This is a genomic window from Brachybacterium paraconglomeratum (assembly GCF_039541415.1).
Lineage (GTDB): Bacteria > Actinomycetota > Actinomycetes > Actinomycetales > Dermabacteraceae > Brachybacterium > Brachybacterium paraconglomeratum_A.
On record NZ_BAABGE010000009.1, the window covers coordinates 57,458 to 113,164 of the forward strand.

The following is a 55,707-nucleotide window of genomic DNA, read 5'->3' on the forward strand; positions in this document are numbered from 1 at the left end:
CTCGTAGCTCGGTGGCGATCACGGCATGGCACAGGAAGGAGCCGCGAGAGGTGCGCCGGCGCTCCCGGCTCGGCGCCACCTGGGCGAAGGCGGGCAGCGGGGCAGCGGCGTCAGGAGGCGAAGAGGCGCTGGTCATGAGCTGAGTGCAGTTCTGCGGCGATATCGGTGAGCGGGGCCGCGAGAGACGGCAGGTCCTGCGGAGCGGAGGTGGCGTGCGCGGCGGCGACCTCCGCGATCTCGTCGAGCTCTGGGGCGAGCTCCGCGAGGCAGCGGTGGGTGGCGAAGGGGTCGATGCTCATGAGCTTGACCGCAGCGACGGCGGGGGTCGCGGCGGCGTCGTAGAGCACCACGCCCGCAGCATCACGGGCCTTGAGCCCGAGGGCTGCGGCGACCACGCCATAGGCGATCGGCTGCTGCAGCACGGGGCCTGCGGCGTCGAGCACCGGGGCCTGCGTGGGGGCGATCGAGCGCATCGCACGCAGCAGCATCCGCCCCAGTTCCTGCCCATTCCGGCGCAGGGCGGGGGAGGGGGTACGGGCGAGCAGCTCCTGATCGAGCACGGAGAGCTGCGCCCGCAGCCCGCCGAGATCCCCCATCGCGAGTGCGAGCGCGGTGCGATGCTGCGCAGCCGCCGCGAAAGAGGCGCTGACCAGGCCGGTGGTGTGGATCCGGCCCCGCAGGTAGGCAGAGATATCGGCGGCGTCGCGGACCCAGCCGCGGGCGATCGCCTGCTCTATACCGGCCGAGTGCGCGTAGCCGCCGGCGGGCAGGCGCCCGTCGCCGAGCAGCAGCAGCGCGGCCGTGCGTGTCGGAACGGCGCGAGACGGGGCGGTGACGGGAAGAGGTGCGGGCATCGTCAGAACAGGAAGTACCGCTGAGCCATCGGGACGAACTCGGCTGGTTCGTGCTCGATGAGCTCTCCGTCGATCCGCACCGCGTAGGTGTCGGGGTCCACGTCGATCCGGGGCCGGGCCGTGTTCAGCGGCAGGTCGTCCTTGGTGACGGAGCGGGTGGAGGTGATCGGGACGATCTGGTGCTCCACGCCCATCCGCTCCACCACGTCGTTCTCCATGGCGAGCTCGGAGACGAAAGCGAGGCTGGTGGCGCCGGCGGCCTTGGTATGCGCATTGAAGCCGAGCCGCCCGTAGACAGGCTGCGGGGTGGGGATCGAGGCATTGGGGTCACCGATCGCGGCGACGGCTGCCATCCCGCCCTTGAACACGGACGAGGGGCGCACCCCGAACAGCGCGGGCTGCCACATCACGAAGTCCGCGAGCTTGCCCACCTCGATCGAGCCGACGTGCTGATCGATGCCGTGGGCGACCGCCGGTGCGATCGTGTACTTCGCGACGTACCGGCGAGCACGGTGGTTGTCGGCCGTGGTGTCGCCCTCGAGCGCGCCGCGCACGCGCTTCATCTGGTGCGCGGTCTGCCAGGTGCGCATGATCGTCTCGCCGATGCGGCCCATCGCGAGCGAGTCCGAGCTCATGATCGACAGGGCGCCCATGTCCTGCAGGACGTCCTCGGCGGCGATGGTGCCAGCCCGCACCCGGGACTGCGCGAAGGCGAGGTCGTTGGGGATCTGCGGGTTCAGGTGGTGGGCGACCATCACCATGTCCAGGTGCTCGTCCACCGTGTTCACGGTGTACGGGCGGGTGGGGTTGGTCGAGGCAGGCAGCACGTTCAGCTCGCTGGCGACCTTGATGATGTCCGGGGCGTGGCCGCCGCCGGCGCCCTCGGTGTGGAAGGCATGGAAGGTGCGGCCCTTCACGGCGGCGAGCATGTCCTCGACGAAGCCGGCTTCGTTGAGGGTGTCGGAGTGGATCGCGACCTGCACGCCGGTCGCGTCGGCGATCTGCAGTGTCCGATCGATGACAGCGGGGGTCGCGCCCCAGTCCTCATGGATCTTGAAACCGCCCATGCCGGCGCGCACCTGCTCCAGCAGCGCTTCGTCGTTCATGGCGTTGCCGCGGCCCAGGAACATGAAGTTCACCGGCCATGGATCCAGGCCCTGGAACATCTTCTGAAGCCACCAGGCGCCCGGGGTGGCCAGCGCGGCCTTCGAGCCCTCGGCCGGTCCGGTGCCGCCGCCGATCACGGTGGTGACGCCCGCGTTCAGGCCCACCTTCAACTGGTCCGGGGTGACGAAGTGGACGTGGGTGTCGACCGCGCCGGCGGTCATGATCATGCCGTTGCCGGCCATGACCTCGGTGGACGGGCCGATCACGAGGGATTCGTCGACCCCGTCCATCACGTCGGGGTTGCCGGCCTTGCCGATCCCGCAGAAGCGACCATCGCGGACGCCGACGTCGGCCTTGACGATCCCCCAGTGGTCCAGGATCACTACGCCGGTGATGATCAGGTCAGGGGTGCCCTCGGCGCGAGTGCGGGAGGACTGCAGCATCGACTCCCGGATCGACTTGCCGCCGCCGAACACTGCTTCGTCACCGCCGACGTAATGGTCCTTCTCGACCTGGATCACCAGGTCGGTGTCGGCCAGGCGGATGCGATCCCCGACGGTGGGCCCGTAGCTGGCGACGTACTCGTAACGGCTGACCTCAGTCATCGAGCGGACCTCCGCTTTCTCCGCGGAAGCCGAGCGCGATGCGCGCCCCGCGGAAGTCGATCAGTTGGACGTCCTCCTCGGCCCCGGGCTCGAAGCGCACGGACCCTCCGGAGACGATGTTCAAGCGCTTGCCCCAGGCGCCCTTGCGGTCGAAGTCGAGGGCGGGATTCGTCTCGGCGAAGTGGAAGTGGGAGCCGACCTGGATGGGACGGTCCGCGGTGTTGACCACGCGCAGCGTGATCGGTGTGCTGCCGGCATTGATCAGTACCGGTCCGTCGGCCAGCAGGATCTCGCCGGGGATGACGGGCACGCGGGCGTCCACCGCGTCGTCGGTGGTGCGGCGCGGGCTCTGGCGGCTGCCGGATCCGGCACGACGCGGTTCGCTCGGGGCACCGACGCCGGAATGGCCGTCGGTCGCCTCGGCGGGGTCAGGGTACTCGCGGCCGGGGTCGTCCGAGGGGTGGGCTGGCGGCTCGGGGGCGCTGTCCGGACCGAGGGTCGGGTTGTCGAAGGGATTCTTCTCCATCGCCGGGACGTCCGCCGGATGCTGCGGGGGCTTCTCGTTGCTCATCGCGACTCCTTCACTGCACCGGATGGGTGACGGTGACGAGCTTGGTCCCGTCGGGGAAGGTCGCCTCGACCTGCACCTGGGCGAGCATCTCCGGCACGCCCTCCATGACATCGTCGCGACCGAGCACATAGCGCCCGCCCTCCATGAGATCGGAGACGGACTGGCCGTCGCGCGCACCCTCGAGGAGGTAGGAGGTGATCAGCGCGGTCGCCTCGGGGAGATTGAGCTTGAGCCCGCGCTCCTTGCGCTCGAGGGCGAGCTTCCCGGCGAGATGGACCAGGAGTCGTTCCTGTTCGTAGACGCTCAGGAACATCGGACCTCCAGCTGCTCGGGACTCCAGGCAGCCATCATGACCCTCCGAGCGGAGCCGGTCAATTGCGCGGACCTGGGGAGATGGGAATGAGCGCCGATACGCACAGCGCGCCCCCACCGGGTGGTGGGGGCGCGCTGGAGGTGCGGGGTGGTGCGAGGGCGGTGAGGTCAGTCGACGACGCCGAAGAGGCGGTCGCCCGCGTCGCCGAGGCCCGGCACGATGTAGCCGTTCTCGTCGAGCTTCTCGTCGATGGCGGCGGTGACGATGGTGAGGTCGATCGAAGGGTCGATCGCCGCTTCCATCGCCTTCAGCCCCTCGGGGGCGCACAGCAGGGTCACGCAGGTGATGTCGCGGGCGCCGCGCTCGTGGAGGTACTCGCAGGCGGCGATGAGGGTGTGGCCGGTGGCGAGCATCGGGTCCAGCACGAAGCACTGGCGGCCGGAGAGGTCATCGGGCAGGCGGTTCGCGTAGGTGCTGACCTCGAGGGTCTCGTCATTGCGCACCATGCCGAGGAAGCCCACCTCGGCGGTGGGCAGCAGGCGGGTCAGGCCGTCGAGCATGCCGAGGCCGGCGCGCAGGATCGGCACCACCATCGGCTTGGGGTTGGTGAGCCGGGTGCCGGTCATCGTGGTCACCGGGGTTTCGATCTCCGCCGGTGCGACGGCGACGTTGCGGGTCGCCTCGTAGGCCAGCAGGGTCACCAGCTCATCGGCGAGCTGCCGGAACACGGAGGAGTGGGTGGCGCGATTGCGCAGCACCGACAGCTTGTGGGCGACAAGGGGGTGGTCGATCTCGAGAACGCGCATGGGGCGAATCTACCGGAGGGCCGCAGCGCCCACACCCGTTCCGCCGCCCCGGATCGGGTGAGTCAGGCCTCCTCGAGGCTGTCGGGGAAGAAATCTTCCACGTGGTCCGGGCAGCACTGACGATCGCAGTGAGGTTGCATGCCACCTTCCCGCACGGCGGAAGCAGCGAGCCCTGGACATCCCGCAGTGACAGGGGTGCCCAGGGCGCGGTCGTACCGAGATACTGGTGCGATGACTCCTGCCTACCTCTACTACACGGCCACCACCCTCGATGGGTTCCTCGCCGATGAGCACGACGGCCTCGACTGGCTGCTCTCGCAGCCTCTCGCGCAGGGGGGCCTGCTGGACTATGACGCCTTCTACGCCCGCGTGGGCGCGCTGGTGATGGGACGCAGCACCTATCAGTGGATCCTGGACCATCCCGCCGAGCAGTTCGCGGACACCGCCGGGTGGCCCTACGACAGGCCGACCTTCGTCTTCTCCCATCATGATCTCGAACCCGCCGCGGAGACTGTCAGCATCGTCACGGGCAGCCCGCAGGAGCATCACGAGCAGATCGCGGCCGCCGCGCGGAGCAGTGCAGCGAAGACCGGCGCGGCGGGGGGCGGTGCGGTGTGGATCGTCGGCGGGGGAGGCCTGGCCGCCGAGTTCGCGCGTGCCGGGCTGCTCGACGAGGTGCTGGTCTCGATCGCCCCGGTGACCCTCGGGTCCGGAAAGCCGCTGCTGGACGGCGGCTTCGACCTGGAGCTGCTCGAGCACGGCACGAACGGCCCCTTCCTCGAGGCCCGCTATCGTCTCGTCGGCCCGCGAGCATGACCTCATGACCGATGACGAGCTGATGGGCCTGGCGATCGACGAGGCACGGGCGGCCGCCGCTCGCGAGCCGGCCGACGTACCGATCGGTGCGGTCGTCGTCGGCCCCGACGGCGCGGTGCTCGCCACCGCCGGCAACCGCCGCGAGGCCGACGAGGACCCGACGGCCCACGCCGAGATCCTCGCCCTGCGCGCCGCCGCCCGCGCGACCGGCCGCTGGAACCTCACCGGCGTCACCCTCGCCGTCACGCTCGAGCCGTGCACGATGTGCGCGGGGGCGATCGTGCTGGCCCGGGTGCAGCGGGTCGTCGTCGGGGCGATGGACCCGAAGGCCGGGGCGGCTGGGTCCCTCTACGACCTGGTGCGCGAGCCGCGCCTGAACCACCGCGTCGAGCTCACCACCGGGGTGCGCGGCCAGGAGTGCGGGGATCTGCTGCGAGATTTCTTCCGCTCGAGACGGAAGCAGTCCGCACGAGACCGGGTTGACCCGATCGGCTGACCTGGGTGACCAGACCCCGCATGGCTGGTCAGGTGCGGCGTGGTACGACTCCATGAGCACAGCGGCGACGGCGTGGGAGATCGCGACCACGGGGCCTCGGCAGGGTCCAGACGGACGCGAGCGCCGTCCAACCTGTGAACTCCAAGTCTCGCCATTTGAACGCCGCCACTACACTGGCGCCGATGTCGAGCAGGTCGAGGAGCAGTCATGAACGCACGCGTGTCGTCGTCGGCCGTCGTCGCCGAAGGGGTCTCGAAGGTCTTCTTCTCCGGGCAGGACCCGGTATGGGCGCTCGAGGACTTCTCACTGACCCTTGAGCCGGGATCCTTCACCTGCATCGTCGGCCCCTCCGGCTGCGGCAAGTCCACCTTCCTGCGGATCCTCGGAGGGCTCGAGGAGCGCACCGTCGGGACGGTGACGATGCCCGACGCCGGCCAGCAGATCCCGGCGGCCTTCGTGTTCCAGGAGCACGGTGTCTTCCCGTGGATGACGGTGCTGGACAACATCGCGTTCGGCCTGCGGATGAGCGGCAGGAAGAAGATGGAGCGCGAGCGGATCGCGCGCGACTGGATCTCTCGAGTGCGGTTGGACGACTTCGCCGACGCCTACCCCCACCAGCTCTCCGGCGGCATGCGCCAGCGGGTCGCGATCGCCCGCGCCTTCGCCACCGGCTCCCCGCTGCTGCTGATGGACGAGCCGCTCGGCGCGCTCGACGCCCAGACCCGCATGCTCATGCAGGAGGAGCTCATCGCCCTGTGGGAGCAGGAGCGCAAAACGGTCCTCATGGTCACCCACGACATCGACGAGGCGATCATCCTCTCGGACCGGGTGATCGTGATGTCCGGCCGGCCCGGCACCCTGCGCGAGGACATCACCGTCCCCTTCGAACGCCCACGCTCCTTCGACATCGAGCGCACCCCCGAGTTCAGCGAGCTGCGCTCCCGCATATGGAACCTGCTGCGCGAGGATGCGCGCACCGCCGAGGAGACCGTATGAGCACCACCGAGACCCCCGCGAGCCGCGATCGCGAGCAGCGCACCCTCGTCGCCGCCACCGCCCAGCGCTCCCGAGACCGCTCCCTGGCCACCCGTGACCTGGTGCTCTCGATCAGCACCCCGATCCTGCTGCTGGTGCTGTGGGAGCTCAGCGCCCGCTACCAGATCATCGACCCGCGCTTCTTCCCGCCGCCCACGCGGATCGTCTCCGCCGGCTACGAGATGATCCTCGACGGCGAGCTGTGGATGCACACCGCCCCCACCCTGATGCGCCTGTTCGTGGGTGGTGGCCTCGGCGCGATCAGCGGCATCGTGGTGGGCCTGCTGATGGGCTCCTCACGCGCCCTGAATGCCGCGCTCGGCCCGCTGTTCTCGGCGCTGTACCCGCTGCCGAAGATCGCGATCTTCCCGATCCTGCTGATGATCTTCGGCCCCACCGAGACGCCGAAGATCATCGCGGTCTTCATCACCACCTTCTTCATCATGCAGATCAACACCGTCGCCGGGGTCTGGGCGATCGACCGCAAGCTGCTCGAAGCGGGCACCGCCTACGGCGCCAAGGGCTTCGACCGCTTCCGCTTCGTCGTCCTGCCGGGCGCGATGCCCTTCGTGTTCTCCGGCCTGAAGACGGCCACCGGCACCGCCGTGGTCGTGGTCACCGCCGTCGAGTTCACGGGTGCGACCACCACCGGCCTCGGCTACCTGATCTGGAACTCCTGGCAGCTGTTCATCCCCGAGAAGCTGTACGTGGGACTGGTGGTCATCGGCGTCATCGGCGCGATCGTCACCACGCTGCTGAGCCGTTCGGAGAAGCTGCTGCTGCCCTGGCGCCGAGAGCGCTGAGCCGCTCGCCAGCAGAACCTCCGCCGAAGACCTTCCCCAAGAACCTCCGCCAAGAACTAGAGCTTCGCACCAGAAGCTCCTCCCCACCCGAAGACCCCTGCATAGGAGCACGTCATGCGTCGTCGTACCCTTCTCTCCCTCGCCTCCGCGACCGCGATGGGAGGAGCCCTGGCCGCCTGCGGCTCCGCCGTCACCGGCGAGGATCCCGCCACCGGCGGCGGCGAGTCCGGCTCCGGCACCGTGCGCGTGGGCCACCTGCCCTCAGCCCTGTTCGCCCCGCTGTACGTCGCGGACTCGATGGGCTACTTCGAGGAAGAGGGCATCACCCTGGAGCTGACCCCGCTGAAGTCGGGCCAGGACGGCATTCCGATGCTCTCGAACAACCAGCTGGACGTGATGGTGGCAGGCGTCAGCGCCGGCATGTTCAATGCGCTCGAGCAGGGCCTCGCGTTCAAGGTCGTCGGCTCGATGGGCATCTCTCCGGGCGACCCCGAGAACTCGCCCACCGCCCTCGAGGTCCGGCAGGACCTCATCGACGATGGCTCGGTCACCTCCGTCGCGGACCTCAAGGGCCGCACCATTGGTGTGGCCGGCGGCCCCGGCGCGACCGGCGGCTACCTGCTCGCGGCGATGCTCGAGGAGGGCGGGCTGACCCTGGCCGACGTGGAGATCTCCAACCTCTCCACCCCCGACCAGGAGCCCGCCATCACCAACGGATCGATCGACGCGGCGACCCCCTCGGCGCCCTTCTCCACCTCGATGGAGGAGGCGGGCGTCGCGTCCCCGATCGCGGTCCCCGCGCAGGGCACCACCGGCACCGGCGTGATCTTCTCGGAGACCTTCGTGGCCGCGGAGCTCGCCCAGGGCTTCTTCACCGCGCTGACCCGCGGTGCGCAGGAGCTCTCGGAGGATGGCGTCCAAACCGATGAGGTCTACCAGATCCTCGCCGACACCCTCGGCCAGGAGATCGACGTGCTCAAGGCCTCGCCGATGTACACCTACCTGCCGGACCTCGCGCCGCAGCCCGATCAGCTCGAGGCGATGCAGGCCGCCTGGATCCAGGCGGAGCAGATCACCTACACCGAGCCGCTGGACGTGGCCGGGTTCGTGGATGCGAGCTTCGCGGAGGGCGCGAGCGCCTGATCCCGACGCTGTCGACCGTTGCGCAGTGGGCGTTCTGGGCGCTCAGAACGCCCACTGCGCAACGGTCGGCTGTCTCGCCGGAAAGGACGAACCTCAGATCCAGCCCTGGCGGCGGGCGATCGCGACCGCCTCGTGCCGGTTCGCGGCCTGCAGCTTCGCCTGCGCGCTGGAGAGGTAGTTGCGCACGGTGCCCTCGGCCAGATGCGCGCGGCGGGCGATCTGCTCGATCGCCGCGCCATCTGCGGCGAACTCGAGCACGTCCGCCTCGCGCGGGGTGAGAGGCGAGTCGCCGGAGGAGATCGTCTCCGCCGCGAGCTCGGGGTCGATCACTCGGCGCCCGGCGGCGACCGAGCGCACCGCCCGGGCCAGCTGATCGGCCGAGGTGGTCTTCGGCAGGAATCCCAGCACGCCCTGGGCCAGGGCACGCTTCAGATAGCCGGGCCGGGCGTGCGAGGTGAGGATCAGGCAGCGCGTGGCGGGGGAGACCTCGCCGATCCGGCTGGCCAGCTCGAGGCCGTCACCGTCGGGCAGCTGCAGGTCCAGCACGGCGACATCCGGCTGCTCCGCCTGCGCCAGGCGCACACCGTCCGCGACCGTCGCCGCCTCTCCGCGCACGTCGAGGTCGTCCTCGAGGGAGAGCATCGTGGCGAGCGCTGAACGGATCAGGTTCTCGTCATCGACGAGGATCACGCGCAGCGCGGCGGCAGCGGGACCGGAGTGCGCAGACGTGGCAGCAGATGCAGCAGGGACGGGGTCGGGGATCATCGGGTGCCTCCTGCGGCATCGAAGCGGACGTCGAGGGTGAAGGTGCCGCGCTCGCGGTGGATGCTCAGCGCGGAGTCGGTGCCGAGGCGCTCACGCATCCCGGTCAGCCCGCTGCCCTCGTGGACGTCGTCGTCGCCCGGGGCGCCGTCGTTGACCAGCGTGACACCGCCGGAGGTGAGGGTGATCGTCACGACGGAAGGGCTCGCGTGGCGCAGGATGTTGGTGCCGCCCTCACGCAGCACCCAGGCGGCGGTGCCTGCGTGCGGTGCTGGGATGTCGTCCGCCTCGCCGTGGATCGTGACCTCAGCATGAGCTGAGCGCAGCAGCGAGGCGGTGCCGCGCAGCTCGGTGGCCAGATCCGCCTCACGGTAGCCGCGCACCAGGCCGCGGATCTCGGCCAGCGAGGTGCGGGCGATCTGGGCGACCTCGCGACTGTGCTCCACCGCGCGGGGATCCTCCCGCTCGGTGAGCTGCGCGACCAGCTCGGCCTTCACCGCGATCACGGACAGGTCCCGACCGGAGACGTCGTGCAGATCGCGGGCGAAGCGCAGGCGCTCCTCGGCGACGGCCAGCTGGGCCTGCGCCTGGCGGGCGTCATCGAGCTCGCGCACCATCGCCGCCAGCCACAGCGAGAGCCGAGTGGTGAGCACAGCCGCCACCATGAGGATTCCGGTGGGGAGGCTCGCCGGGAGGGAGCCCATCAGAAGCGCCGCCACCGCTGTGAACCCCAGGGTGAGGACGAGGCCGAACTCCCAACGCCACCGGATCGTCGCCGTGGTGACCAGCGCGGACAGCGAGAGGATCAACAGGCGGGGATCTCCGCCGCCGAGCAGCGTGGTCCCGGCGATCAGCGCCGACGGGGCTGCGGCGGCCACCAACGACAGGTCGGAGGGGAGGGTCCCCACCTGACGGATGCCCCAGCGGTCCCGGGCGGTGGAGGCGTCGGCGGCGGCCCATGCCTCCATGGCGCGCCAGGCGGACCAGGCGGCGAGCGCGATCTGCCCGCACAGCGCCGCGGCGCTCAGCGGGGCGGCGGCGAAGGCGGCTGGGATCCGCAGGTCCAGGAACAGGGCGATACCCAGCGGGAGCAGCACCACCACCCCGACGACGGTCCAGGCCGTGTAGGCGTAGAACACGCTCCACTGGCGGCCGACGGTCGACTCCATGTCATTCCTCTCGCGGCCACCTTTCAGAAGGGCGGCCAGGTCGGGAGCCTATCGGCTCGAATCCGCTCAGACGATCGTGGCGAGGAACAGGCTGCCGAAGAGGCCGAACGCGATGCCCCAGGCGATGATCGAGATGCCCATCCACAGGTAGACCCGGCCGCGGCTCGCTCCGAGCGCCACCAGGGTCGGTGCCGTGATCTGGGAGGCGACCAGCAGCGGTCCCAGCAGGCTGACCCCCGGCACCCCGTACTTGTCCAGCGCGGCGGCGATCTTCGCGCGGAACCGCGAGGGCTTCACCCCGCGCTCCGCCTCGATGCCCGGCCCCACCTCGACACCGGGCCCCGCCTCGATCCCGCCCCTGCGGCGACTCCTGCCGTCGGTGACAGCGTCGCGGGCCCTGCCGGACAGGGCGATCACGGCGAAGGTGGAGATCAGGTTCCCGGCCACAGCGGCGGGGATCGCGATCGCCGGAGGGATGCCGAGGGCGGCACCGAGGAAGCTGCCGAAGTAGCTCTCGATGAACGGGATCGCGCCGGCGGGCACGAGGGCGAGCACCTGCTGCCACGGCTCGAGGCCGGAGACGAGGGTGTGGAGCTGGGAGAGGAGGTCCTGGAACAAGAGATGTCCTTGTCTGGTGCCGCAGCGGCGGCGTGGTGTGGTGTGGCGTGGAGGGGGAGAGGCGCAGTGGGGGGGGGGGGGAGCGGGCTCAGCCGCGCGGCTCCCAGCGGAAGTGCTCGCGCACGATCAGGGCGCCGACAAGGGTCCAGGCGAGCAGGATCCCGGTCTGTCCGGCCAGGAGCATCCACGCATCGGCGCCGGCCATGGCGGCTCCGTCGGCGTCGATGCCCAGCCAGCCCAGGCGCACCAGCTCGGTGATGGGGGCGGACGGGAGGAAGGTGATCAGCCGGGCCGCCCAGTCGGGCAGGAGCTCGACGGGCAGGATGCCGCCGGCACCGATCATCAGGACCAGCATCGCGGGCAGCGAGGTGATCTGCGCGGATTCGACGGTGCGGGTGATGTTCGCGGTGACCAGGGCCAGCGGGACCAGCATGAGTGCGCCGAGACCCAGGCCGAGGACGAGCACCAGAGGGTTCTGGGGGAGCGGGAGATCCAGCAGCGGGATCGCGAGCGCCGTGGTGAGGACGATCATCACTGCGGCGAGCAGCAGTGCCGGGGTGGCCGTCGCGGCGAGCACCGTCGCGTCGGAGGCCTCGCCGGTGCGCAGGCGCTTCAGCACCAGGTCCTGGCGGCGGGCGACGTAGGACGAGAGCAGGTTGTAGTAGACGACGAACAGCAGCACGATCACGAACATCGTGCCGAGCACGCTGGCCAGGGCGGCCCCGGAGGCACCGTTCTGCGCGAGCGGCAGGAAGAAGAACGGCAGCGCGAGCGGCAGCAGGATGGCGGTGCCGAGCTGCATGCGATTGCGTCGCAGGAGGGAGAGCTCCGCGGCGGCGAGCCCCAGCAGGCGAGGAATGCGGCGGGGGCGCACGGGGGAGGCGGAGTGCGGGGAGCTGGTGAGGGGAGCGGACGCGAGGGCGGGTGAGGCAGTCATGATCATCCTTCGAGGGTGTGGGTGGAGCTGGCGATCTCGAGGAACACCGATTCGAGGCTGGCGGCGCGGGCATCGAGCCCGGTGAGTTCGACGCCCGCGCCGCGTGCCCAGGTGAGCAGGGTGTGGAGGTCTTCGTTCAGGGAGGTGGTGGACACCTCGAGGTGACCCTCGGGGCTGCGCAAGGCTTCACCGTGCACGGCGGGAAGCGCGGGGGCGCTCGCCGGGAGCGTGGCGCGGATCCGGGCGGCGTGCCCGGCGACGACGTCGGCGACCGTGCCCTCGCGCGCGATGCGTCCGCGGTGCATGATCGCGAGCCGGTCGGCGAGGGTCTCTGCTTCATCGAGGTAGTGCGTGGTCAGCACGATCGTGGTGCCGCGCGCCTTGAGGGAGGCGATGAGCTCCCAGGCCCGGGCCCGCGATTCCGGGTCCAGCCCGGTGGTGGGCTCGTCGAGGAACAGCAGCTCCGGGTCGCCGGCGATCGCGGCGGCGAGGTCCAGACGGCGCACCTCGCCGCCGGACAGGGAGGAGATGCGGGTGCCGGCCCGGTCCGTCAGGTCGACGTCGGCCAGCACGTCCAGCACGGGGCGCGGGGTGCTCAGCGTCCTGCTCCACATGGTCAGCGCCTCGAGGGCGGTGAGGTCTGCGGGGAAGCCACCGGTCTGCAGCATGAGCCCCTGGCGGGGGCGTACGGCGCGCCGTTCACGGTAGGGGTCGTGACCGAATACGCTCACCGTGCCGGAGGTGGGTCGGGCCAGGCCCTCGAGCACCTCGAGCGTGGAGGTCTTCCCGGCGCCGTTCGTGCCCAGCAGGCCGAACAGCTCGCCGCGGCGAAGGGTGAGGTCCACACCATCGACGGCCAGGTAGGAGTCCCTGCCCCGCCCATATCGACGGCTGAGGCCGCGTGCCTCCAGCACGACGTCGGCGGCGGGATCGGCGGTCGGAGCGATGGCGGCGGGAGCGATGGACGCCTGGTCGGTGAGGCCGGGGCCCGACGGGGGGCCGACGGGGATGGGGTTCTGATCGAGGGTCGTCATCTCAGCGCCCTCCCGTCAGATCAGCGGCGTAGCCACGGGTGCGGAAGCCGACCACCAGTCGGACCCCCATGAAGAGGCCGACGACGGCGAACATGACGGCGGTGACGAGGGCCTCGGGCTGGAGCACCAGGACGATGAGCCCGACCAGAGCCAGGTTCGCGAACAGGGCGAGCAGCTCGCGGCCGAGGGTCGCGGAGGGGGTGAAGGCCATGAGGTCCATCAGGACGGATCGCTCGGAGGAGCGACCTGCGGAGCGGTCGGCGGGAGGTGTGGAGGGAGGGTCGGTGCGGTGTGTCGATGTCATGCCCCCACTCTCCCCAGAACCGGCTCCGGCCAGTAGGGCGCCACCTCACCGCCTGGAGTGGGAACGTCATGGCCCACCCATGAGAAATGTCAGACGAGGCTTCAGGAGGTCTCTACAGAGCCCCGGGCGTGACCTCCTCCACACACGGACCTGCAGGTCTGTGACGTTTGTTTCGCCATATGACGGGATGCTTCAGTGCATCCGGTCGCGGGTGCTGTACTGCCCTGGTGATAACTCTCGACAGCCTCACGAAGGTCTTCCCCGCACCCGGCGGCGGAGACCCCGTCGTCGCGCTCGACGGGATCGACCTCCACCTCGAGCCGGGCCGGGTGCACGGCATCGTCGGCCGCTCCGGCGCTGGCAAGTCCACCCTCATCCGCTGCCTCACCGGACTGGAGAAGCCCAGTACCGGGCGCGTCGAGGTGGACGGCACAGACATCGCCGCGCTCGAGGGCAAGGCGCTGCGCGCCGCTCGCCGCAACATCGGCATGGTCTTCCAGCACGCGAACCTGCTGGACTCCCGCACCGCCGCCCAGAACATCGCCCACCCGCTCGAGATCGCCGGTGTGCCGCGCGCCCAGCGGGAGAAGCGAGTCGCCGAGCTGGTCGAGCTGGTGGGCCTCACCGGTCGCGAGCACAACCATCCCGCGCAGCTCTCCGGCGGGCAGATCCAGCGCGTAGGCATCGCCCGCGGCCTCGCCGCAGAGCCGAAGGTGCTGCTGTGCGACGAGCCCACCAGCGCGCTCGACGGCTCCACCACCCGCCAGATCCTGCGCCTGATCAGCGACCTGCGCGAGCGCCTCGGCATCACCGTCGTGATCATCACCCACGAGATGGGGGTGGTGCGCGAGGTCTGCGACACCGTCACCCTGCTCCAGGACGGCCGTATCACCCAGACCGGTGACCTGCTCGACGTCGCCGCAGATCCCCACGGACCGCTGAGCGCCGAGCTGATCCCGCTGCCCCCGGCCCCCACGGGCATCGACGCGCTGGTGGTGAACTGCGACTACGGGAATTCCGAGCGCTTCCACACCACCGACGACCTGATCAAGCTCGCCGAGACCTATGACGCCGAGGCGACGCTCGTCGCCGGCACCATCGAGACCATCGGCGGCCGCCAGGTGGGCCGCGTGCAGCTCGCGCTGCGCAACCGCTCGGGCGCTGCGATCAGCGCCGAAGGCCTCGCCGCCTTCCTCGCCGAGCTCGAGGCGGCCGGCGTGGTCGCGACGGAGGTGACCGCATGATCGAGATCCTGCAGGAGTGGCTGTCCAACCCGCTGCTCACGCGCTGGGAGGGCGGCCCCTGGCAGGCCACCCTGGTCACCCTCTACATGACCGTGGTGACGATGCTGCTCACCGTGCTGCTGGGCCTGCCGCTCGGCATCGCCCTGTTCGAGACTGAAGGATCCAGCTCGCCGCTGGTGCGCACGGTCAACCAGGTCGTCGGCTTCGTGGTCAACGTGCTCCGCTCCTTCCCGTTCTTCATCCTGATCATCGCGCTGATCCCGGTCACCGCGGCGATCACCGGACGCTCAACCGGCCCGAACGCGGCGATGATCGCCCTGACCATCGCTGCGGTGCCCTTCGCCGCGAGGCTGTTCGAGCTGAACCTGCGGGAGATCCCCGCCGGGAAGATCGAGGCGGTGCGGATGATGGGCGCCAGCCGCTGGCAGGTGATCCGTCAGGTGCTGGTCCCCGAGGCGCTGCCCGGCATCATCGGCTCGATCACCACCACCACGATCGCCGTCATCGGTTACACCGCGATGGCCGGCTCCGTGAACTCGGGCGGGCTCGGTCAGCTGGCGTACAACCGCGGCTACACCGGCTATCAGACCGAGATGATCGTCATCACCGTCATCCTGCTGATCACCATCGTGATCCTGGTGCAGCTGCTCGGCTCCCGCCTCGCCCGCGCGGTCGATCACCGCGCCCGCACCGTCTGAGCGTCTCTGCACCGTCTGCACTGCACCCTCTGAACTCCAGCCCATCACCTGAACCCCACCCCACCGTCCCTTGGAGGACCCCGCCATGAGCATCATCTCCCGCCGTACCCTGTTCGCCTCCGGCGCCGGCCTGGCCGCCCTCACCCTCGCCGCCTGCGGCGGGGAGGAGGAGGCGCCGCTGACGAGGAAGGATGATGGCGTAACCACGATCCGGATCGCCGCCACCCCGTTGCCCCACATGGAGATCCTGAACTTCGTCAAGGACAACCTCGCCGCCGACGCCGGGCTCGACCTGGACCTCCAGGAGCAGACCGAGTACCCGATCCCGAACCGGCTGCTCAGCGAGGGTGAGGTGGATGCGAACTTCTTCCAGCACCTGCCCTACCTCGAGACCGAGATCGCGGAGAACGGCTACGAGCTGACCCCCTTCAAGGGCGTGCACATCGAGCCGCTGGGCATTTTCTCCGAGTCGCTCACCAGCCTCGACGAGATCGAGGAGGGCGCCGCCGTCGGCGTCCCGAACGACCCCACCAACCGTGGCCGTGCGCTCGCGCTGCTCGCCGCCGAGGGTCTGCTGGCACTCATGGACGGGATCGAGCCCACCGAGGCGACGATCGACAACATCGCCGAGAACCCCAAGCAGCTCAAGTTCACCGAGGTCGACGCGGCGCTCCTGCCCCGCACCCTCGGCGACTACGCGATCGCCGTGATCAACGGTAACTACGCCCTCGAGGCGGATCTCAGCCCGGCCGAGGACGCCCTCGTCCTCGAGTCCGGTGAGGACAACCCCTACGCGAACATGCTCGTGGTCCGCACCGCGGACGTCGAGAACGAGGCGCTCAAGAAGCTCGACGAGCTGCTCCACTCCGAGGACGTGCGCGCGTTCATCGAGGAGACCTACTCCGGCGCCGTGATCCCCGCGTTCTGAGCCGGCCCTCCGAGCGCGGATTCCCGAGCAGGCCGTTCGAGGCCGCAGTCCGAGCTCGCAGTCCGAGCCAACGAGGGGACGGCCGCTAACCTGAGGAGATGACCTCCCAGGATCTGCCCCGTCCCCTCACCGGCCGTCGCGCCCTGATCACCGGCGCCAGCCGCGGGATCGGTGCGGACATCGCCCGCGCCTTCGCGGCCGCGGGCGCTGACCTCGTGCTCAGCGCCCGCGACGCGTCCTCGCTCGAGGAACCGGCCCGTCGCCTCGCCGCGGAGCACGGGGTGCGCACCGCAGTGCTCGCCGCGGACCTCGCGGATCCGGACGTCCCCGACCGGCTCTGGGCCGAGGCGTCGGCCCTCATGGAGGGCCTGGATGTGCTGGTCAACAATGCTGGCCTCTCCCATCCGGAGACGGTCCAGACCCTGGATACCGCGCACTTCGACGAGACCCTGCGGGTGAACCTGCGAGCCCCCGCACTGCTCGCCGCCCGCGCCGGGGCGGCGATGGCGGCCTCCGGCGGCGGCGCGATCCTCACCATCGCCTCCGCCGCCGCACTGCGCCCCCTGGCGGAGCACTACGCCTACTCGACCGCCAAAGCCGGCCTGGTCATGGCCACCCGCACCCTCGCCCTCGAGCTCGGCGAGCACGGGGTGCGCGCGAACTCGATCTGCCCCACCGTGGTGCTCACCGACATGGGCCAGACGGTCTGGGGCGAGCAGCCCGCCAAAGCCGCTCCGATGCTTGCACGCATCCCGCTCTCCCGCTTCGCGCAGCCCCGCGAGGTCTCCGACGTCGCCGTCTGGCTCGCCTCGGACGCCGCCTCGATGATCAACGGCGCCGAGATCCCGGTGGACGGCGGATACCTGGTCAGCTGATCCGCGCGGCCGCCCCGAGCTGATCCAGCAGCCAGGCGAGCTCGTCAGCCCGCTGCTCCCACTTGCGGTAGCGACCCGAGCGGCCACCATGCCCGGCGACCATCTCGCAGCGGAACAGGATCGGCCGCTCGGCCTGGTCGGAGGTGACCGTTTCGCGCAGGCGCGCCACCCACTTCGCCGGCTCGTTGAAGAACACGCGAGTGTCGTTCAGCGAGGTGGAGGCGAAGATCGCCGGGTACTGGACCGCGGTGATGTTCTCGTAGGGGGTGTACTCCTTCATGTACTCGTACACCGCCGGATCGTGCAGCGGGTCGCCCCACTCCTCCCACTCGCCCACGGTCAGCGGCAGCGAGGGATCCAGGATCGTGGTCAGCGCATCCACGAAGGGCACGCCCGCGATGACCGCGCGGAACTGCTCCGGGGCGAGGTTCGCGATGCCGCCCATGAGCAGCCCGCCCGCGCTGCGCCCCTCGGCGGAGAGCCGGCCGGCGGCGACCAGGCCCGAGTCGGTGAGGTGCTTCGCGGCGGCCACGAAGTCGCTGAAGGAGTTCTTCTTCTCGAGCAGCTTGCCGTGCTCGTACCAGTCGCGGCCCATCTCGCCGCCGCCGCGCACATGCGCGATCGCGATGATGACTCCGCGGTCCAGCAGCGAGAGCCGGGTGGGGACGAACGACGGGTCGATCGAGACCTCGTAGGAGCCGTAGCCGTAGAGATAGCCCGGGGCGGTGCCGTCGGCGGGGACGTCCCGCCGCGCGACCACGCTGAGCGGGATCGCAGTGCCGTCCTCGGCCGTCGCCCACTCGCGGCGCTCGACGTAGAGCGAGGGGTCGTAGCGGGGCACCGGGGTGACGCGGAGGACGCTGCTCTCCCCGCTGGCCAGGTCCCGTTCGGCGATCGTGGTCGGGGTGAGCATGCTGGTGAGCTGATAGCGCACCGTGCGCTGGTCCCAGTTCGGGTTCGAGTCCAGCTCGACGGTGTCCAGCTCCCCGCCGTGGCTGATGTCGGTGGCCTCGGCGACCAGCAGCGTGCCGTCGGCAGCGCGGGGGATCAGGCGCACGCTCGCGAGCCCGCCGCTGCGCAGCTCGAGCGCGACGAAGCTCGCGAAGGCCTCGACCGCGAGCAGTCGTTCGCCGTCGGCCGCGACCACGAGGTCCTCCCAGCGATCCGGTGCGTCCAGCGGAGCCTGGGCGAGCGCGAAGCCGCGATGGCCATCGTTGTGGATGATCAGCAGCCGGTCGCCGGCGTGCTCGACGCCGTAGTCCACGCCCTCGCGGCGCCCACCTGCGGGCACGGGGACGGCGGTGGGGTCGGTGAGGTCCAGCAGCCAGGCTTCCGTGGTGGAGGTGGAGCCGGCCTGGATCACGAGGGTCGAGCCATCGCGCGAGCGATCGAAGCCGATCATGAATCGCTCATCAGGCTCCTCGATGACCAGCACGTCCTCGCTCGCGTCGGAGCCGATCTGGTGTCGCCAGATCTGATGCTGGCGCCAGGAGTCGTCCACCCGTGCGTAGAACAGCCACTGCTGATCGGCGGAGAAGGCGAGCCCGTAGCCGGCGCCCGTGACCGCCTCATCGATGATCTCCCCGGAGGTGAGGTCCTTGACCCGGAGGGTGAAGCGCTCATCGCCCGCGGTGTCGACCGCCGAGGCGTAGAGGGTGTGATCGGGGGACGGGGCCAGCCCGCCGAGGGAGTAGAACTCGGAGTCCGCGGCTTCGGCCTGCGCATCCAGCAGCATCTGCTCGCCGTCGAGCATCGCGCCCGGCTCGACCAGCGGCAGGGCGCCGGTATCGGCGACCCGCGTGAACTTCGGGTAGTCATCCCCGGCGGTGGTGCGGACGATGTACCACCAGTCGCCGCGGCGCACCGGCACGCTGAGGTCGGTCTCCTGGGTGTGCCCGATGAACTCTTCGACCAGCGTTGCGCGCAGTCCGTCCAGGTGGGCGGTGCGGGCGTCGGCGTAGGCGTTCTCGGCCTCGAGGTGGGTGATCACCTCGGGGTCGGTCTTGTCCCGCATCCACTCGTACGGATCCACCACGGTGTCGCCGTGGAAGGTCCGCTCGGTGGGCCGCTGGACGGGAACAGGGGCAGAGACGGGGGCGGTGGGGAGGTCCTTGGTCATTCCCCGAGGGTAACCGCGCCCAGCTGATCGAGGAGCCAGGCCACGCCCTCGACCCGGGGATCACCGGCGGAGCCCATGGTGGAGGTGGTGCGCAGCAGGATCGGGCGCTCCGTGAGGTCGGAGGTGACCCGCGCGCGCAGCTGTGCGATCCAGATCGCGGCGCAGGCGGTAGGGGTGTTCGTCCCCTCCATCGCGGTCCAGGCGAAGACCGCCGGGTACTCGGTCTCGCGGATGTTCTCCGCAGGGCTGTACCCGCGCTGGGAACGGTAGGTCGCCTCATCACCCGCCGGATCGCCCCACTCCGCCCATTCCTCGAGCGTGAGCATCACGTCGGTGTCCAGCAGTGTCTCCAACGGGTCCACCAGGGGGGTGCCCGCCAGCACCGCGCGGAAGCGCTTCGGGGCACGGTTCGCCGCGGCGCCCACCAGCAGGCCACCGGCGCCGGTGCCGACCGCGCCCAGCCTGCCCTCGGCCGCCCAACCGGTCGCGACGAGATGATCCGCGCACGCCACGAAGTCGTCGAAGGAGTTGGTCTTGCTCAGCCCTCGCCCCTGGCGGTGCCAGTTCGGACCCAGCTCGCCGCCGCCGCGCACGTGCGCGACCGCGATGACGACGCCGCGGTCCGCGATCGCCAGCGACTCGAGCTGCAGGATCGGGTCGACCGCAGTGCCATAGGCGCCGTCGCCGTAGAGCAGGCAGGGAGCGGTGCCATCGGCCGGGACGTCACGCCGCGCGAACAGCGAGATCGGCACCCGGGTGCCGTCGGCCGAGGTCGCCCACAGTCGGCGCTCGACGTACTGCATCGGGTCGTAGCCGGGGACCTCGACGCGGTGCAGTTCGGTGCTCCTGCCGGTCTCCAGATCGTGCTCGAGGATCGTGGGCGGGGTGAGGAAGCTGTCCAGCCGATAGCGCAGCGACCGCTGGTCCCAGTCCGGGGTGGGTTCCATGCGGACGGCGTCCAGCTCGCCGCGGCGTCCCACCACCTGCATGCTCAGGATGTCGAGCGAGCCCTCAGCGCAGCGCGGGAGGATCCGCACCTCGGGCAGCCCGTTCCACCGCACCTGCAGGGCGACGAATCCGGCGAAGGCTTCGACGGACTCGAAGTGCTCGCCGGCGCGGGCGGTCAGCAGCGCCGGCCCGCGCGGCGGCTCCCCGGTGGTGTCCAGAGACGTCTGACGGAGGACGCTGTGGCCGCTCCCGGGCTCCTCGGTGATCACCAGCAGCCGGTCCCCGGCATGCTCGACCACGAGATGTGCATCCCGGACCCGCCCGATCACCGAGAGCGGCGGGGCGCTGGGAGCGGCGAGATCAGCGAGCCACACCTCGCTGCCGGTCGGTGAGGAGGAGCGGATCAGCACTGCGGAGCCGTCTCGCGAGCGGGACATCGACAGATCTGCCCAATGATCCTCGTCCTCGACCAGCACCGTGTCCTCGGTGACCGAGGTGCCGATCCGGTGGCAGAGAACCTGATGGCGACGACCGAGGTCGTCGAGCCCGGTGTGCAGCAGGCTGCGGGAGTCGGCGGAGAACACGAGGTCGGGCCCGGCTCCGAGGATCGAGCGGTCGATCTCCTCGCCGGTCTCGGCGTCGGTGATGATGACCCGGCAGCCTCCCAGCGCGACCTCAGCCCGGGCGATCAGCCGATGGTCGGGGGAGATCGCGATGCCGATCGTCCCCACGCAGCCCTCGATCAGGATCTTCTCTCCGTCGAGAAGCCTGCCGGGGATGATCTCCGGGATACCGGCGGGGCCGCGCAGGGCGGCATGGTCCCGGACCCGCGAGAAGGTCGCGCCGTCGGCGGGATCCGCACGGTCGATGTACCACCAGCCATCCAGCAGCACGGGAGCGGAGAGCTCGAGGTGCGGCACCGGCTGTTCGGTGCGGGCAGTGAGCTCGAGGCGCAGCGCATCGAGGTGGGCGGTGCGCTGGTCCGTGTATGCGTTCTCGGCGGCGTAGTGGTCGATGACCTCGGGGGAGCGGGAGTCCCGGAGCCAGCGATAGGGGATCGGGGTGATGTCCCCGAACAAGGTGCGTTCGAGGTCCTGGGGGGCGGGACGGGGCGGTGCGAAGGAGGGTCTTTCCGAACGGATGGGAGCAGAGCTTGTCGGAGAGACGATGTGCTGAGTCATGGTGTGGCATTCCTCTCGGGGCGGCCGATTCGTCGACGTTCATTGCCCCACGACCGTGTCGGCCTCATGGATCGTGGTGTGGGAGGTCGGAAGCACCCTTTCGCGGCTCAGGGACCGCTGCAGCCGATGGCTCCTTCCCGGTGCTGCACCGTGCGGGGTCGACTGCGCGGAGATGTGGGGTGCATGATGGAGCCCACCTGCGCTGCGGAGGTGACTCGACGGTGAGTCACCGGGACTGCGTGGGGGGTCAGAGCGCTGCGACCGGTGGAACTGTGGGTGATCACTGGGCCAGCCTGGGAACTTCGCTGAGACCGGTCTGCACGTTGCATGGCGCGCTGATCTCCTGTTCGGCTCGGTGCTGAGACCCGGATGTGAGGTCAGTCATGAACGGTACGCGGACAGTTTTAGAGGTTGGCAAGAAATGTTGAACGGTCGTCCAGAAGTGCAGAAAGCCTTTGGCGACCAGCGGGTCTGTAGGGCGACGGCGACAGTGACCAGACGGCGAGCGAGGAGGCGGGATGGGCGAGGGTGAACGCTTCGCCTCCGCGCTGCGCGAGTCGATCGAGCAGAGCGGCCTGTCCCTGACCGCCATCTCCCAGCGGCTGCGCGCTCGCCATCGGCCAGTGAGCGTCGCGACCCTGAGCAACTGGCAGTCCGGACGCAGCCTGCCCGGCGGAGTGCAGTCGCTCGGAGTGGTCGCTGCGCTCGAAGAGCTGCTGGGCAAAGCGCCCGACGACCTCGCAGACCTGGTGGGTGCGCCGAGGCCGCGCGGACGATCCTTCCGTCCTGCCAGTTTCGTGGGCAGAACCGGGCGCCGCGAGGTGTTCCATCGTGCGCTCGACGAGCTGGGGTTCGATGCGCCCCAGCAGTACGCCCACGAACGGGTGTTCCAGCAGCACGTGGTCATCGATTCGTCTCGGGACGTGCAGCGGTTCGACTATCGGTTGACCGTGCGTGCGCTCGAGTCCGGGGTCTGCCGGCTCCCTGCAGTGCACCTGCTCGAACCCACTGAGCCGAACGTCGCCCCCGAGTTCATCCCTCTCGAGGGCTGCACGGTGGGCAGGCGGGTGGTGTGGCCCGAGCACCGGGCCTACGGCGTGGAGCTGAAGGTCGATGGTGTGCTCGACGCCGGTCAGGTGGCGACGCTCGCCTATCGCGTGGAGATGAAGGCGGCGGCCACCGACCTGACCTCGGCCATGTACAGCGTGCCCCGCCCGGCGAACGACGTGCTCCTCGAGGTCGAGTTCCGTGGCGACCGCAAACCGATCGGGTGCGAGCGCTATCGGCGCACGGATGCCGGGGAGTCGGTCACGTCGGTGCGGCTGGACCGTCGGGGACGGTTCCAGGTGAGCGATGCCCGCTTCGGTCCGGGTACCTTCGGGCTGCGCTGGGAGTGGGGAGACCTCGACGAGGACGAAGAGGGCGAGGACTCGTGCTGAAGGACTCGTGCTGAGGGTTCGAAGGGAGAGGTTCGTCCTGGCTGGGACTGGCCAGCCGCTCCGCTGGGGACTTTCGCATCTCGTCAGGACGCGAACGGCGGCGTACTCTGGGATGAATTGCCGCCCGGCCGCGCAGGGAGGTGTGGGTCATGGCTCTGACCGGTTCGAACATCGTGGTGGGGTACGACGACACCACGGCGGCGATGGCCGCCGTGCGCTGGGCCGCCGAGCTTGCGCAGAGCACCGGCTCGGGGGTGCGCCTTGTGCACGCCTGGTCCTGGCCGCTGCTCGGACAGGGCATGTCCGGGATCCCCGTGATCGATCCGGCAGGGCCCCGGAACCAGGCCAGCCGCCTGCTCGATGATGCCGCGCAGAAGATCATCGCGCAGTACCCGAAGGTTCCGGTCACCGCCGAACTGTTGGCGGGGATGCCGCGAGAAGTGCTCGAAGAGATCTCCGGCACCACGGATCTGCTGGTGGTGGGCACCCGAGGACTCGGAGCGGTGATGGGTGTGCTGCTGGGCTCGGTGAGCCGCGGCATCCTCCATGACGCCGGCTGTCCGGTGGTCGTGATCCGTTCAGATCAGTACCGGGCAGGTCCCGTGCTCGCCGCCTATGACGGCTCGGAAGCGGCGGGGGAGGCCATCGATGTGGCCGCGGATCTCGCTGCAGTCTGGGGCTCGGTGCTGCGTGTGATCCACGTCCAGGTCGGTGGCCACGGTGCCTATCGCAGCGGCGTGGAGGCCTGGAGTGCCGGCAGTCGCTCGCGGGGAATGCTCGATGAGGGCGCAGCACGGGCGGCCGCACGGCACGAGGGGCTGGAGGTCCAGGCGCGGATGCTCGAGGATCGCACCGTGGCCGAGGGGCTGCTGGCCGCGGCGGACGGCGCCCGGATGCTGGTCCTGGGCCATCGCGGGCTCAGTCGGGGCCGGGCCGGCTCGACCGCGCAGGCGACCGTGCTGCACGCGACCGGCAACGTCACGGTGGTCCGCAGGCCGACGAGCGAGTGATGTGACTCGCGTCCAGGGGCGGCGGGATTGAACGCATGGCGTCGCGGCGGTTAAGCTGTCCGACGGTAGCGTGTCCGAGCGGCCGAAGGTGCATCACTCGAAATGATGTGTGGTTCATAGCCACCGCGGGTTCAAATCCCGCCGCTACCGCCCCTGACCTGGAGATATGCCGGGTCGACGAAGGCCCCCGTCGGGATCCGACGGGGGCCTTCGTCGTGCGCGGGAAGCGAGGCCGACGGAGCGCCGGCGCGGTGCCTCGGCGGTCCTGGGACTCTCAGCTGCCCGGGGACTCTCAGCTGCCCTGGAACTCCTTGTCGAGATTCGTCTCCAGGAGGGTGGCGAGCGTCTCGAGGGACTCCTCGGCGCCTTCGCCCTCAGCGCGGAGCGTGACCTCGTCGCCGTGGTCGACGTTCAGCGTCAGCAGCATGAGGATGCTGGACGCCTTCACCGGTCCGGCATCCGCCGTCTCGATCGTGACAGCGACGGGCTGCTCGCTGGCGGACTGGGAGAAGATTGCCGCGGGGCGGGCATGGAGGCCGCTGGTGCTCGCGACCTTCACAGTACGTGCTGGCATCGGAACGCCTTTCTCGACGTGGAACGACCCTCAGCGTAACGCCGCTCACCCTCCGGCGGTGACTCGCCCACGGTGCGACTGCTGTTCACCGGAAACCGCCGACCACGCCAGGGGAGTCGTATCCCGACATCCCCGGCGGCATGGTCTGGTCGCTGGTGGGGCCCAGGGTTTCGCGGCCGACGTCGGTCAGCTCGAACCAGGCGATCATGTCGGCGCCCGGCGAGCGTCCTCCGATCGCTGTCCAGGTGGTGGCGATGTGCTCGATGACTTCCTGGAGCGACAGGTTCCAGGGAGTGAAACGACCCGCAGTCACGAAACCGGCCCGGATCTCCTCGCGGGCGATCAGCCGGGCCAGCAGCAGCGGCCCGCGTCGCTCGAACTCCGCATCGTCCAGAGCTCCTGCATTGGCCAGAACGGTCACCACATGCCCGGGATGCAGCCACTGTTCACGGCCCATCGCCAGCAGGCGCTCCTCGATACCGCTGCGAGGGGAGGCGGCGTGCTCGGCGAGGGCTGCGGGGGTGGCATGCATCGGCGGCCCCGCCAGGCGGGAGGTGAGCTCGCCTTTCTCGTCGGCCTGGAGCATCGCCCCGCGCGGTGCGTCGAGCTGCCAGCGAGGGACGGTGCTCAGGCTCAGCGGGCCCTGAGAGTTCTGCAGCGTCAGCGTCAGGAGCCCGTCGCCGAGCAGCTCCGCGTCATAGATCGTGGCGCCCACCAGGCGAGGATCCCGCAGGCCGACGGCGGCCGAGGGGTTGCTCTCCAGTGCGTCACCGTGCAGCGCCAGGCCGTCCAGCTGCTGGATCCGGGAGTGCAGTACCCAGCCTCTGGCCGTGATGGTCCAGGTGCCCCGGGAGGCGACCCGGGTGTGGATGACAGTCTGGCCGCGCAGCCTCTCCAGCAGCGGGTGGCTCCGCGGCTGGTGGCGTCCGGTCAGGTCGGACAGGAAGGAGCGCATGCCCCCATCCTGCCCCACGGACTGCTGTCTCGCCCCGCGACATCGGTGCAGGCCTCGGGGATCATCCCGGCGCTACTATGGCCAGATGTCCAGCACGAGCGACCGCGCCCCAGATCCCCGACCGGCACGGACCAGAGCCGCGATCTTCGCCGCAGCCAGAGACCTCACCTCCGTCGACGGCGAGGTGACCGTCAATGCCCTCGCGAAGCGCGCCGGAGTCAGCCGGGCCGCGTTCTACAGCCACTTCTCGGGGCTCGACGATCTGATGGGCGCCATGTTCCAGCAGATGTTCGATGCAGCGTGGGAGCGCGGGCGCGCATACGCCGCGGAGAAGCAGAGCCTGCAGGAGGCGGTGCAGTTCGGTTTCGGGATGTTCGTGGCCTACGTCGAACGGCACCACGCGTTCCTGCGCGGCGCGCTGGACTGGAAGTTCTCCCACAGGACCTACTTGATCCTGGCCGACACGATGACGAAGCTGCATGGGGAAGCCCTGACCCGCCTCGGAGATCGGGTGCCGGTGCGTCAGCGGACGGAGTCTGCTGGTCGCTCCATCGCGGGGTCGGAGCTGGCCTTCGCGGCGCAGTGGCTGGTGGAGACCGAGCAGCAGGCAGCGGCGGGAGAAGCGCTCGACGCCACCTCCCTGCTGGAGACGATCTTGATCTTCGTGCCCAGTTGGTACACCGGAATCGGCCCGGAGGACCCCATCGCCGCGGCGGAGCTGCTCGCGCTGTGCCGCACCGCGGCCGCAGACGAGGCCGCTGAAGGCTGAGGGCCGGGCGCCGTCGGACGGGGTCCCGAGGGCAGGACAATGAGGGCTGAGCGCCCGCTCAGCAGTCGCTGACCAGGCGCAGCAGCACCCTCGCACCGAAGCGCACCGCATCGACCGGCACCCGCTCGTCGACGCCGTGGAAGAGCGGGGCGAAGTCGAGATCGGCGGGCAGTTGGAGCGGGGCGAAGCCGTAGCCGATGATCCCCAGGGCACTCAGCGGCTTGTTGTCCGTGCCGGCGCTCAAGGCATAGGGGAGCACCCGGGATCCCGGATCCTCGGCCTGGATGGCGGCGGTCATCGCATCGACCAGCGGCCCCTCGCGCGGTGAGTCGACGGAGACGCCGACATGGTCGATGATCACCTCGACGTGCTCGCCGCTGAGCTCGTCCAGCAGCGCCAGCACCTCCTCCTGATGTCCGGGCAGGAAGCGGCAGTCGAAACCGGCCTCCGCCGTCTGCGGGATGACGTTGACCTTGTAGCCGCCGTCCAGCATGGTCAGGTTCGCGGAGTCGCGCAGGGTGCCGGAGACGAAGTGGCGTGCCCCGCCGGTCAGCGGCAGGAAGGACTCGATGTCCGCCTCGTCCCAGCCCTGGCCGGTGATCTCGGTGATCCCGTCGAACAGCGCACGCACGCTGGCGATGTATTCGACGGGGAAGTGATGGGCATCGATCGCGGTGATCGCGCGGGCCAGGCGCACGATGGCGTTCTCGTCGTTAGGGACGGAGCCGTGCCCGGCCCGCCCATGGGCGCGCAGCCGCCCCCAGGCCAGGCCCTTCTCTGCCGTCTGGACCAGGTAGGCGCGCACGTCCTGGCCGCTCTCCTGCTCGGGGAGGGTGATCGAGTAGCCGCCCACCTCGCTGATCGCCTCGGTCATGCCCTCGAACAGCTCGGGATGGTTCTCGACCAGCCACTGCGCGCCCCACACGCTGCCGTTCTCCTCGTCGGCGAAGAAGGCGAACATCAGGTCTCGGGGCGGGACCTGCCCCGTGCGGGCGAGGTGACGGGCGATCGCGAGGAGCATCCCCACCATGTCTTTCATGTCCACGGCGCCGCGGCCGTAGATCATGCCATCGATCAGCTCGGCGGCGAAGGGGTCCACAGACCAGTCCTCCGCCTTTGCGGGGACCACGTCGAGGTGGCCGTGGAGGATGAGACCGCCGCGCGAGCGATCCTCGCCCGGGATCGTCACCATCACGCTGGGGCGGCCGGGTGCAGATTCGAGGACGGTCGGCTCGAGCCCCACCTCGCGCAGCGCCGCGGCGACGTGCTCCGCCGCTTCGCTCTCTCCCTTGCCCCAGGTGGCGGGGTCGTTCCCGCCGAAGTTCGTGGTGTCGATGCGGATCAGCTCGCGGGTGAAGCGGACAGCCTCGTCCTGCAGCGTGATGAGCTCTTCAGCAGTGGGGGCGGCGATCGGCATGCCGGGGTCCTCCTGGGGTCGGGTGCCCTCACCGTACTCGGGGCCACCCGGACCTCGCGGAAGGGTTCAGGCCCGCGCTGCGTCGATCAGCGCTGCCATCTGGCTGGTCTCCTGTCGCTCGCAAGCTCGCAATACGTCGATCAGCGCTGCCATCTGGCTGGTCTTCTGTCGCTCGCAAGCTCGCAATACGTCGATCAGCCTTCGAGATGGGCGCGGTCGAACTGTTCAGCCTCAACCATCGACGTCCGTACGATGGAGACTTCACGCCCACTCCTCCAGGAGGTGCGCCCATGGTGCAGATCTTCACGTTCAGAGAACGGCTCGCCGCGCTTCCGGGCACGGTGCGCAAGCGCGCCGAGTCAGCGAGCGCCCGCGCGTCCTTGGTCGCCGACGCGAGGGCGGTGGCGCCCGAGATCCCCCGTGATGCGGATGCCGGCCATCTGGAGAGGGCCGCCCGTCGCCTGCTGCGCCGCGCAGCGCAGGATGAATTCGCCCGGGAGGGCATCTCGCGGCTGCGCCTGCCCGACGGGACCAGCAGGGTGGAGCTGCGCCAGGCCGATGTGCCCGGCGACGCCGCCTTCCACTCTTTCGTGGAAGATGTGCTGAGCGCCGTGGATATCGCCCCCAGCCCGCTCGAGCGTGATGACGCGGTGGAGCTGCGCGATGCGCGGGGCTCCTCCGATGACTACGGCCTCTCGCCCGAGGTCGCTTCCGATCTCGCGTCGTTCCTGCTGGGCAGGGCTTTCGCGCTGCAGGATGGCGGCGCTGCGCTCGAGGACTACCTCGATGAGCAGGCCGCACAGATCCGCGAGGACACGCGCACCGCGCTGGTGCGACAGGTGCGAGTGCCGCTCGAGCTGAAAGTCGCCCGAGATCGGCATGCCCGAGTCGAGAGCGGAGAGGTCGACGAGGACTTCGCCTCGCCATCCGGCGGCCCCGGGGACGAGCACGCCACCGCCGAGGAGCGCGCCGACTTCAGCCGACGAGCACGCTCAGCCTTCGAGTTCGCGCAGTCCGAGGCAGGACGCGCGGCCTTCGGGGTGCTCCGCTCGGGCGCGGAGCGTGCGGCGGGCAGGGCGTACGAGAGGTACGGCCACCGCGACACGACGGGCGGGCAGCGGAAGCCGCCGGAGGCTGGCCCGCGCACCCCGCCCTCGGTCTGAGTCACTGCTCGCCGGCGGGGACGACGATGCGGCGCCGCTCCCGGTGGGGAAGCGGCGCCGTCACTTCACGGGTCAGATGCCGGCCTTCACCGTGAGCTGACGCTTGATGCGGGCGAGCATCCCGGCCATGCCGTTCAGCCGCAGCGGGCTGACCACCTCGGCCAGGCCCAGTGCGCCGGTGACCGTCTCCGGGGTGTCGAGCACCTCGCCGACGCTGCGGCCGTCCAGCGCCTCCGCCAGGATGGACGCAAAGCCGCGAGTGGTCGGCGCTTCCGGTGGGGCGGAGAAGAACAGACGCGCGATCGCCTCGCGGCCGGTGCCCTCCACCTCGGTGATCAGGAAGATCGGCGACTGGCACTCCGGGACCGGCTCGAGCAGCTCGGGATGCTCCGCGTAGCGCTCGGGCAGGGCCGGCAGATCGTTCGAGAAGTCCAGCAGCAGCTGCAGCCGGTCCCGCCCGGTCAGGGCGTGGAAATCCTCGGCGATCTCGGCGAAGGCAGCGGGGAGGTCTGCGCCGGAAGCGGCGTCGGAGGTGGTGCTGCCGGTCATCGCGTGGGGACCTCGCCCGGCTCGGTGCCCTGCGCGATCGGCAGGCGCACGCCGTTGCCCCACTCGGTCCAGGAGCCGTCGTAGTTGCGCACGTTCTCGAAGCCCAGCAGGTAGGTCAGCGCGAACCAGGTGTGCGCCGAACGCTCTCCGATGCGGCAGTACACGACCGTGGGGGTGGCGGTGTCGAAACCGAGCTCGCCCTGGTAGATCGCCTCGAGCTCAGCGCGCGCCTTGAAGCGGCCATCCTCGGCGGCGGCGCGGGCCCACGGCACCGAGCGTGCGGTGGGGATGTGCCCACCGCGCACGGTGCCCTCCTGGGGGTAGTCCGGCATGTGGGTGCGCTCGCCGGAGTACTCCTGGGGGGAGCGCACATCGATCAGCGGCCCACCGAGGAAGTCCAGCACATCCTCGCGGTAGGCCCGGATCGGGGCGTCCTCGCGCTCGACGACGGGATATCCGCTGGTCGGCGCGGGGCGGCCGTCGTCGGAGGTGGTCATCTCGCGGCCCTCGGCCTGCCAGGCCGCACGGCCGCCGTCGAGCAGGCGCACGTCGGAGTGACCGAACAGTTCGAAGACCCACAGGGCGTAGGCGGCCCACCAGTTGGACTTGTCGCCGTAGACCACGACGGTGGTCTCGCGGGTGATGCCGGAGGCGTCCATGAGCTTCGCGAAACCCTCGCCGTCCACATAGTCGCGGGTGACCGGGTCGTTGAGGTCCAGGTGCCAGTCGACCTTCACCGCACCAGGGATATGGCCGGTCTCGTAGAGCAGCACATCCTCATCTGATTCGACGACGACGAGCCCGTCGGGGCGGCCGGCAGCAATCTGATCGGCGAGCCACTGCGTGGTCACCAGCTTCTCGGGGTGGGCGTACTCCTGCAGGGCAGGGGTGGGATCAACAGGAACGGTCATCAGTTCACCTTTCGACGGTCGATGGCACGCGGCGTATACCCCCAGTGTGTCACCGGAGCACGGGCAATGGCGTACAGGGCTCTTCGCCCTCGGAGGATTCTCCGTCGCCCGCGGGAGGCAGCCCCATCCACTCGCGGAAGACAGCGCGCGCCTCTTCCCCCTGGGCCGCTCCGGTCCTACGGTGGGCGCATGGAGAATCCGGATCAGGAACCCGTCATCCCGCTGCTCGATGTCACCGTCATGGACTGTCCCGACGCGCTGCAGCTCGCGACCTTCTACGCGAAGCTCATGGGCTGGCGCGTGGAGGAGGGCAGCGACTCCGACTGGGCCGAGCTGCTGCCGCCGGCAGGTCGGATCTCGGCCGACGAGCCAGGAGGACAGTCCACCCTCGCCTTCCAGCGCATCGACGACTACCAGCGCCCGACCTGGCCGGGTGGAGAGCATCCCCAGCAGTTCCACCTCGATTTCGCCGTCTCGGACATCGAGGCGGCTGAACCGCGCGCGCTCGCGCTCGGCGCGGTCGTCCATGAGCATCAGCCCTCCGGCTCGGGCAGCTTCCGGGTCTACCTCGACCCGGCGGGGCACCCGTTCTGCTTGTGCCTGTCTCTCTGAGGCGCCGTTCCGTCTGAGAGACCGCTCCGTCGGAGGCACGGAGCCTGACGCGCCGGGCCGCCCCACCTCCGGACAGGTGGAGCGGCCCGGGCGGTGGTGAGCAGAGCCGGCGGCGAGCGCACCGGATGGTGAGCAGAGCTGACGATGAACAGATCCGAGGAGCCTGTTCCTGCGGAGTTCACCGCGGCGCCCCCGGGGCGTGACCGGGCACTCCTAGCGTGGGAGCGCTTCCACCCATGCCGCACCTGAGGAGTCCCCGTGAGCGATACCGTCCAGACCTCCCGTCCCGAGAGTCCCGCAGGCACCGCCCCCGGTCAGCGCCACCGCCTGGTGGTGCTCTCGGTCGACGCGATGAGCGATGTCGATGTCCCCTTCGCCCGCACCCTGCCGAACTTCGCCCGTATCCTCGCCGGCGGCTGGGGCAGCGCCGAGGCGATCTACCCCACCGTGACCTACCCGAACCACACCTCCCAGACCACCGCCCGCACCGCCGACGGGCACGGCATCTACGCCAACGAGAAGGTCTCCCCGGGCGTGCGAACTCCCGACTGGTTCTGGGATGCGCGCGACATCACCGCCCCCACGATCTTTGACCTCGCGAAGGAGCAGGGGCTCACCACCGCCACGGTGGGCTGGCCGGTGACCGGCTGGTCGCCCTCGATCGATATCGCGGTGCCGGAGATCTGGGACCGCGGCGGCCTCGAGCCGACCCTCGCTGTGCTGCGGGACGCCTCCACTCCGCGCGGCCGCGAGTACGTGGACCGTCATGCGGGGGAGATCAGCTGGGAGCGCAAGCACAAGTTCGGGCGTTTCAACACCGCTGTCGCCACCGACATCCTCCGCACCGATCAGCCCGACGTGCTGTTCGTGCACCTGGTCGACGTGGACTCCGCCCGCCACGCCACCGGCCGCTTCACCGCCGAGGTCAAGGAAGCCTTCGAACGGGTCGACGGCTGGATCGGCGAGATCCTCACCGCCCTCGAGGAGGCGGGGATCGCGGAGGAGACCAACATCGCGATCGTCTCCGACCACGGGCATGTCGAGGTGGGCCGCTGCTTCCGGGCCAACAACCTGCTGGTCGAACGCGGGTTCGTGAGGCTCGACGAGTCCGGGGAGGTCAGCAGCTGGGACGCCTGGGTGCACGGCTGCGGGCTCACCGGCCAGCTGCACCTGAACCCCGAGGCGGATGACGTCACGGTGGAGAAGGTGCTGGCCCTGGTCGATGAATGGATCGATGATCCCGAGATCCCGGTCGCGGACTTCCACGCACTGGCGGATATGACCGAGGACTACGGCTATGCGGGTCCCTTCTTCGGCGTGCTCGAGGGCACCAGCGGCACCAACTTCCAGAACCTCTGGGAGGGCCGCTCGCTGTACGGCCGCTTCGATGCGGACTACACCTTCCTGATCTCCCAGCACGGCCACCTGCCCGAGCAGGACATCCAGGCAGTGTTCGCGATGGTCGGGCCCGACATCGCCGAGGACGTGCGCTTCACCCACTGCACCGTGACCGATGAGGCGGCGACCTTCGCTCACCTGCTGGGGCTCGAGTTCCCCGACGCCGACGGCGCCGTGGTCGGCGAAATCCTGCGGGCCCGGGTCTGAAGTTCCCGTTCTGAGAGCTCAGCTGGCGTAGGCCTCGAAGGACTCGCGGATCCGGTCCGGATCTGCACCGTCGGCGAGGAGGGCCTGCAGGAGGAGTCGGGCCTGCGCGGGAGGCAGGAACCCTGCCATCAGCGCACCCACCTCCAGCAGGTCCACCTCGCTGCCCGGATAGGCGTAGTGGTAGGTCGAGGTGCCGCCGGAGGCGATGCGGGTCGCGACCACCACGGGTGTGCCGGTCTCGAGCAGTCGGCGCAGGCGCGGCATCGCAGCGGGGGAGACGTGCCCCATCCCGACCCCGGCGATCACGAGCCCTTCGATGGCGCGCGCCGGGACGTGGTCCAGCAGGGCGAAGTCCTCGTCGAGGCCCGCGGACAGGACCGGGACCTGGGGGAACCTGTCCGAGGGCACACCAGCGACCCGGGCTGCGCGGTCGAAGGGCCGGTGCAGCAGGTGCAGGTCGCCCTCGTCGACCTTCGCGAACGGCCCTGACGGGGCGGAGGCGAAAGCGGAGAGGGAGCGGGAGGACGCCTTGGTGACCTGGTCTGCGAGGTGCACGTGGCCGTCGAACACCACCAGCACACCCCAGCCGCGGGCCGACGGGGCGACCGCCGTGGACACCGCGTCGCGCAGGTTCGCGGGACCATCTGCGCCCGGAGCGCTCGCCGGCCGCATCGCGCCGGTGACCACCAGCGGCGCCTCGCGGTCCCAGTAGCGGTTCAGCACGAAGGCCGTCTCCTCGAGGGTGTCGGTGCCGTGGGTGAGCACCACCCCGTCGGCACCTTCGTCCACCGCACGCCGGGCATGCTCGAGCACCTCACGCAGATGCCGCGGGCGCACATTGGACGAGGAGACGTTCGCGATCGCCCGCGAGGTGAGGTCGATCCCGTCCATGAGTGTCTCGCGCAGACGGTCCCCGGCGGTGTCATCGGGAACGGCGTGCCCGCCCTCGGAGGCCTGGGTCATGAAGATGGTGCCACCGAGCGTGAGCAGGGTGACGGCGGGCGACTCCGGTGCGTCCTGTGGCCCCTGCGCGGCAGGCCCGTACGACGCCGGCCGCCACGGCTCCGGCGTGCTGGTCACGACAGCTCCGGCTCCTCGCCGAGGTAGAAGTCTGCGGTGCGTACCGAGGCCTTGCGGGCCGGCTTCTTGTCCACCCCGGTGGCGATGTGCGCCTCGAACCAGGCGTCCGCAGTGGCGCGGGTGAACTCTTCACCCTCCTCGGAGCCGGCGAAGTCTCCGAGCTGCGGGATCAGATCCACCGAAGGGTCCTGCAGATGGAGCGCGAGCGCGTAGAGCGCCGCGTCCCATCCGAGACCGGTCGCCGCGGGGCCGAAGGTCTTCCAGTGGGCGTCTTCCGGGACGGTGTGGCGAAGGGTGAGGCGGGAGCCGACCGGGGCTGCCTGCGCTTCGTTCTCGTCGGCGCCATCCGCAGCAGCCTCCACCGGAGCGACCAGCAGCTCCAGCCGGGTGCTGCTCTTGCCGACCTCCCAGCTCAGCAGCAGGCGGGAGGGCTCCTCGATGGCGAGCACCTTGCCGCGGGTCTCCATATCGGGAAGCGTGTAACGACCGCCTTCGACTGCCTCACCGCTCGCGCGGCCGAACCACACCTCGAGGTGCGAGCCGATGGTGAGAGCGGACCACAGCTCCTCGGGGTGGACCGGGAAGGTCTGCTCGAGCGTGACGGTGTTGCCGTCCGGGGCGAGGGTGACGGTGCGGGTGACGTCGGTCAGCTGGCTGGAGGGTGTGGCAGTCATGGAGCTCCTTGGAAGGCGGAATATGGGACCCACTGTGTCAGGTCTGGTGCGTCAGGTCAGGTCGGATCAGTGCGGCGAAGTCGCACGATCACCTCGGCGTGCTCGGTGTGCGGGAACATGTCCACGAAACGGCCTGCGGTGATGCGCAACGAGGGCATGGCGGCGAGGTCGGTGGCGAGGGTCGTCGGATTGCAGCTGGAGTAGAGCACATCGCGCACTCCGGAGTCCTCGAGCCAGCTGGCCAGGCGTGATCCCAGGCCGCGGCGGGGCGGGTTCACGATCACGAGGTCGGGAGGGCCGTCGGCGCCGGTGGCGGTCTCGATCGCCCAGTCGGTGGCATCCGCGGCGAGGAATTCTGCGGCGATGTCCTGGGCGGCGGCGGCCTCGCGGGCCCCATCGATGGCCTGCGCAGAGACCTCCACCCCGGTGACGTGAGCGGTGGGTGCGGCCAGCGCCGCGTGGAGCGCGAATCCGCCCAGCCCGCAGTAGAGGTCCCAGAACCGCGGAGAGTTCCCCGGCGCGGTCTCCGTGACCCGTTCCGTGACCCACTGGGCAACCCATTCCGCAGCCTGGCGGTACAGCTTCCCGGCGACCTCGGTGTGGGTCTGCAGGAAGGACTGGGGACGCGCGAACAGCGTCACATCCCCGGTGCGCACCGCGATCGAGGCGGCGCCGGCCAGGGGAATCTCCTGCTCGCCCTCGACCGCGGTGGTGTGGTCCGGGTGGATGTTCGCCGAGACCGCGACCACCGACGGGTGGGCCTCGAGCAGCCGGGGCAGATGCTCGCGGATCCGCTCGAGCGCCTGCTCGCTGCGCAGCACCAGGCGCAGCACATGCTCACCGTCGGGGGAGGCGGTCACCAGCACGTTCTTGACCTCACCGCGGCGACGGGCGACGTCATAGGGCGGCACCTGCGCGCGACGGATCAGGGCTTTGGCCCCTTCGAGAATGTCCTCGACACCGTCCGGATAGAGCGGGCAGTCGCAGAGATCCACACCCTGGGCCTGGCCCGGCAGGGTCAGCCGAGGCTCCTGGGCGGTGCCGGCCACGGCCATCTTCCCGCGCGCACGGAAGCCGGAATCGGCGCCGAGCAGCGGGGCGCCCCAGGCAGTGCCGGGGGAGAGGAACGGCGCGAGCAGCTGCTCGACGCGTTCCCGGCCTTCGGCGATCTGGCGGGGGCGGGGGAGGTCCAGGAGAGTGCAGGACCTGCACTCACCGGACTCGAAATGATGGCACCGCACCCCAGGAGTCTACGAGGCGCGCAGAGCGCTCCGGGAGCCAGCCGGGGCTTCGACTGTCGGACCCCTTCACTAACGTCGCAGACGGGTCATGAGACACGGCTGCGCTCTCTCGACAGGCCCACGTCGGAAGGCAGGGAACATGCACCTGGGTCACGACTCGCTGGACAGCGACCCTCTGGCCACGTCCTGGCGCGACCAGCTGATCGAGCTGGATCTGCCGGGCGTCGGCCCGATCACCGCGAGCGCGGACCCGGGACTGTTCGCCGATGCGCAGCCCGCCCAGTTCGCCGAGGAGCAGGGTGCGGAGGGGGGCGGCTTCCGCGGGGACGCAGAGGAGGAGCTCGCCTATCGTCGGCGTCGCCCCACCACCCCGCCCGCACCGCAGATCGTGCGCAACACCCTGCGGGACCGTCGGCCGCTCGAGCTCGCGCACTCCTGGCTGGTGGTGCCGGCGTTGGGGCCGGTGCTGCCCACCCTCAGCCCAGAGGGCACGATCGTCGCCGATCTCCGCGGCAACCAGGCCCCCTTCGAAGTGCGCACCCAGCCCCCTGAGCAGCCCGCCCGGCCCAGCCGCGAAGGGGCCCGCGCCGGCGCCCCGGTGGAGGGGAAGCCCCGCGCGGTGCGTCCGCCTGCGCTGAGCTGGTTCCGTCGCCCCGCCGTCGCAGCCGCACTGCGTCGCCGGGGCGGACCGGTCGCCCTCGGAGCACTCGTCGGGAATCAGCGGGACTGGTTCGAGCCCGCTGCCGCTGCGCGCGAGGATCTGCTCGCCTCCCACCCGGACCAGGCGCTCGAGAGTGCCCTGCTGATTGCTGTCGAGCAAGGGCAGGGAGCGGTGCTGCGGATCGGGCCGGGTGGCCTGGACGTGTTCCCTACCGGCGCCGATCCCCGTATCCCCGAGCTCATGGGTCTTGACCTGCTGGTCACAGCACGGCCTGCGCAGTGTCCGCTGCAGGGGGTGGATGGAGCAGGTCCCTGCCGCCCCCATGGCGGGCCGTGGATCCGGGCCGCGCATGCAGCGCAGGTGGACTGGGAGGCGCGGCGTTCGCAGGCGCTGTCCGTGCAGGGCTGCGGAGTGTGCTTCGGGGAGGCGCTGCCGCCGGAACCGGATCAGCCGCCGGTCCCGCGGCTCTCCCAGCGATCCCCCGTGGTCGAGATCAGCCGCCTGCACCTGCGCGGCGGCGAGGTGGTGCGGATCGATCCGATCGTGCCGCCGCACTGAGCGACGGCCACCCGTGGCCTGCAGGCGAGCTGTTCAGCAGAACTGTGCCGGCGGACTGCTCAACAGAACTGCTCAGCAGACCCGTTCAGGCCGGCTGCTCAGCAGCGCTGCGCGGGCTGAGAGCTCAGGCGAACCACTCGGTGGGCGGGCCCAGGGAGAGCAGCACCGAGAACACGAGCGCGATCGCGACGAGGGCGATCAGCACTGCCGGGAGCGGGTGGCGCAGCGCGAGGGAGACCAGGCGCTCCAGCGGCGTGCGACCCTTCTCCTCGCGCAGCCGCCAGGTGTCGCTGAGCAGGCCGCGGCGCATCGCCGAGCGCTCGAAGGGCACCGTGAGATAGGGGATGATCGCCGAGCCGATGCCCAGCAGCAGATCCTTCAGCCGCCACTTCTGGTCGATCGCGACCAGCACCGTCACCACCACGTAGGCGATGAAGGTGAAGCCGTGCAACCCGCCGCCGATGCGGACCAGCAGCTCGGTGGACTGCACCACGTACTTCAGGAACATGCCGGCCAGCAGCAGGGTCCAGGTGATCATCTCGGCGAAGGCGAGCACCCGGTAGAGGCGGGAGGGAGTCGAGAACAGGCGCATGGGGTTGATGGTGCCAGCTGTCACTCGATGCCCGCTGGGTGTGGGCCCCGACGAAAGAAGGATCTGCTGGTGAACGATCAGAGGTGGCACGCGGACGTGCGGAGCCTCACAGTAGGGGGATGATGACGCAGACGATCCCCGGAGAGCTTTTCCTGCTCCTGACCAACGATGCCGGCCGCCAGGACTCGACCTACTACCGCAAGCAGGCGCTCGCCGCCGCCGCGGTCGCCGAGTTGGCGCTGCGGGAGAAGATCGACCTCAGTGAGGAGCGCACGCCGAAGATCCAGGTGCGCGACACCGCGCCCACGGACCTGCCGGTGCTGGATCAGGCACTCGACGCGCTCGCCACGCTCGACGGGAAGGCGATCAGCACCGTCATCTCCCACCGTTCGATGGACCTCACCGAGGTGATCGGAGAGGGGTTCGCCGCCGTGGGTGCGGTGCGGCGCAAGGACGGCTGGTTCACCACCAGCTGGCCGACCCACGACGACACCCTGGAGCGCGCCCTGCGCGCCCGCCTCGCAGCTGGCCTCACCGATCCCGCGACGGCGAGCCTGCAGGACGGCATCCTGCTCGAGCTGCTGCGCGCCCTCGGCATTGCCCACCGCATCCTCAAGGACGACCTGCCCGGCCTCGGCCGTCGCGAGCTCGACCAGCGGATCAAGGCGCTGGACCTTCACCACCCGGCGGCGAAGGCCGTCAAGCGGATCATGGTTGACATGACTGCGGTGATGATGACGACCGCCGCCACGACCACCACTGTCATCAGCTAGAACTGACCTCGTTCAGCGTCCCGCAGCGCGCTTCGTCCGCGCGGTCGCCGGCGCGGTCCATGGGTCCTCCGGCCAGGGGTGCTTCGGGTAGCGGCCGCGCATCTCCTTGCGCACCTCCCGGTACGGACCGTCCCAGAAGGACCGCAGATCATCGGTGATCGCGAGCGGGTGGCGGGCTGGCGAGAGCAGATGGAACAGCACCGGCACCCGCCCCCGCACCAGGCGCGGGGTCTCGGCCAGGCCGAACAGCTCCTGCAGCTTCACCGCCACCACCGGCCGGCCGTCCTCGGCCTCCGGCGCGGGATAGTGGATGCGGGCGGTGTTCCCTGAGGGCACCGCGAGCCGTTCCGGGACCAGCTCGGCAAGCTCGGAGGCCTCGGGCCAGGGCAGCAGCAGTCGCAGTCCGCCGGTGACGTCGATGCCGGAGAGCTTCGTGGTGCGGGCCGAGAGCTGCGGAGCGAGCCAGTTCTCCAGCCGCTCCAGCAGGGAGGCCTCGTCCATCGCCGGCCAGGGCGCTCCGAGCTCGCGATGCACGAGCCCGAGCCGGGCGCGCAGCGCCGTGGCCGGCTCGTTCATCGCCAGCCCCGCCAGACCCCGGGCGCGCACCTCGGTGAGCACCGCGGGGACCGTGTCCTTCGCGGTCGCGGTCACCGGGGTCGAGGTCAGCTCGATCGCCCCGAGCAGCCGTCGTTGCCGCGCCCGCACCGTCCCGTGCTCGAGGCGGGCGGTGCGCTCGGAGACCAGCAGCTCCGCCCCGGCGAGGAAGGCGTTCTCCTCGCTCAGCGGTGCGGCGGCGCGGATCACCGCCCCGGTGCCGTCGGCCGCGCGACCCTCCGCCCGCTGCACCTCCCAGACGGCGAGCCAGTCCCGCCCCAGCAGGCCGCTGCCCTCGGGCAGCGCAGCGCGGGTACCGGAGGCCAGCAGGTAGGAGCGGGAGCCGTCGGCGGTGAGATGGGCGATCCGCTCGGGCCGTGCGAGGGCGAGGACGGCCCCCGCCTGGTGGGCTGCGTCGGTCGCGGTGAGGAGCGGGGGCGCGGCGCCGCGGCGCCCCACGGAGGATCCCGAGGGTTGCTCGGCGGCGCCCTTGTGCCCCGCAGCAGAGCTCCCGGAACGCTCCGCGGAACCCCGGGCGATGCGGGTGAGTCGGTCGCGTTCCCGGCGCCAGCGGTCGACGCCTGGCGCGCGACCGGCGCGCAGGTCTGCGAGCAGCCGGGGCAGGTCGCCGCCCGTCGGCCGATGATCATCGGAGACCGCCGCGACCACCTCCGCGGCGGTGCGGGCCCCGTCCCTGCCTGGCAGGCGCTGCGCCCCGTCCACCAGCGCACGCGCCTCCCGCACCCCGACGGGCAGGCGCGCCACGCGGGTCCCAGACGGGGTGGGCCGGCCCTCGTCGTCGACCAGGCCGAGAGCGTGCAGAGTCTGTTCCGCCGCGGCGATCTCTCCCGCCGGCGGCGGGGTCAGCAGCGGCAGGCCCTCCCCGCGGGGCGTGCCCCAGCAGGCCAGGGACAGCGCCGCATCGGTGAGATCCGCCGAGCTGATCTCCGGCGGGGACTGCGCGGGCATCCCAGCGAGGTCGGACTGCGCGAAGACCCGTACCGCAGCGCCCGGACCCTGCCGGGCCGCACGGCCCGCCCGCTGTTCCGCCGCCGCGCGGGAAGCGCTGACGGTGACCAGGCCCGACATATCCCGGCCGCGGTCCCGCCGCACCTCTCGGGAGAGCCCGGCATCGACGACCAGGTGCACGCCGGGCACAGTCAGCGAGCTCTCCGCGAGAGAGGTCGAGACCACGATCCGGGGCAGCTCGCCGGGGCGCCGGCCGCCGGTGGCACGGTCCTGCTGGCTGGCCGGGAGCCGGCCGTGCAGGGCGAGCACCTCCACCTCGGCGCCGACCAGGCCCTGCAGGCGAGAGACCACTTCATCGACCTCCCGCGCGCCGGGCACGAAGACCAGCGCATCGGTGCCCTGATCCCGCTGGGCGCGGGCGGTGGTGCGGGCGAGATGGTCCAGGTACTCGCGGGTGATGCCGCGGGCGTCCAGCCGTGGGACGGGGGAGGGGGCGTAGGAGACCGTGAGCGGATGCAGGGCGCTGGGGACCTCGACGATCGCGGCGCCGTCCAGCACGCCGGCCACCGCCGCGGCGTCGAGCGTCGCGGACATCGCCCCGACCAGCAGATCCTCGCGCAGCTGTCGAGCCTCGGCCAGCATCCCCAGCAGCAGATCCGTATCCAGAGAGCGTTCATGGACCTCGTCGAGCAGCACCGCGGCGACCCCGGGCAGCTCCGGCTCCGCGAGCAGGCGCCGCAGCAGCACACCCGGGGTGAGCATCTCCAGCCGGGTCCCGGCACTCACCTCCCGCTGCCCGCGCACCGTGAACCCCACCGGGCCGCCGAGCGGGGAGCCGTCCAGCTGCGCGATCCGCCGCGCGGCCGCCCGCACCGCGACCCGGCGCGGCTGGGTGACCAGGGTCAGACCTTCGGCGAGGTTCGCGACCAGCGGTGGCACCAGCGTGGTCTTGCCGGTGCCGGGCGGGGCGGTGACCACCATCGCGCCGCTGCGTGCCGCCGCCTCGAGCTCGCTCCGCGCGGCTGCGACCGGCAGGCCCGCGCCGATCGCGTCGAGGTCGAAGCGGTGCGGGGCGGGGGAAGCGGAAGGAGCGGCGGGCATCCACCCATCATGCCGCGCCGGCCGGTGTCCCCGCGCGCCGACCCTGCTCCCGGGCCCGCCCTCCCCAGGCCACCTCCTGGCCATATGCGCCACGGTCGCTGTTCATCGGTCGCTGATGAGATGCGCGAGCCCCCCTCGTGATGATCCAGGAGATTCCGTGCGCCCCAGCCCTGCCCACTCGCCGTCGGACGCCGCCGTCCGGCGCCCCGTGCTGCCCCGTCCCGCCGGGCACCGTCCCGTCCTGCACCGGCTCGGTGCGCTGAGCGGTGCCCTCGCACTCTCCGCCCCGCTCGTGGCGGTGGTGGTGCTCGCCCCGTCGGCCCCCGCGCTCGCCGCCCCGGCCGAGGTGCAGATCTCCGAGGTCGAGTCCGACGACCCCGCCGGCGGCGAGGACTGGGTCGAGCTGGTCAACACCGGCGGCGAGCCGGTGGACCTCTCCGGCTGGTTCCTGCGCGATGACGACGACTCCCGCGACTGGACCCTCCCCGCCGGCACCGTGATCGCCCCCGGCGAGCACCTGGTCCTGGAGCACGCCGACGCCGCCCCGGGCGGCTTCGACTTCGGGCTCGGCAAGGCGGACACCGTCCGGTTGTTCGCGGCCGACGGCGCCACCCTGATCGACTCCCTCGCCTGGACCGAGCACGCCCCCACCAGCTACATCGTGATCGACGGAGTGGTCACCGCCTCCGCCGAGGTGACCAAGGGGACGGCGAACTCCGGCCCCTACGTCCCGCCGCCAGCTGCCCAGGAGCATCCGGACGCCGACGCCATCCGGGTCACCGAGGCCGTCTCCGAGGGGGACGACTGGGTCGAGATCACGAACGTCTCGGACCGCACGATCGACCTCTCGGACTGGTACCTGCTGGACGAGAAGGACATCCCGGCAGAGGTTCCGGCCGTCGTACCCGCCGGCACCGAGCTCGCTCCGGGTGAGCGCTATGTGTTCACGGGGATGCCCTTCGGGCTCGGCAAGGGCGACCAGGCCCGGATCTTCGCCCCGAACGGCCACCTGGTCGACGGCACGAAGTGGCCGGATGACATCCACGCAGTCCCCTCCTGGCAGCGCTGCGGCGGCGGTGGGGCTGGTGAGGGTGACTTCAGCATGAGCCACGTCGCGACCCCGGGCGGAGCCAATGCGTGCGGTGATGTCGTCATCAACGAGACCAGCTCCGGCGGCGATGACTTCGTGGAGCTGAAGAACCTCGGCTCCGCGCCTGCGGACCTCAGCGGCCATCGCGTCCTCGACGCGGACGACGACCACGTGTACACGGTGCCTGCTGGCACGGTGCTCGCGCCGGGTGCGCTGCTGCTGATCACCGGGGACGAGCTGGATTATGGCCTCGGCGGCGAGGATCAGGTGCGCCTCCAGGATGCCGCCGGCACGCTGCTCGGTCAGGTCTCCTGGACCGAGCACGTCACCGAGTCGAATGCGCTGTGCGAGGGCGTGCACATCGCCTCCGCCGCGGCGACCCCGGGCGAGGAGAACGACTGCGGCGCCGTCGAGCCTGTGGTCACCACCCCGCTGCCCACCGATGGGAACCTCACCGTGAACGATGAGGCAGGGGAGTGGGGCGAAGACCTTTCAGGTCTTGACCTGCAGATCCTCGAGGACGGCAGTCAGGTGCTGTGGGGCGTGAACAACGACGCCGGCCAGCTCTCCCGCCTGGTCCTCGCCGCGGACGGCACCTGGACCCAGACCGAGGGCTGGTCCACCGGCGGCAAGCACACGCTCTTCGCCGACGGCACCGGGGAGCCCGACGGAGAGGGCATCTCCGTGGGCACCGACGGGCTGATCTACCTCTCCGTGGAGCGGGACAACGCGGACAAGGGCGCCTCGCGCAACACCGTGCTCGCCTATGACGCGAGCGCCGACGGGGACCTGCTGACCGCTGTCTCCGAATGGAACCTCACCGACGTGCTGCCGGCGACCTCCGCCAACGGCGGCCTCGAAGGCATCGAGATGGTGCCCGCGAGCGCCTTCGCACAGCTGGGCGCCGAGGTCCCTGCTGCTGAGGCCTATGCCTTCGTGGTCCTCGAGGACACCGGTGACGTCTACGCGCTGGCCCTGCAGGCCGGCGGAGGCGCGGCGCTGGTCGCGACGCTGCCCTCCCCGCTGCCCGGTCTGATGGCGCTGGACTATGACGCCGCGTCGAACACCCTGTGGGCCTTCGCCGATGAGGCGCTCGACGGCGTCTCGGTGCAGTACGCGCTCGGCGCGGCTCCGGTGGTCGCCTCCGAGGTGTTCGCCCGCCCCGACGGCATGCCCGCCCAGTTCGCGAACGAAGGCGTGGCGCTCGCGCCGACCGACATCTGCACCGACGGCGTCCGCCAGGCCTGGTTCACCGATGATGCGGACACCGACGGTCACGCACTGCGCGGGATCGGCCTGATGGATCCTGCCTGCGATGACGCCATCGAGCCGGCACCGGAACCCGAGCCGACGCCGGAGCCGACGCCGGGGTCCGATCCGGCTCCTGCACCGGGCGACGAGGGCGACGAGGATCCGGCGCCTGCCGGGTCGGAGGGGGACGGCGCCGAAAGCGGCACCTCCGGTGGCACTCAGACCTCCGGCGGAACCCAGACCTCCGGTGTCGAGCAGCGCCCGGGTGGTTCGTCGGCACCCAGTGGAGTCCAGACCTCTGGCGGCGCCTACGACTCCGCGAATGCCGCGGATCCCGGCTCCGCGGACTCCCGCGATGGCGCGCTCGCCCGCACGGGCGTGAGCGCAGCGGCGATCACCGTCACCGCGCTGGCGCTCGTGGCCGGCGGCTACTGGCTGATCCGCCGCTCCCGCCAGGCCTGAGCCCGTCGCTCAGGGTGCGGGGATGCTCAGTTGATGAGGTCGAACTCGACCTGCTGGGTGTCCCCGCAGACGCTGGTGACGGAGATCGTCCACAGATCGATGGTCACGGTCTCCCCGAGGGTGACCGCTTCGACCTCCCGGGCGCTGCCGTCGCCGAGAGTGGCGGTCAGCTGCGCGTCCTCGCCCTCGATGCCCACAACGTCGATGGTGAGCGTCTCCCCGGCGCGCTCCGGCAGCTCAGGGGTGGCCGTGCTGCCGACCTTCCCGAAGTAGGCGCCCTCGCCCGAGCAGGCCTCCGGCGGGGCGAAGCCCTCGGGAGCAGGGGTGACCGGATACGGGTCCTGCGGGACCCCGGCCGCGGTCTGTCCGCCGCCGTCGGAGGCTCCCCCGGCGTCGGACCCGCCGGCCTCGGCGCCGCCGCCGTCCGAGCTGGCAGAGGTATCACTCGAGCTCGCGGAGGGCTGCTCCGGGCCCGGCGAGCTCTCCCCGCAGCCGGCAGCGAGCAGCGTCACCGCGAAGAGAGCCCCGGCGAAGCGGGCGACGGACGGGCGGGGGAGGGTGGAGCGAGCAGACACACGGATCCTCACGAAGGGGATGGGGGGAAGCCGACGAGTGCAACGCTAACGGACGGCTCCGGCATGCCACCATCTCCAGGGTGAGCACTCCACGACCGCGGCCGACCCCCACTCCGCCGACCCCCAAGAGCCTGCGCGGGATCAGCGATCCTGCACGGCGGGTGCGCCCCGTGGACTGGAGCGCGAGCGGACGCCGCCCCGGGACCGAGAAGAATCCCGCAGGAGCGCCGGCGGGGCCGAGCTCAGGCGGAGAACAGGGCGCGGGCAGGGGAGGGGACACGGCCCGGGAGCAGAGCCCGTCGGCCCAGCTGCCGCGGCGCCGAGCCCGGAGCGTGGAGCTGCCACGCCCGGTGCCGAGCGCACCCCCCGGCGCCGTGCACACGCTGAGCGCCGAGGACCCCCGTCCCGTGCCGCGTCCACTGCGGATCACCGACGGGGACATCCGTGCCGTCGGCGTCCAGGGTCTGCCCTCCGAGCAGATCGTGCAGACGGTCGCCGACCCGGAGGACGCCTGGACCGCAGACGCCGGCGCGAGCGACCACTTCCTCCGTGCCGAGCTGGTGGTGCAGGTGCGGAGGGCGGACAACGCCGTGATCGGGCTGTTCTCGACCCGTTATGCGCTCTCCGTGCGCCCGGCGGAGTACGAGCCCGCCCTGGATATCGCCGAGGAGGCGTCCGGGCCCAGCACCCGGGGCGGGCAGGGGACCCGCCACCCCACCACCCGGCGCGAGCTGCTGCGCCGGATGGAGGATGCGGGGTTCGTGGTCTCCCCGGGATCCACCCATGGCCGCGTCACCCATCCCGAGCATCCTGGGCTGGTGCTTCCCTTCGCCTCGACGCCCTCGGACAGGCGCTTCACGCGGCACGCGGTCGCGCAGATCCGGCGCGTGTTCGGGATCGATCTGCGGCACTGAGGCTCGAGACCTGCAGCGCTGGTCGCTGCTGCGCCGAGCCCTGCTGCGCTGAGCCCAGCAGCGCTGGATCCGGCGGCACGGAGCGGGACTCAGCCGGAGCCGCGAGCCCGCAGGATGCTGTAGGACGTGTGCCCGAGGGCGCGCAGCAGCTGGACCAGTCGGTCGAAAGCGATCGCTCCGGCCACGGCTCGCATCACCTGCACGTCATCGCTGACCTCCGGTCCGGGCTGCCCGGTCTGGGCCCGGATCGAGGCCACGTCGGCCTGTGAGATCTCCGCGACCGGCTCGGCGTAGCGGCGCAGCACCTCGAGATCCGTCGGCAGTCCCCAGCCCTCGAGCGAGCGCAGCAGCTCGTTCAGTGCCCTCCGCGGCGAGGTGTCCACGTCCGGCCAGCCCAGGTGCACCAGCAACGGGGCGATCGCCGGGTGCTCCGGCGGGCCCGCGCTCACCTCGTCTGGTTCCTCGGCAGGCAGACCCAGGGCGATCAGCTGGGCTGCGCCGAGGGCGCTCAGCAACGGCTGCTCAGGGTCGTCCAGAATCGCGGTGAGGCGCGCGATGCGGGAGATCGGAGCGTCTGCGACCTCTCGCAGCACCTGGATCAGCGCGAGGCGCTCGAGATGGGCAGGGCCGTAGTCCTGCCGGGTCGCGGTGAGTCGCGCCCCGGCGGGCAGCAGTCCTTCGCGTCGGTAGAACTTGATCTAGGCGACGGAGACCCCGCTGGCCTCGGCGAGCTCTGCCAGCAGCATCGCGGAACCTCCTGGAGGGAGAGACGTGAACTTCATGGATAGTCCCGCGACCAGCAACTATCTTGATGGCGCGGAGTGGGATAGCGGAACTATCGTGCACCCTATGGACGCCTTCACGCCAGTGATCACGCTGCATGCGCTCGCAGCGACGTATGTGCTGCTGCTGGGGCCGCTGCAGATCCTGCGGCGTCGGCGGGACCTCGCCCATCGGCTGATCGGAGTCACCTGGGTCTCGGCGATCCTGACCGTGTGCATCTCGAGCTTCTGGATCATGCCCGATGGCTTCTCGTGGCTGCACGGCCTGTCGATCTGGACCCTGGTGTGCATGGTCGTGGCGATCCTCGGGATCCGGGCAGGGAATGTGAGCGTCCACCGCGGTTTCATGATCGGCTCGTATCTCGGGACCCTCACCGCCTTCGCCTTCGCGGCGCTGGTTCCGGTGCGGCTGATCCCGCAGCTGCTGCGCAGCGAACCGCTGATCGCCGTGATCACCGCTCTCGGCGTCGGCGCCCTCTTGCTCCTCGTCCACGTCAGCGTGGTGCGGTCGGCCGGGCAGCGCCCGCCGCGCCCGCAGCATGAGCGTGAACCCAGCATCGCTGGCACCTGAGAGCTGCCCCGAAACACCTCGGACAGAAAAGTGCCCCGGCTCGTCCCCACGAGCCGGGGCTATCCCTTTCCCCCGCGCCCCCGGAGTGATGGAGCCTGCTTCCTCCTCAGTCGGCAGGTCCTCCGGTGACGCGTGACAACCAGTAGAACCCGGCTTCCGGCAAAACCACTGAGGTGAGGCTGGTCAATCCCTGAATGCGCTGGTCGGGTGCACTCCAGAAGGTCGTGACCTGCGCGCGGACGGCTCCGGACCGCTCGGTCGCTCAACCCACGGGGAAGGTGATCTCCTCGCCGCCGGTGCCCACTACATCGGTGTAGCTGATCTCCTTGAGCACCATGTCCGTGGGGACGTCCGCGTACAGCTGAGCGGTCGCTTCCTCACCGGGAGTCACCTGCGGTCCCGAGGTCGAGAACGAGGCGTAGCGCAGCGAGTGCTCGTTGCCGGCATCGTCATAGAAACGGAAGTTCTTGCCCGCCAGGCCGATGTCCTCGCTGCCGTTGTTGGTGAGGTTCACCTCGACACCGATGAACTTCCCGTTCTCGGTCTCGAGGGTCTCGTCCTGGGTGTCCAACGTGGCGCCCTCTGAGGGAGCGGAGACCTGGATCGAGATCGAGGCGCCTGCGCTCGAGTCGGGATCCGTCGAGGGATCCTCGCTCGGCGTCTCGGTGGGGTCGTCGGTCGGATCCTCGGTGGTGGGATCGTCCGTCGGAGCCTCCTCCGTGGTCGGATCCTCTGACGGGGACTGGCTGATGCTGGGACCGCTGGTGGGGTCCTCGCCGCCGCCATCACGGGAGAACAGCCAGAGGCCGACGCCGACCACCGCCACCAGGACCGCGACCAGCAGGAGGCATCCGCAGGCGATACCGATGTACAGGCCGGTGCGGCTCTTCTGCGGAGGTGCGCTGGGCACGCCGTAGGGGTTGCTCATGGTCTCCTCCACGATGACGCTCGGTTGATCCTGCCGACGGTACCGGCGAGTTCGGCATCACGCGATGGGGAGAACTCCCCCGGGACCAGAACGACCCCTGCAATACTGGCGGACAGCCGGACGGTGCCACCACTGCGGCACAATCCGGTCGAGCACCGCTCTCCACGGCACCTATTCGCACCAGAAGCCTTCCCGCACCATGAGGAGACTGGACCATGCTGACCAGATTGCACGACGCGTTGCGCTTGCGCACCTCACCGGTGATCTTCTTCGGCTCGGCGGCGATCATCATCGCCTTCGTGGTCGGAACCATCGCCTTCACCGAGCCGATGGGCAAGGCGACCAACGCCGCCTCGCAATGGCTGATGACGAACCTGGGCTGGTTCTACATCCTCGGCGTCACCGTGTTCCTGGCCTTCCTGATCTTCATCGCGGCAGGCCGCTTCGGCCGCGTGAAGCTGGGCCCGGACGACGAACCGCCGGAGCATTCCGGCGGTGCCTGGTTCGCGATGCTCTTCGCCGCCGGCATCGGCTCGATCCTCATGTTCTGGGGAGTCGCCGAGCCGATCAGCCACTTCGGCGACCCGCCCCGCGCCGCCGAGCTCGGCCTCGAGGCGGGCACCGTCAACGCGGCCCGAGACGCCATGAACTTCACGTACTACCACTTCACGCTGCACACCTGGACGATCTTCACCCTTCCGGCGCTGTGCTTCGCCTACTTCATCCACAAGCGGAACCTGCCGCCGCGCGTGAGCTCGATCTTCCAGCCGCTGCTGGGCGAGGGCATCCACGGCCCCATCGGCAAGGCCATCGACATCATCGCCATCATCGGCACCGTCTTCGGCATCGCCGTCTCGGTGGGACTGGGCACGCTGCAGATCAACGGCGGCCTGAACCAGCTGTTCGGCGTCCCCGAGACCGCCGGCTGGAACCTCATCATTATCGGTGTGGTCTGCGGGCTCGCGCTGATCTCGGTGTCGATGGGCCTGGACAAGGGCATCAAGGTGCTCTCGAACTTCAACATCGTCGTGGCCGTGCTGCTGATGCTCTTCGTGCTGTTCGCCGGTGGCGCGACGCTGTTCATCATGAAGGGCACCATCGAGTCCTTCGGCAGCTACCTGGTGAACCTGCCTGAGCTCGCGCTGTGGAACGACACCTTCGCGAACACCGGCTGGCAGAACACCTGGACCGTCTTCTACTGGGCGTGGACCATCACCTGGTCGCCGTTCGTGGGCATCTTCATCGCCCGCATCTCCAAGGGCCGCTCCATCCGCCAGTTCGTCGCCGGCGTCCTCGCGGTGCCCTCGGCGTTCTCCGTGATCTGGTTCGGCATCTTCGGCTACGCGAGCTTCGACATCGAGCTCAACGGCGAAGGAGGACTGGTCGAGCGGGTGGTCGACGACGGAGACATCCCCGGGGCACTGTTCGCCTTCCTGGACCACTACCCGCTGGCGTTCCCCATCTCGGTGGTCGCGATCGTCCTGGTGATCATCTTCTTCGTCACCTCGGTGGACTCCGCCGCCCTGGTCACCGATTCGATGGCCAACGGTCACGAGGACTTCAACCCGCTGGGCCAGCGCATCTTCTGGGGCGTGGCGATCGCCCTGGTCACTGCCACGCTGCTGGTGTTCTCGGGCTCCGACGGACTCGAAGCGCTGCAGTCCACGATCATCCTGGTGGGGCTGCCGTTCTTCATCATGGGCTGGTTCCAGATGTACGCCCTGCTGCGAGCGCTCAGGGAGGACGCCGGCGAACTGCCCCCGATCCGCACCCGCGAGTGGGCGCAGGTGCTGCCCCCGGAGGAGTACGAGCGCCGTGAGGAGGACGCGGAGTACTCCACGGACGACTACGTCGTCGAGCCGACCTTCACCTCCGAGGTGCCGGTGCTCACCGATCCCTACGAGGAGGACGGCGCGTGGGCCGAGGCACCGGGCGCGGAGACCGGGACGCTGCCCTCGCGCACCGGCAGCGGCATCGCTGAGCTGCCCGAGGGTGGACGGGACGAGTCCCGCTGAGCGAAGCCGGCTGAGCAGGGAATGGCGGAAGCAGAAGGGCCGACGCCCGCGAGAGCGGTGCGTCGGCCCTTCTGCTCGTCAGCTGTTCGTCGGAGAGAGGGAGCGGGGAGGGGTGAGATCAGGTGGTGGGATCTATCTGGTGCTTGTCGCCGCTGCGGCGGTAGTACATCGCGAGCACAGCGCCGGAGAGGTTGTGCCAGATCGAGAAGATGGCGGCGGGCAGTGCGGCGGTCGGGCTGAAGGCGCTCGCGGCGAGCGTCGCGGCAAGGCCCGAGTTCTGCATGCCGACCTCGATCGAGGTGGTGCGGGCAGCGCGCTCGCCCTGGCGGAGCAGGCGGGCGGCCCAGTAGCCGAGCAGGTAGCCCAGCCCGTTGTGCAGCACCACGGCGAGCAGCACGATGCCGCCGGCGGTGACGATCGCCTCGGTGGAGCCGCTGACCACAGCGATGACCACGAGCGAGATACCGGCGACGCTGACCCACGGCAGGGCGGGCAGGATCTTGTCCACGAGCTTGCCGGCGATCAGTCGGATCACGAGGCCGCCGATGACCGGGATGAGCACCATCTTCACGATCGACAGTGCCATGTCCCCGGCGTTCACGGGAAGGTAGGAGCCGGCGAGCAGCAGGGTCAGCATCGGGGTGAAAAGCGGCGCGAGCAGTGTGGAGATGGAGGTCATCGTCACCGACAGGGCGGTGTCCGCCTTGGCCAGGTAGGCGATGACGTTGGAGCTGGTGCCGCCCGGAGCGGAGCCCACCAGGATCACGCCGACGGCGAGCTCCGTCGGGAGCTGCAGCAGCACGGCGATGCCGAGTCCGACCAGCGGCATGATCACGTACTGGGCGATGACGCCGATGAGGATCGGCAGCGGGCGCTTCACGACCAGGGCGAAGTCCGGGAGGGTGAGGGTCAGGCCCATCGCGAACATGATGACGCCGAGATAGATGCTGGTGTACTGCGCGAGCGACTGACCGACGCTCGGCACGAAGAAGCCGAAGGCTGCGGCGGCGAGGATCAGTGCGGGGAACACCGTCACCGCGATGCGCGCGGAGCGGTCCTCAGAGGTGCGGGCGGTGGACGCGGCGGGCGGCCGTGGATCCGTGGTCGTGGGAGGAGGTGGGGTGCTCATGCTCCGCATCGTATCGTCCGGTGAGATCTCGTCCCATGATGTGGACCATCGGTTGCCGTGTGTGTGTCGCGCCACGCAGGGCTGGCCCTGGAGCCGGCTCCGCAGGGTCGCGCCCCACACTCAGACAGGCCGGGCCTGGTGGTTCAGGACGGATACGGGCGGGGCGGCGCGGACTCAGCTGCGCTTGCGGGCCGGGACCGGCCAGGCGTGCACCGGCTCCCCGGTGTCCACCGCGGCCCGGTAGAGACGGGTCATCTCCGCGAGCGCCTCGGAGCGGGTCGCGCCGCGCAGCTCGAGGGAGGTGACGGTGTCGATCTGCCAGCGGGCGCCGTTGCGGCCGGTGCGGGCGCGCTCGGAGAGGATGCCGTCGTAGCGCTCCACCACATCCGCGTCCGCGCCGAGGTTCCGCAGCCCCTCCATGGCCTGGGGGATCAGCTGCTCGAGCAGCAGATCCGCCACCCGCACCCGCCCCACCTTGGGCCAGCGCACCCGGGCCTCCAGACCCCACCGGGCGCACTGCTGGAACGCCTCGGCGGCCTGCTCGAAGCTCATCCGCGACCAGAGAGGCCGCCGCTCATGGACCAGCGAGTGGAGGATCCCGTAGAAGAACGCCGCATTGGCGGCCATGTCTGCGGGCGTCGGCCCCGCCGGCAGCAGACGGTTCTCGAGCCGCAGGTGCGGGAGGTCCACGCCGGGGTCGTAGATAGGCCGGTTCCAGCGCCAGACGGTGCCGTTGTGGAGCATCAGCTCGTGCAACCGGGGCGAGGAGCCCTCAGTGAGCAGCGGCTCCTCCGCCATCTCCCGTGACTCGGGGATCAGTGCCGGGAACAGGCGCACGTTCTCCTCGAAGAGGTCGAACATCGAGGTGATCCAGCGCTCGCCGAACCACACCCGGGGGCGTACTCCCTGGGTGGCGAGCTCGGGCGGGCGGGTATCCAGGGCCTGGACGAAAGTGGGGATGCGGGTCTCGTGCCACAGCCGCCTGCCCAGCAGGAAGGGTGAGTTCGCGGCGAGCGCCACCTGCGGGCCGGCGATCGCCTGAGCCGCGTTCCAGGCGGCGGCGAACTGCTCCGGAGGGACCTGCAGGTGCAGCTGCATCGAGGTGCAGGCGGACTCCGGCGCGATCGAGTCGAACGTCGCCTCGAGGCCCTTGCCCTTCCCCTCGCCCTCGATGCTCAGGTAGATCTCCTCCCCCCGCGCCTCCAGGACGCTCTTCTCGAGCGCCTCGTAGCGGGCGCCCGGGGCGCGCCACTCGTCGCTCGAGAAGAGCTCCTCGGTGATGGTGGGCAGATGCCCGATGGGGATCACCCGCGCGCCCCGGGTCTGGGCGGCGGCATCCGCGCGGTCGATCTTCTCGGCCAGCTCGGTCTCGAGATCTCGCAGGCCCTGTCCCTGAGGGCGAGAGACGGGCAGGTTCGCCTCGAGGTTGAAGCGGCCGATCTCGTGGACGTATTCCTCGTCTTCCAGATCCTCGAGCAGCAGATCGGAGATCAGGGCCGGAGCCATGGTGTCCGCCTGGGCGAGGTTCATCTCGAGCTCGACCCCCACGGTGCCCTCGTCCACGAACTCGGCCGTGTCCAGGAAGGTCTCGAAGAGGTCGAGGTTGCGGCGCAGCTCCCTGCGGTAGCGCGTGCGCTGGGAACGGGTGTACTCGGTGCTGCCGATCTCGCGTCCCATGGTGACCTCCGGTCAGTGGCGGGGCTGATGGCGCTCATCCAAGCACGACCTCGTCCTGTTGTCGCAGTCAGGGCCGCGGGCCGGAACATCTGGTCGGGTCGAGCCCTCCCCGTCGGCCGATGAGGAGCAGTGCCTCACCGGTGCCGACCCTGCCGCAGCCAGAGCGCGCAGGGCCGGGTCGACCCCGCGCGTGCACCCTGGCAGGCAGGCATCGCCGCGGGATACTCGAGGTCCCCGGGCTGGTCGTGTCCGTCCTGGTCCAGCCTGACCGTGCGCACCAGATGCTCATCGTGCAGGACGTATCCATTCCAGAAGATCTCGCAGTCGCAGCCGGCTCCCACCTGGCGCAGACGGCGCACCAGCGCGGAGGCCTGTGGTGCGCGCAGGTCTCGGTAGCGGCGGGCCCAGCGCAGCCCGCGGCAGCCGTGCTCGAGCATGCGGTACACGAAGCACAGCAGGCACTCGGACCCGACGGGTTCGGTCAGCTGGGCCGAGAGCTCCCGCAGGATCTCCTCAGCTTCCGTCAGCGGCGTATCAGTCATGAGGGCAGTGCACCATCCGCGCCGCCCACGGCGCCGGTCCCGGCGCAGGATGTGGATGACCAGGCACTGTGGAGGAGAGGCCGGGGCTGAGACGTTGCTGAGACGGCCGTGCAGGAATATCGTGGCAGTCCCATCCGTTCGGCGAAGGAGCCTGCGATGTCGGACCTCAAGCACCGCTACGACCATGTGATCATCGGGGGCGGGATCGCCGCCGACAGAGCGGCCCGGGCGATCCGCGAGGCGGACCCCGACGCCACCATCGCGATCCTCTCCGCGGATCCTCACGGCCCCGTCTACCGCCCGGCCCTGTCGAAGACTCTCTGGCACGGAGATGACCCCGACCCCCACAGCCAGGATCTGCACACTGCGGAGGAGACCGGCGCCGAGCTGTTCACCGGCACCCTGGTCACCGAGCTCCTGCCCGCCTCCCACAGCGTGGTCACCGCCCGCGGGCACCGCACCCACTTCGGGAAGGCGCTCCTGGCCACCGGGGCCTCGCCCCGTCGGCTCCCGGGCCTCCACGACGACCGTATCGCCTACCTCCGCACCATCGGGGACTACCGGCACCTGCGTCAGCTCGCGGTGGACGGAGCCCGGGTCGTGGTGGTCGGCGGCGGGTACATCGGCTCCGAGGTCGCCGCGGCGCTGACCCGCACCGGCGCGGTGGTGACCCTCGCCCATGCCGGCGAGCGGCTCCTCGAGCATCTGTTCCCCGCCTCGATCTCCGAGCATGTCCAGCGGGTCTTCACCGCGCAGGGGATCACCACGGTGCCCGGTTTCCGCCTGGCCGGGATCGATACCGGCCCGGAGCTCGTGCTCCGCGCGGAGGACGGTCGCAGCCTCCCCGCTGATGCCGTCGTGCTGGGCCTCGGCGCCGCCCTGAACACCACCCTCGCGGAGCATGTGGGCATCGATCTCGAGCAGGGGGCCGTGGTGGTCGATCCGCAGCTGCGCACCAGCGCGCGGGATGTGTACGCCGCCGGTGACATCGCCCTGTTCGATGACCCGCTGCTGGGGCTGCGCCACGTCGAGCACGTCGACCATGCCGAGGCCTCCGGCACCGTCGCTGGCAGGAATATGGCGCGCGCCCTGCGGGACGACTCGCTCGCTCCGGAGGAGTACTCCTATACGCCGCTGTTCTTCTCCGACCTCTTCGAGGACGGCTACGAGGCGGTGGGACGCCTCGATACCAGGCTGGAGATGCGGGAGTTCTGGAATGCGGAGGGCAGCGCCGCGGTCGTGTACTACCTCGAGGACGGCGCGGTCGAAGGCGTGCTGCTGTGGAACACCTGGGATTCCGTGCCCCGGGCCCGGGAGGTCATCACCGCCTCGCAGGAGGGTCAGCTCACCGCCGAGGCGCTCGAGGAGCAGATCACCCCGGGCGGCTGAAACGGCCCCGGGGACCTCGACGCGGACCTCCCCGTACACTTCCGGCGTGGCTGATCAGAACCAGAACATCCCCGCAGATGCCCCCACCCGGGCCGTGATCCTCGCACGCGGCCTCGGCACCCGCATGCGCCGCGCGGATGACACCGCCCAGCTCGACGAGCAGCAGGCCCAGGTGGCCGCGAGCGGGGTGAAGGCCCTGATCGACGTCGGTCGTCCCTTCCTCGACTACGTCATCTCCGTCCTCGCCGACGCCGGCGTCACCGAGCTGTGCCTGGTCATCGGCCCGGAGCACGACATGCTGCGCGAGTACGCCGCGCGCGTCACCGGCGGCCGGGTGCGTGTGACCACCGCGATCCAGGCGGAGCCCCGTGGCACCGCCGATGCCGTCGCCGCCGCCCGTGACTTCGCCGGCGACCAGCGGGTGATCGTGCTGAACTCGGACAACTATTACCCGCGTGCGGCGCTCACCGCCCTCGCCGCAGCCCCCGGCAGTGCGCTGGTCGGCTTCGAGCGTGCCGCCCTGGTCCAGAGCTCGAACATCCCCGCCGATCGGATCCGTGCCTTCGCACTGGTCGCCGCAGATGCCGAGGGCCACCTGCGCGACATCGTCGAGAAGCCGGATGACGAGACCCTTGCCGCCTACGGCGAGGATGCCCCGGTCTCGATGAACGCCTGGCTGTTCACGCCCGCCATCTTCGATGCCTGCGAGCGCATCGAGCCGTCGGTGCGCGGAGAGCTCGAGATCATCGACGCCGTCCGCCTGCTGGTGGAGGAGGGGGAGACCTTCACGGTGGTCCCCGCCGCCGTCGGCGTGCTGGACATGTCCTCCCGCGGTGATGTCGCCGCCGTCCAGCAGGCGCTGGCCGGGATCGAGGTGGCGCTGTGAGCGATGTGCTGGCGCAGCTCACCACCGGCATCGAGGGGGATTCCGTCTCCTGGTTCGTGCCTGGCCGCATCGAGGTGCTCGGCAAGCACACCGACTATGCGGGCGGACGCTCCCTGCTCGCCGCGGTCGACGCAGGCCACACCATCACCGCCGTCGTGCGCCCGGACCGGGTGCTGAGCGTCCACTCGGAGGTGGTGGGCGGCACCGTCACCATCGACCTCGACCAGCACGAGGCACGTTCCGCCGCGGCGGACGGCCACTGGGGCGGCTACGTCGGCGCCGTGGCCGACAGGCTCGAGGCGAATTTCCCGGGCTGTCTGCGCGGCGCGGACATCACCATCAGCTCGACCCTCCCGCTCGCAGCCGGGATGTCCAGCTCCTCGGCGCTGGTGGTCGGGCTCGCCCTGGCCCTGATCGACCTGTCCGGCATCGCCGCGGACGAGAAATTCACTGCCGAGGTCACGACCCCCGAGCAGCTCGGGGAGTACCTCGGCACCGTCGAGAACGGGCAGAGCTTCGGGACCCTGGAGGGCTACCGCGGGGTGGGGACCTTCGGCGGCAGCGAGGACCACACCGCGATGCTCTGCGGGGTCCGCGATGCCCTGGTGCAGTACTCCTTCTGTCCGGTGCGCCATGAGCGCACCATCGCCTTCGGGCCCGAGCTCGCTCTGGTGGTCGCCGTCAGCGGCGTCGAGGCGGAGAAGACCGGTGCCGCGCTCGGCGCCTACAACCGCGTCTCTCTCGCCGTCACCGAGATCCTGCGCCGCTGGTGCGAAGACTCCGGGCGGGAGGATCCCACTCTCGCCGCCGCGGTCGCGAGCGGACCCGCAGCCGTGACCCGGCTGCGGGAGCTCACCGCGGAGGACGAATACCTCCGGGGCCG

Annotated in this window: 54 protein-coding genes and 1 tRNA gene (2 of these 55 only partly in view); 25 read left to right on the forward strand and 30 right to left on the reverse strand. The window is 70.5% G+C overall.

The features are described 5' to 3' along the window. The 6 genes from ABD893_RS13960 to upp form a co-directional block, all read right to left on the reverse strand. Positions 1-136: the 5' portion of an urease accessory protein UreD gene (locus ABD893_RS13960; RefSeq protein WP_345081462.1), read on the reverse strand. It extends 770 nt beyond the left edge of the window; 136 of the gene's 906 nt are visible here — the first part of the coding sequence; the start codon lies at positions 134-136; the stop codon falls past the left edge of the window. Beyond that, a complete protein-coding gene (locus ABD893_RS13965) occupies positions 111-854 on the reverse strand; it encodes an urease accessory protein UreF (protein WP_345081465.1) in 744 nt (247 codons plus the stop codon). The genes ABD893_RS13960 and ABD893_RS13965 overlap by 26 nt, the downstream gene beginning before the upstream one ends. Before the next feature lie 2 nt (positions 855-856). After that, on the reverse strand, positions 857-2,566 hold the full coding sequence (locus tag ABD893_RS13970) for an urease subunit alpha (RefSeq protein WP_345081468.1): 1,710 nt from the start codon (positions 2,564-2,566) through the stop codon (positions 857-859). Further along, positions 2,559-3,137 carry an urease subunit beta gene (locus ABD893_RS13975; protein WP_345081471.1) on the reverse strand — a complete coding sequence of 193 codons (579 nt, stop codon included), beginning with the start codon at positions 3,135-3,137 and terminating at the stop codon, positions 2,559-2,561. The genes ABD893_RS13970 and ABD893_RS13975 overlap by 8 nt, the downstream gene beginning before the upstream one ends. Before the next feature lie 10 nt (positions 3,138-3,147). Beyond that, entirely contained in the window at positions 3,148-3,450 is a 303-nt protein-coding gene (locus tag ABD893_RS13980; RefSeq protein ID WP_345081474.1) for an urease subunit gamma, read from the reverse strand. Between the two features lie 167 nt (positions 3,451-3,617). Continuing rightward, positions 3,618-4,256 (reverse strand): uracil phosphoribosyltransferase, encoded by a 639-nt coding sequence (gene upp, locus ABD893_RS13985; protein ID WP_345081477.1) that lies wholly within the window; start codon positions 4,254-4,256, stop codon positions 3,618-3,620. A gap of 231 nt (positions 4,257-4,487) precedes the next feature. Between upp and ABD893_RS13990 the strand changes: the two genes are divergently transcribed. From ABD893_RS13990 to ABD893_RS14010, 5 genes are all read left to right on the forward strand, one after another. After that, positions 4,488-5,072 carry a dihydrofolate reductase family protein gene (locus tag ABD893_RS13990; RefSeq protein WP_345081480.1) on the forward strand — a complete coding sequence of 195 codons (585 nt, stop codon included), beginning with the start codon at positions 4,488-4,490 and terminating at the stop codon, positions 5,070-5,072. 4 nt (positions 5,073-5,076) lie between these two features. Continuing rightward, entirely contained in the window at positions 5,077-5,568 is a 492-nt protein-coding gene (gene tadA / locus ABD893_RS13995; protein ID WP_345081483.1) for a tRNA adenosine(34) deaminase TadA, read from the forward strand. A gap of 207 nt (positions 5,569-5,775) precedes the next feature. Continuing rightward, a complete protein-coding gene (locus tag ABD893_RS14000; RefSeq protein ID WP_345081486.1) occupies positions 5,776-6,564 on the forward strand; it encodes an ABC transporter ATP-binding protein in 789 nt (262 codons plus the stop codon). Continuing rightward, positions 6,561-7,406, forward strand: coding sequence for an ABC transporter permease (locus ABD893_RS14005; protein WP_345081489.1), 846 nt, complete (start codon positions 6,561-6,563; stop codon positions 7,404-7,406). The genes ABD893_RS14000 and ABD893_RS14005 overlap by 4 nt, the downstream gene beginning before the upstream one ends. Before the next feature lie 114 nt (positions 7,407-7,520). Beyond that, a complete protein-coding gene (locus tag ABD893_RS14010; protein ID WP_345081492.1) occupies positions 7,521-8,549 on the forward strand; it encodes an ABC transporter substrate-binding protein in 1,029 nt (342 codons plus the stop codon). A gap of 93 nt (positions 8,550-8,642) precedes the next feature. Here the strand turns inward: ABD893_RS14010 and ABD893_RS14015 are convergent, their stop codons facing one another. From ABD893_RS14015 to ABD893_RS14040, 6 genes are all read right to left on the reverse strand, one after another. Continuing rightward, positions 8,643-9,314 (reverse strand): response regulator, encoded by a 672-nt coding sequence (locus ABD893_RS14015; RefSeq protein ID WP_345081495.1) that lies wholly within the window; start codon positions 9,312-9,314, stop codon positions 8,643-8,645. Beyond that, on the reverse strand, positions 9,311-10,480 hold the full coding sequence (locus tag ABD893_RS14020) for a sensor histidine kinase (RefSeq protein WP_345081498.1): 1,170 nt from the start codon (positions 10,478-10,480) through the stop codon (positions 9,311-9,313). The genes ABD893_RS14015 and ABD893_RS14020 overlap by 4 nt, the downstream gene beginning before the upstream one ends. 66 nt (positions 10,481-10,546) lie before the next feature. After that, positions 10,547-11,098, reverse strand: coding sequence for a hypothetical protein (locus tag ABD893_RS14025; RefSeq protein ID WP_345081501.1), 552 nt, complete (start codon positions 11,096-11,098; stop codon positions 10,547-10,549). Between the two features lie 88 nt (positions 11,099-11,186). After that, positions 11,187-12,035, reverse strand: a complete 849-nt coding sequence (locus tag ABD893_RS14030; protein WP_345081503.1) for an ABC transporter permease — start codon at positions 12,033-12,035, stop codon at positions 11,187-11,189. Positions 12,036-12,037: 2 nt separating this feature from the next. After that, the gene (locus ABD893_RS14035; protein WP_345081506.1) at positions 12,038-13,069 is read right to left on the reverse strand and encodes an ABC transporter ATP-binding protein; all 1,032 of its coding nucleotides are present in this window, start codon (positions 13,067-13,069) and stop codon (positions 12,038-12,040) included. Between the two features lies 1 nt (position 13,070). Further along, the gene (locus ABD893_RS14040; protein ID WP_345081509.1) at positions 13,071-13,373 is read right to left on the reverse strand and encodes a hypothetical protein; all 303 of its coding nucleotides are present in this window, start codon (positions 13,371-13,373) and stop codon (positions 13,071-13,073) included. Between the two features lie 227 nt (positions 13,374-13,600). Between ABD893_RS14040 and ABD893_RS14045 the strand changes: the two genes are divergently transcribed. The 4 genes from ABD893_RS14045 to ABD893_RS14060 all read left to right on the forward strand — a co-directional run bounded on the left by ABD893_RS14045 (position 13,601) and on the right by ABD893_RS14060 (position 17,118). Further along, on the forward strand, positions 13,601-14,617 hold the full coding sequence (locus ABD893_RS14045) for a methionine ABC transporter ATP-binding protein (protein WP_345081512.1): 1,017 nt from the start codon (positions 13,601-13,603) through the stop codon (positions 14,615-14,617). After that, entirely contained in the window at positions 14,614-15,315 is a 702-nt protein-coding gene (locus ABD893_RS14050; protein ID WP_345081515.1) for a methionine ABC transporter permease, read from the forward strand. Before ABD893_RS14045 ends, ABD893_RS14050 begins: the two co-directional genes overlap by 4 nt. A gap of 85 nt (positions 15,316-15,400) precedes the next feature. Then, complete coding sequence (locus tag ABD893_RS14055; RefSeq protein ID WP_345081518.1) at positions 15,401-16,243, forward strand: MetQ/NlpA family ABC transporter substrate-binding protein; 843 nt, start codon at positions 15,401-15,403, stop codon at positions 16,241-16,243. Positions 16,244-16,341: 98 nt separating this feature from the next. Further along, entirely contained in the window at positions 16,342-17,118 is a 777-nt protein-coding gene (locus ABD893_RS14060; protein WP_345081521.1) for an SDR family NAD(P)-dependent oxidoreductase, read from the forward strand. On the opposite strand, the gene ABD893_RS14065 is transcribed toward ABD893_RS14060, so the two are convergent. After that, on the reverse strand, positions 17,111-19,237 hold the full coding sequence (locus ABD893_RS14065; RefSeq protein ID WP_345081524.1) for a S9 family peptidase: 2,127 nt from the start codon (positions 19,235-19,237) through the stop codon (positions 17,111-17,113). The two genes, ABD893_RS14060 and ABD893_RS14065, sit on opposite strands and share 8 nt — an antisense overlap. Further along, on the reverse strand, positions 19,234-21,366 hold the full coding sequence (locus tag ABD893_RS14070) for a prolyl oligopeptidase family serine peptidase (protein ID WP_345081527.1): 2,133 nt from the start codon (positions 21,364-21,366) through the stop codon (positions 19,234-19,236). The genes ABD893_RS14065 and ABD893_RS14070 overlap by 4 nt, the downstream gene beginning before the upstream one ends. Positions 21,367-21,884: 518 nt before the next feature. Between ABD893_RS14070 and ABD893_RS14075 the strand changes: the two genes are divergently transcribed. From ABD893_RS14075 to ABD893_RS14085, 3 genes are all read left to right on the forward strand, one after another. After that, positions 21,885-22,805, forward strand: a complete 921-nt coding sequence (locus tag ABD893_RS14075; RefSeq protein ID WP_345081530.1) for a helix-turn-helix domain-containing protein — start codon at positions 21,885-21,887, stop codon at positions 22,803-22,805. Positions 22,806-22,954: 149 nt separating this feature from the next. Next, positions 22,955-23,815, forward strand: a complete 861-nt coding sequence (locus ABD893_RS14080; protein WP_345081533.1) for a universal stress protein — start codon at positions 22,955-22,957, stop codon at positions 23,813-23,815. Between the two features lie 64 nt (positions 23,816-23,879). Continuing rightward, positions 23,880-23,965 (forward strand) — tRNA-Ser (locus ABD893_RS14085). Positions 23,966-24,107: 142 nt separating this feature from the next. Here ABD893_RS14085 and ABD893_RS14090 read toward each other — a convergent pair. Both ABD893_RS14090 and ABD893_RS14095 read right to left on the reverse strand, forming a co-directional pair. Next, the gene (locus ABD893_RS14090) at positions 24,108-24,389 is read right to left on the reverse strand and encodes an HPr family phosphocarrier protein (protein WP_345081536.1); all 282 of its coding nucleotides are present in this window, start codon (positions 24,387-24,389) and stop codon (positions 24,108-24,110) included. An 85-nt stretch (positions 24,390-24,474) separates the two neighbouring features. Beyond that, positions 24,475-25,344 carry a hypothetical protein gene (locus ABD893_RS14095; RefSeq protein WP_345081539.1) on the reverse strand — a complete coding sequence of 290 codons (870 nt, stop codon included), beginning with the start codon at positions 25,342-25,344 and terminating at the stop codon, positions 24,475-24,477. Between the two features lie 85 nt (positions 25,345-25,429). Here ABD893_RS14095 and ABD893_RS14100 point away from each other — a divergent pair, with 85 nt between their 5' ends. Continuing rightward, positions 25,430-26,113, forward strand: coding sequence for a TetR/AcrR family transcriptional regulator (locus ABD893_RS14100; RefSeq protein WP_345081542.1), 684 nt, complete (start codon positions 25,430-25,432; stop codon positions 26,111-26,113). Positions 26,114-26,171: 58 nt separating this feature from the next. Here ABD893_RS14100 and ABD893_RS14105 read toward each other — a convergent pair whose 3' ends face one another. Then, complete coding sequence (locus ABD893_RS14105) at positions 26,172-27,530, reverse strand: M20/M25/M40 family metallo-hydrolase (protein ID WP_345081545.1); 1,359 nt, start codon at positions 27,528-27,530, stop codon at positions 26,172-26,174. A gap of 290 nt (positions 27,531-27,820) precedes the next feature. On the opposite strand from ABD893_RS14105, the gene ABD893_RS14110 reads away from it, so the two are divergent. Further along, positions 27,821-28,693: a hypothetical protein gene (locus ABD893_RS14110; RefSeq protein WP_345081548.1), complete on the forward strand. Its 873-nt coding sequence runs from the start codon at positions 27,821-27,823 to the stop codon at positions 28,691-28,693. Positions 28,694-28,765: 72 nt separating this feature from the next. Here the strand turns inward: ABD893_RS14110 and ABD893_RS14115 are convergent, their stop codons facing one another. Both ABD893_RS14115 and ABD893_RS14120 read right to left on the reverse strand, forming a co-directional pair. Then, positions 28,766-29,242 carry a SufE family protein gene (locus tag ABD893_RS14115; RefSeq protein ID WP_345081551.1) on the reverse strand — a complete coding sequence of 159 codons (477 nt, stop codon included), beginning with the start codon at positions 29,240-29,242 and terminating at the stop codon, positions 28,766-28,768. Continuing rightward, a complete protein-coding gene (locus tag ABD893_RS14120; RefSeq protein WP_345081554.1) occupies positions 29,239-30,153 on the reverse strand; it encodes a sulfurtransferase in 915 nt (304 codons plus the stop codon). The genes ABD893_RS14115 and ABD893_RS14120 overlap by 4 nt, the downstream gene beginning before the upstream one ends. 189 nt (positions 30,154-30,342) lie before the next feature. Between ABD893_RS14120 and ABD893_RS14125 the strand changes: the two genes are divergently transcribed. Continuing rightward, a complete protein-coding gene (locus ABD893_RS14125) occupies positions 30,343-30,765 on the forward strand; it encodes a VOC family protein (RefSeq protein WP_345081557.1) in 423 nt (140 codons plus the stop codon). Between the two features lie 258 nt (positions 30,766-31,023). Next, positions 31,024-32,370 (forward strand): alkaline phosphatase family protein, encoded by a 1,347-nt coding sequence (locus ABD893_RS14130; RefSeq protein WP_345081560.1) that lies wholly within the window; start codon positions 31,024-31,026, stop codon positions 32,368-32,370. Between the two features lie 18 nt (positions 32,371-32,388). Here the strand turns inward: ABD893_RS14130 and ABD893_RS14135 are convergent, their stop codons facing one another. From ABD893_RS14135 to rlmC, 3 genes are read right to left on the reverse strand one after another with little or no spacing between them, the layout of a single operon-like run. Next, positions 32,389-33,450, reverse strand: coding sequence for an asparaginase (locus ABD893_RS14135; RefSeq protein ID WP_345081564.1), 1,062 nt, complete (start codon positions 33,448-33,450; stop codon positions 32,389-32,391). Then, entirely contained in the window at positions 33,447-34,124 is a 678-nt protein-coding gene (locus ABD893_RS14140; protein WP_345081567.1) for an SRPBCC domain-containing protein, read from the reverse strand. The genes ABD893_RS14135 and ABD893_RS14140 overlap by 4 nt, the downstream gene beginning before the upstream one ends. Before the next feature lie 56 nt (positions 34,125-34,180). Next, positions 34,181-35,365, reverse strand: coding sequence for a 23S rRNA (uracil(747)-C(5))-methyltransferase RlmC (rlmC, locus tag ABD893_RS14145; protein ID WP_345081571.1), 1,185 nt, complete (start codon positions 35,363-35,365; stop codon positions 34,181-34,183). Positions 35,366-35,504: 139 nt separating this feature from the next. Between rlmC and ABD893_RS14150 the strand changes: the two genes are divergently transcribed. Beyond that, the gene (locus ABD893_RS14150; RefSeq protein ID WP_345081575.1) at positions 35,505-36,584 is read left to right on the forward strand and encodes a hypothetical protein; all 1,080 of its coding nucleotides are present in this window, start codon (positions 35,505-35,507) and stop codon (positions 36,582-36,584) included. Between the two features lie 124 nt (positions 36,585-36,708). Here the strand turns inward: ABD893_RS14150 and ABD893_RS14155 are convergent, their stop codons facing one another. Further along, positions 36,709-37,176: a DUF3817 domain-containing protein gene (locus ABD893_RS14155; protein ID WP_345081577.1), complete on the reverse strand. Its 468-nt coding sequence runs from the start codon at positions 37,174-37,176 to the stop codon at positions 36,709-36,711. Positions 37,177-37,295: 119 nt separating this feature from the next. Between ABD893_RS14155 and ABD893_RS14160 the strand changes: the two genes are divergently transcribed. After that, positions 37,296-37,949: a GOLPH3/VPS74 family protein gene (locus ABD893_RS14160; protein ID WP_345081580.1), complete on the forward strand. Its 654-nt coding sequence runs from the start codon at positions 37,296-37,298 to the stop codon at positions 37,947-37,949. Positions 37,950-37,961: 12 nt separating this feature from the next. Here the strand turns inward: ABD893_RS14160 and hrpB are convergent, their stop codons facing one another. Further along, entirely contained in the window at positions 37,962-40,613 is a 2,652-nt protein-coding gene (hrpB, locus tag ABD893_RS14165; protein ID WP_345081583.1) for an ATP-dependent helicase HrpB, read from the reverse strand. A gap of 157 nt (positions 40,614-40,770) precedes the next feature. Here hrpB and ABD893_RS14170 point away from each other — a divergent pair, with 157 nt between their 5' ends. Beyond that, a complete protein-coding gene (locus tag ABD893_RS14170; protein WP_345081586.1) occupies positions 40,771-43,416 on the forward strand; it encodes a lamin tail domain-containing protein in 2,646 nt (881 codons plus the stop codon). A 26-nt stretch (positions 43,417-43,442) separates the two neighbouring features. Here ABD893_RS14170 and ABD893_RS14175 read toward each other — a convergent pair whose 3' ends face one another. After that, positions 43,443-43,991, reverse strand: coding sequence for a hypothetical protein (locus ABD893_RS14175; RefSeq protein ID WP_345081589.1), 549 nt, complete (start codon positions 43,989-43,991; stop codon positions 43,443-43,445). An 80-nt stretch (positions 43,992-44,071) separates the two neighbouring features. On the opposite strand from ABD893_RS14175, the gene ABD893_RS14180 reads away from it, so the two are divergent. Beyond that, positions 44,072-44,905, forward strand: a complete 834-nt coding sequence (locus tag ABD893_RS14180; RefSeq protein ID WP_345081592.1) for a hypothetical protein — start codon at positions 44,072-44,074, stop codon at positions 44,903-44,905. Positions 44,906-44,994: 89 nt separating this feature from the next. Here the strand turns inward: ABD893_RS14180 and ABD893_RS14185 are convergent, their stop codons facing one another. Further along, on the reverse strand, positions 44,995-45,603 hold the full coding sequence (locus tag ABD893_RS14185; protein ID WP_345081850.1) for a MerR family transcriptional regulator: 609 nt from the start codon (positions 45,601-45,603) through the stop codon (positions 44,995-44,997). Between the two features lie 151 nt (positions 45,604-45,754). Here ABD893_RS14185 and ABD893_RS14190 point away from each other — a divergent pair, with 151 nt between their 5' ends. Continuing rightward, entirely contained in the window at positions 45,755-46,258 is a 504-nt protein-coding gene (locus ABD893_RS14190; RefSeq protein ID WP_345081595.1) for a DUF2306 domain-containing protein, read from the forward strand. A gap of 262 nt (positions 46,259-46,520) precedes the next feature. Here ABD893_RS14190 and ABD893_RS14195 read toward each other — a convergent pair whose 3' ends face one another. Then, positions 46,521-47,186, reverse strand: coding sequence for a DUF4352 domain-containing protein (locus ABD893_RS14195; protein WP_345081598.1), 666 nt, complete (start codon positions 47,184-47,186; stop codon positions 46,521-46,523). 215 nt (positions 47,187-47,401) lie between these two features. Between ABD893_RS14195 and ABD893_RS14200 the strand changes: the two genes are divergently transcribed. After that, positions 47,402-49,201, forward strand: a complete 1,800-nt coding sequence (locus ABD893_RS14200) for a BCCT family transporter (RefSeq protein WP_345081601.1) — start codon at positions 47,402-47,404, stop codon at positions 49,199-49,201. A gap of 118 nt (positions 49,202-49,319) precedes the next feature. On the opposite strand, the gene ABD893_RS14205 is transcribed toward ABD893_RS14200, so the two are convergent. From ABD893_RS14205 to ABD893_RS14215, 3 genes are all read right to left on the reverse strand, one after another. Continuing rightward, positions 49,320-50,330 (reverse strand): bile acid:sodium symporter family protein, encoded by a 1,011-nt coding sequence (locus ABD893_RS14205; RefSeq protein ID WP_345081604.1) that lies wholly within the window; start codon positions 50,328-50,330, stop codon positions 49,320-49,322. 174 nt (positions 50,331-50,504) lie between these two features. Next, on the reverse strand, positions 50,505-52,007 hold the full coding sequence (locus tag ABD893_RS14210) for a glutamate-cysteine ligase family protein (protein WP_345081607.1): 1,503 nt from the start codon (positions 52,005-52,007) through the stop codon (positions 50,505-50,507). A gap of 134 nt (positions 52,008-52,141) precedes the next feature. Continuing rightward, entirely contained in the window at positions 52,142-52,549 is a 408-nt protein-coding gene (locus tag ABD893_RS14215) for a DUF2695 domain-containing protein (protein ID WP_345081610.1), read from the reverse strand. A 156-nt stretch (positions 52,550-52,705) separates the two neighbouring features. Between ABD893_RS14215 and ABD893_RS14220 the strand changes: the two genes are divergently transcribed. The 3 genes in view from ABD893_RS14220 to ABD893_RS14230 are tightly spaced (at most 46 nt apart) and all read left to right on the forward strand, a layout consistent with a single transcriptional unit that may run on beyond the window. Next, positions 52,706-53,938: an NAD(P)/FAD-dependent oxidoreductase gene (locus tag ABD893_RS14220; protein ID WP_345081613.1), complete on the forward strand. Its 1,233-nt coding sequence runs from the start codon at positions 52,706-52,708 to the stop codon at positions 53,936-53,938. Positions 53,939-53,984: 46 nt separating this feature from the next. Next, on the forward strand, positions 53,985-54,824 hold the full coding sequence (locus ABD893_RS14225) for a nucleotidyltransferase family protein (protein ID WP_345081616.1): 840 nt from the start codon (positions 53,985-53,987) through the stop codon (positions 54,822-54,824). Next, positions 54,821-55,707: the 5' portion of a galactokinase gene (locus tag ABD893_RS14230; RefSeq protein ID WP_345081619.1), read on the forward strand. 364 nt of this gene lie beyond the right edge of the window; the window shows 887 of its 1,251 coding nt (coding positions 1-887); its start codon is at positions 54,821-54,823; its stop codon lies off the right edge, out of view. Before ABD893_RS14225 ends, ABD893_RS14230 begins: the two co-directional genes overlap by 4 nt.

Bases quoted from the DNA above. Each gene is read 5' to 3' on its own strand.
- ABD893_RS14070 (WP_345081527.1), bottom strand. From the start codon at position 21,366: ATGACTCAGCACATCGTCTCTCCGACAAGCTCTGCTCCCATCCGTTCG.
- ABD893_RS14065 (WP_345081524.1), bottom strand. From the start codon at position 19,237: ATGACCAAGGACCTCCCCACCGCCCCCGTCTCTGCCCCTGTTCCCGTC.
- ABD893_RS14060 (WP_345081521.1), top strand. From the start codon at position 16,342: ATGACCTCCCAGGATCTGCCCCGTCCCCTCACCGGCCGTCGCGCCCTG.
- upp (WP_345081477.1), bottom strand. From the start codon at position 4,256: ATGCGCGTTCTCGAGATCGACCACCCCCTTGTCGCCCACAAGCTGTCG.
- ABD893_RS14220 (WP_345081613.1), top strand. From the start codon at position 52,706: ATGTCGGACCTCAAGCACCGCTACGACCATGTGATCATCGGGGGCGGG.
- ABD893_RS14030 (WP_345081503.1), bottom strand. From the start codon at position 12,035: ATGACTGCCTCACCCGCCCTCGCGTCCGCTCCCCTCACCAGCTCCCCG.
- ABD893_RS14055 (WP_345081518.1), top strand. From the start codon at position 15,401: ATGAGCATCATCTCCCGCCGTACCCTGTTCGCCTCCGGCGCCGGCCTG.
- ABD893_RS14035 (WP_345081506.1), bottom strand. From the start codon at position 13,069: ATGACGACCCTCGATCAGAACCCCATCCCCGTCGGCCCCCCGTCGGGC.
- ABD893_RS14200 (WP_345081601.1), top strand. From the start codon at position 47,402: ATGCTGACCAGATTGCACGACGCGTTGCGCTTGCGCACCTCACCGGTG.
- ABD893_RS14075 (WP_345081530.1), top strand. From the start codon at position 21,885: ATGGGCGAGGGTGAACGCTTCGCCTCCGCGCTGCGCGAGTCGATCGAG.
- ABD893_RS14000 (WP_345081486.1), top strand. From the start codon at position 5,776: ATGAACGCACGCGTGTCGTCGTCGGCCGTCGTCGCCGAAGGGGTCTCG.
- ABD893_RS14190 (WP_345081595.1), top strand. From the start codon at position 45,755: ATGGACGCCTTCACGCCAGTGATCACGCTGCATGCGCTCGCAGCGACG.
- ABD893_RS14120 (WP_345081554.1), bottom strand. From the start codon at position 30,153: ATGACCGTTCCTGTTGATCCCACCCCTGCCCTGCAGGAGTACGCCCAC.
- hrpB (WP_345081583.1), bottom strand. From the start codon at position 40,613: ATGCCCGCCGCTCCTTCCGCTTCCCCCGCCCCGCACCGCTTCGACCTC.
- ABD893_RS14195 (WP_345081598.1), bottom strand. From the start codon at position 47,186: ATGAGCAACCCCTACGGCGTGCCCAGCGCACCTCCGCAGAAGAGCCGC.
- ABD893_RS13965 (WP_345081465.1), bottom strand. From the start codon at position 854: ATGCCCGCACCTCTTCCCGTCACCGCCCCGTCTCGCGCCGTTCCGACA.
- ABD893_RS13990 (WP_345081480.1), top strand. From the start codon at position 4,488: ATGACTCCTGCCTACCTCTACTACACGGCCACCACCCTCGATGGGTTC.
- ABD893_RS14125 (WP_345081557.1), top strand. From the start codon at position 30,343: ATGGAGAATCCGGATCAGGAACCCGTCATCCCGCTGCTCGATGTCACC.
- ABD893_RS14205 (WP_345081604.1), bottom strand. From the start codon at position 50,330: ATGAGCACCCCACCTCCTCCCACGACCACGGATCCACGGCCGCCCGCC.
- ABD893_RS14115 (WP_345081551.1), bottom strand. From the start codon at position 29,242: ATGACCGGCAGCACCACCTCCGACGCCGCTTCCGGCGCAGACCTCCCC.
- ABD893_RS14040 (WP_345081509.1), bottom strand. From the start codon at position 13,373: ATGACATCGACACACCGCACCGACCCTCCCTCCACACCTCCCGCCGAC.
- ABD893_RS14150 (WP_345081575.1), top strand. From the start codon at position 35,505: ATGCACCTGGGTCACGACTCGCTGGACAGCGACCCTCTGGCCACGTCC.
- ABD893_RS14010 (WP_345081492.1), top strand. From the start codon at position 7,521: ATGCGTCGTCGTACCCTTCTCTCCCTCGCCTCCGCGACCGCGATGGGA.
- ABD893_RS14080 (WP_345081533.1), top strand. From the start codon at position 22,955: ATGGCTCTGACCGGTTCGAACATCGTGGTGGGGTACGACGACACCACG.
- ABD893_RS14090 (WP_345081536.1), bottom strand. From the start codon at position 24,389: ATGCCAGCACGTACTGTGAAGGTCGCGAGCACCAGCGGCCTCCATGCC.
- ABD893_RS14210 (WP_345081607.1), bottom strand. From the start codon at position 52,007: ATGGGACGCGAGATCGGCAGCACCGAGTACACCCGTTCCCAGCGCACG.
- ABD893_RS14015 (WP_345081495.1), bottom strand. From the start codon at position 9,314: ATGATCCCCGACCCCGTCCCTGCTGCATCTGCTGCCACGTCTGCGCAC.
- ABD893_RS14105 (WP_345081545.1), bottom strand. From the start codon at position 27,530: ATGCCGATCGCCGCCCCCACTGCTGAAGAGCTCATCACGCTGCAGGAC.
- ABD893_RS14215 (WP_345081610.1), bottom strand. From the start codon at position 52,549: ATGACTGATACGCCGCTGACGGAAGCTGAGGAGATCCTGCGGGAGCTC.
- ABD893_RS14100 (WP_345081542.1), top strand. From the start codon at position 25,430: ATGTCCAGCACGAGCGACCGCGCCCCAGATCCCCGACCGGCACGGACC.
- ABD893_RS14140 (WP_345081567.1), bottom strand. From the start codon at position 34,124: ATGACTGCCACACCCTCCAGCCAGCTGACCGACGTCACCCGCACCGTC.
- ABD893_RS14110 (WP_345081548.1), top strand. From the start codon at position 27,821: ATGGTGCAGATCTTCACGTTCAGAGAACGGCTCGCCGCGCTTCCGGGC.
- ABD893_RS14005 (WP_345081489.1), top strand. From the start codon at position 6,561: ATGAGCACCACCGAGACCCCCGCGAGCCGCGATCGCGAGCAGCGCACC.
- ABD893_RS14160 (WP_345081580.1), top strand. From the start codon at position 37,296: ATGATGACGCAGACGATCCCCGGAGAGCTTTTCCTGCTCCTGACCAAC.
- ABD893_RS14155 (WP_345081577.1), bottom strand. From the start codon at position 37,176: ATGCGCCTGTTCTCGACTCCCTCCCGCCTCTACCGGGTGCTCGCCTTC.
- ABD893_RS13975 (WP_345081471.1), bottom strand. From the start codon at position 3,137: ATGAGCAACGAGAAGCCCCCGCAGCATCCGGCGGACGTCCCGGCGATG.
- ABD893_RS13970 (WP_345081468.1), bottom strand. From the start codon at position 2,566: ATGACTGAGGTCAGCCGTTACGAGTACGTCGCCAGCTACGGGCCCACC.
- tadA (WP_345081483.1), top strand. From the start codon at position 5,077: ATGACCGATGACGAGCTGATGGGCCTGGCGATCGACGAGGCACGGGCG.
- ABD893_RS14095 (WP_345081539.1), bottom strand. From the start codon at position 25,344: ATGCGCTCCTTCCTGTCCGACCTGACCGGACGCCACCAGCCGCGGAGC.
- ABD893_RS14050 (WP_345081515.1), top strand. From the start codon at position 14,614: ATGATCGAGATCCTGCAGGAGTGGCTGTCCAACCCGCTGCTCACGCGC.
- ABD893_RS14020 (WP_345081498.1), bottom strand. From the start codon at position 10,480: ATGGAGTCGACCGTCGGCCGCCAGTGGAGCGTGTTCTACGCCTACACG.
- ABD893_RS13980 (WP_345081474.1), bottom strand. From the start codon at position 3,450: ATGTTCCTGAGCGTCTACGAACAGGAACGACTCCTGGTCCATCTCGCC.